The 45,256-nt window shown below is 67.4% G+C and carries 43 protein-coding genes, 4 tRNA genes and 1 riboswitch; of the genes, 21 read left to right on the top strand and 26 right to left on the bottom strand.

From position 1 onward, the window contains the following. The 10 genes from WAS25_RS14700 to WAS25_RS14655 form a co-directional block, all read right to left on the bottom strand. Positions 1 to 836, bottom strand: an 836-nt coding sequence (locus WAS25_RS14700; protein WP_422313423.1) for a homocysteine S-methyltransferase family protein, incomplete at its 3' end; no start/stop codon positions are given. A 67-nt stretch (positions 837 to 903) separates the two neighbouring features. Then, positions 904 to 1,007: riboswitch (SAM riboswitch) on the bottom strand. 52 nt (positions 1,008 to 1,059) lie between these two features. Continuing rightward, positions 1,060 to 2,490 carry a glycosyltransferase family 2 protein gene (locus tag WAS25_RS14695; protein ID WP_422313421.1) on the bottom strand — a complete coding sequence of 477 codons (1,431 nt, stop codon included), beginning with the start codon at positions 2,488 to 2,490 and terminating at the stop codon, positions 1,060 to 1,062. After that, positions 2,487 to 3,566, bottom strand: coding sequence for a HEAT repeat domain-containing protein (locus WAS25_RS14690; RefSeq protein ID WP_422313419.1), 1,080 nt, complete (start codon positions 3,564 to 3,566; stop codon positions 2,487 to 2,489). The genes WAS25_RS14695 and WAS25_RS14690 overlap by 4 nt, the downstream gene beginning before the upstream one ends. Positions 3,567 to 3,574: 8 nt before the next feature. After that, complete coding sequence (locus WAS25_RS14685) at positions 3,575 to 3,979, bottom strand: response regulator transcription factor (protein WP_422313417.1); 405 nt, start codon at positions 3,977 to 3,979, stop codon at positions 3,575 to 3,577. A 59-nt stretch (positions 3,980 to 4,038) separates the two neighbouring features. Continuing rightward, positions 4,039 to 5,259: a YaiO family outer membrane beta-barrel protein gene (locus tag WAS25_RS14680; RefSeq protein ID WP_422313415.1), complete on the bottom strand. Its 1,221-nt coding sequence runs from the start codon at positions 5,257 to 5,259 to the stop codon at positions 4,039 to 4,041. Next, a complete protein-coding gene (locus tag WAS25_RS14675) occupies positions 5,259 to 7,748 on the bottom strand; it encodes a sulfatase-like hydrolase/transferase (RefSeq protein ID WP_422313413.1) in 2,490 nt (829 codons plus the stop codon). The genes WAS25_RS14680 and WAS25_RS14675 overlap by 1 nt, the downstream gene beginning before the upstream one ends. After that, positions 7,745 to 8,626 carry a tetratricopeptide repeat protein gene (locus tag WAS25_RS14670; RefSeq protein WP_422313411.1) on the bottom strand — a complete coding sequence of 294 codons (882 nt, stop codon included), beginning with the start codon at positions 8,624 to 8,626 and terminating at the stop codon, positions 7,745 to 7,747. Before WAS25_RS14670 ends, WAS25_RS14675 begins: the two co-directional genes overlap by 4 nt. A gap of 1 nt (position 8,627) precedes the next feature. After that, positions 8,628 to 9,569 carry a hypothetical protein gene (locus WAS25_RS14665; protein WP_422313409.1) on the bottom strand — a complete coding sequence of 314 codons (942 nt, stop codon included), beginning with the start codon at positions 9,567 to 9,569 and terminating at the stop codon, positions 8,628 to 8,630. A 3-nt stretch (positions 9,570 to 9,572) separates the two neighbouring features. After that, positions 9,573 to 10,532, bottom strand: a complete 960-nt coding sequence (locus WAS25_RS14660) for an alpha-ketoacid dehydrogenase subunit beta (protein WP_422313407.1) — start codon at positions 10,530 to 10,532, stop codon at positions 9,573 to 9,575. Further along, the gene (locus WAS25_RS14655; protein ID WP_422313405.1) at positions 10,529 to 11,530 is read right to left on the bottom strand and encodes a PLP-dependent cysteine synthase family protein; all 1,002 of its coding nucleotides are present in this window, start codon (positions 11,528 to 11,530) and stop codon (positions 10,529 to 10,531) included. Before WAS25_RS14655 ends, WAS25_RS14660 begins: the two co-directional genes overlap by 4 nt. 375 nt (positions 11,531 to 11,905) lie before the next feature. On the opposite strand from WAS25_RS14655, the gene WAS25_RS14650 reads away from it, so the two are divergent. Both WAS25_RS14650 and WAS25_RS14645 read left to right on the top strand, forming a co-directional pair. After that, entirely contained in the window at positions 11,906 to 13,039 is a 1,134-nt protein-coding gene (locus tag WAS25_RS14650; RefSeq protein ID WP_422313403.1) for a site-2 protease family protein, read from the top strand. Positions 13,040 to 13,154: 115 nt separating this feature from the next. Further along, positions 13,155 to 14,078 (top strand): lipid kinase, encoded by a 924-nt coding sequence (locus tag WAS25_RS14645; protein WP_422313401.1) that lies wholly within the window; start codon positions 13,155 to 13,157, stop codon positions 14,076 to 14,078. Positions 14,079 to 14,219: 141 nt separating this feature from the next. Here the strand turns inward: WAS25_RS14645 and WAS25_RS14640 are convergent, their stop codons facing one another. Then, complete coding sequence (locus tag WAS25_RS14640; protein WP_422313399.1) at positions 14,220 to 14,942, bottom strand: hypothetical protein; 723 nt, start codon at positions 14,940 to 14,942, stop codon at positions 14,220 to 14,222. 167 nt (positions 14,943 to 15,109) lie between these two features. Here WAS25_RS14640 and WAS25_RS14635 point away from each other — a divergent pair, with 167 nt between their 5' ends. Continuing rightward, positions 15,110 to 16,792, top strand: a complete 1,683-nt coding sequence (locus WAS25_RS14635) for a DNA repair protein RecN (RefSeq protein ID WP_422313397.1) — start codon at positions 15,110 to 15,112, stop codon at positions 16,790 to 16,792. Positions 16,793 to 16,795: 3 nt separating this feature from the next. Here WAS25_RS14635 and WAS25_RS14630 read toward each other — a convergent pair whose 3' ends face one another. The 4 genes from WAS25_RS14630 to der form a co-directional block, all read right to left on the bottom strand. After that, positions 16,796 to 17,476 (bottom strand): response regulator transcription factor, encoded by a 681-nt coding sequence (locus WAS25_RS14630; RefSeq protein ID WP_422313395.1) that lies wholly within the window; start codon positions 17,474 to 17,476, stop codon positions 16,796 to 16,798. A 60-nt stretch (positions 17,477 to 17,536) separates the two neighbouring features. Then, positions 17,537 to 19,861 carry a M4 family metallopeptidase gene (locus tag WAS25_RS14625; protein ID WP_422313393.1) on the bottom strand — a complete coding sequence of 775 codons (2,325 nt, stop codon included), beginning with the start codon at positions 19,859 to 19,861 and terminating at the stop codon, positions 17,537 to 17,539. A 274-nt stretch (positions 19,862 to 20,135) separates the two neighbouring features. Then, the gene (locus tag WAS25_RS14620; protein WP_422313391.1) at positions 20,136 to 21,392 is read right to left on the bottom strand and encodes an amidohydrolase family protein; all 1,257 of its coding nucleotides are present in this window, start codon (positions 21,390 to 21,392) and stop codon (positions 20,136 to 20,138) included. Between the two features lie 71 nt (positions 21,393 to 21,463). Continuing rightward, the gene (gene der / locus WAS25_RS14615; RefSeq protein WP_422313389.1) at positions 21,464 to 23,044 is read right to left on the bottom strand and encodes a ribosome biogenesis GTPase Der; all 1,581 of its coding nucleotides are present in this window, start codon (positions 23,042 to 23,044) and stop codon (positions 21,464 to 21,466) included. Between the two features lie 100 nt (positions 23,045 to 23,144). Between der and WAS25_RS14610 the strand changes: the two genes are divergently transcribed. Beyond that, complete coding sequence (locus WAS25_RS14610) at positions 23,145 to 23,549, top strand: nuclear transport factor 2 family protein (RefSeq protein ID WP_422313387.1); 405 nt, start codon at positions 23,145 to 23,147, stop codon at positions 23,547 to 23,549. A gap of 220 nt (positions 23,550 to 23,769) precedes the next feature. Here the strand turns inward: WAS25_RS14610 and WAS25_RS14605 are convergent. Together WAS25_RS14605 and WAS25_RS14600 are read right to left on the bottom strand one after the other, a co-directional pair. Next, positions 23,770 to 23,846, bottom strand: a tRNA-Asp gene (locus WAS25_RS14605). Positions 23,847 to 23,874: 28 nt separating this feature from the next. Further along, positions 23,875 to 23,950: transfer RNA gene (locus WAS25_RS14600), tRNA-Val, on the bottom strand. Positions 23,951 to 24,144: 194 nt separating this feature from the next. Here WAS25_RS14600 and WAS25_RS14595 point away from each other — a divergent pair. The 8 genes from WAS25_RS14595 to WAS25_RS14560 all read left to right on the top strand — a co-directional run bounded on the left by WAS25_RS14595 (position 24,145) and on the right by WAS25_RS14560 (position 30,836). Continuing rightward, positions 24,145 to 24,657: an ATP synthase F0 subunit B gene (locus WAS25_RS14595; RefSeq protein ID WP_422313385.1), complete on the top strand. Its 513-nt coding sequence runs from the start codon at positions 24,145 to 24,147 to the stop codon at positions 24,655 to 24,657. A gap of 2 nt (positions 24,658 to 24,659) precedes the next feature. After that, a complete protein-coding gene (locus tag WAS25_RS14590; protein WP_422313383.1) occupies positions 24,660 to 25,397 on the top strand; it encodes a hypothetical protein in 738 nt (245 codons plus the stop codon). Beyond that, complete coding sequence (gene atpH / locus WAS25_RS14585; protein ID WP_422313381.1) at positions 25,394 to 25,936, top strand: ATP synthase F1 subunit delta; 543 nt, start codon at positions 25,394 to 25,396, stop codon at positions 25,934 to 25,936. Before WAS25_RS14590 ends, atpH begins: the two co-directional genes overlap by 4 nt. Positions 25,937 to 25,972: 36 nt before the next feature. Continuing rightward, entirely contained in the window at positions 25,973 to 27,541 is a 1,569-nt protein-coding gene (gene atpA / locus WAS25_RS14580) for a F0F1 ATP synthase subunit alpha (RefSeq protein WP_422313379.1), read from the top strand. 4 nt (positions 27,542 to 27,545) lie between these two features. Then, complete coding sequence (atpG, locus tag WAS25_RS14575) at positions 27,546 to 28,427, top strand: ATP synthase F1 subunit gamma (protein WP_422313377.1); 882 nt, start codon at positions 27,546 to 27,548, stop codon at positions 28,425 to 28,427. Between the two features lie 46 nt (positions 28,428 to 28,473). After that, positions 28,474 to 29,895, top strand: a complete 1,422-nt coding sequence (atpD, locus tag WAS25_RS14570) for a F0F1 ATP synthase subunit beta (RefSeq protein ID WP_291205099.1) — start codon at positions 28,474 to 28,476, stop codon at positions 29,893 to 29,895. Between the two features lie 61 nt (positions 29,896 to 29,956). Beyond that, on the top strand, positions 29,957 to 30,379 hold the full coding sequence (gene atpC, locus WAS25_RS14565; protein ID WP_422313374.1) for an ATP synthase F1 subunit epsilon: 423 nt from the start codon (positions 29,957 to 29,959) through the stop codon (positions 30,377 to 30,379). 100 nt (positions 30,380 to 30,479) lie between these two features. Next, positions 30,480 to 30,836, top strand: a complete 357-nt coding sequence (locus WAS25_RS14560; protein ID WP_422313372.1) for an Hpt domain-containing protein — start codon at positions 30,480 to 30,482, stop codon at positions 30,834 to 30,836. A gap of 4 nt (positions 30,837 to 30,840) precedes the next feature. On the opposite strand, the gene WAS25_RS14555 is transcribed toward WAS25_RS14560, so the two are convergent. Next, positions 30,841 to 31,602, bottom strand: coding sequence for an MBL fold metallo-hydrolase (locus WAS25_RS14555; RefSeq protein WP_422313370.1), 762 nt, complete (start codon positions 31,600 to 31,602; stop codon positions 30,841 to 30,843). A 77-nt stretch (positions 31,603 to 31,679) separates the two neighbouring features. Next, positions 31,680 to 32,252, bottom strand: a complete 573-nt coding sequence (locus WAS25_RS14550) for a hypothetical protein (protein WP_422313368.1) — start codon at positions 32,250 to 32,252, stop codon at positions 31,680 to 31,682. A 108-nt stretch (positions 32,253 to 32,360) separates the two neighbouring features. On the opposite strand from WAS25_RS14550, the gene WAS25_RS14545 reads away from it, so the two are divergent. After that, positions 32,361 to 33,404, top strand: coding sequence for a tetratricopeptide repeat protein (locus WAS25_RS14545; RefSeq protein WP_422313366.1), 1,044 nt, complete (start codon positions 32,361 to 32,363; stop codon positions 33,402 to 33,404). Between the two features lie 99 nt (positions 33,405 to 33,503). Continuing rightward, positions 33,504 to 34,382 carry a phosphoribosylaminoimidazolesuccinocarboxamide synthase gene (locus tag WAS25_RS14540; protein WP_422313365.1) on the top strand — a complete coding sequence of 293 codons (879 nt, stop codon included), beginning with the start codon at positions 33,504 to 33,506 and terminating at the stop codon, positions 34,380 to 34,382. Here WAS25_RS14540 and WAS25_RS14535 read toward each other — a convergent pair. Genes WAS25_RS14535 through WAS25_RS14525 form a run of 3 tightly spaced genes read right to left on the bottom strand, consistent with a single transcriptional unit; the run spans position 34,321 to position 38,197 of the window. Beyond that, positions 34,321 to 35,607: a M16 family metallopeptidase gene (locus WAS25_RS14535; protein WP_422313364.1), complete on the bottom strand. Its 1,287-nt coding sequence runs from the start codon at positions 35,605 to 35,607 to the stop codon at positions 34,321 to 34,323. The genes WAS25_RS14540 and WAS25_RS14535 overlap by 62 nt on opposite strands. After that, on the bottom strand, positions 35,604 to 37,265 hold the full coding sequence (locus WAS25_RS14530; protein ID WP_422313362.1) for a M16 family metallopeptidase: 1,662 nt from the start codon (positions 37,263 to 37,265) through the stop codon (positions 35,604 to 35,606). Before WAS25_RS14530 ends, WAS25_RS14535 begins: the two co-directional genes overlap by 4 nt. 26 nt (positions 37,266 to 37,291) lie before the next feature. Next, positions 37,292 to 38,197: a DUF4097 family beta strand repeat-containing protein gene (locus WAS25_RS14525; RefSeq protein WP_422313360.1), complete on the bottom strand. Its 906-nt coding sequence runs from the start codon at positions 38,195 to 38,197 to the stop codon at positions 37,292 to 37,294. Between the two features lie 107 nt (positions 38,198 to 38,304). Here WAS25_RS14525 and WAS25_RS14520 point away from each other — a divergent pair, with 107 nt between their 5' ends. Further along, positions 38,305 to 39,477, top strand: coding sequence for an acetyl-CoA C-acetyltransferase (locus WAS25_RS14520; RefSeq protein WP_422313358.1), 1,173 nt, complete (start codon positions 38,305 to 38,307; stop codon positions 39,475 to 39,477). Positions 39,478 to 39,480: 3 nt separating this feature from the next. Here the strand turns inward: WAS25_RS14520 and purU are convergent, their stop codons facing one another. Further along, on the bottom strand, positions 39,481 to 40,335 hold the full coding sequence (gene purU / locus WAS25_RS14515) for a formyltetrahydrofolate deformylase (RefSeq protein WP_422313356.1): 855 nt from the start codon (positions 40,333 to 40,335) through the stop codon (positions 39,481 to 39,483). Between the two features lie 120 nt (positions 40,336 to 40,455). Between purU and ftsE the strand changes: the two genes are divergently transcribed. Continuing rightward, positions 40,456 to 41,142 carry a cell division ATP-binding protein FtsE gene (ftsE, locus tag WAS25_RS14510; protein WP_422313354.1) on the top strand — a complete coding sequence of 229 codons (687 nt, stop codon included), beginning with the start codon at positions 40,456 to 40,458 and terminating at the stop codon, positions 41,140 to 41,142. 42 nt (positions 41,143 to 41,184) lie between these two features. Then, the gene (gene yihA / locus WAS25_RS14505) at positions 41,185 to 41,772 is read left to right on the top strand and encodes a ribosome biogenesis GTP-binding protein YihA/YsxC (RefSeq protein WP_422313352.1); all 588 of its coding nucleotides are present in this window, start codon (positions 41,185 to 41,187) and stop codon (positions 41,770 to 41,772) included. Here the strand turns inward: yihA and WAS25_RS14500 are convergent. Then, positions 41,769 to 42,839: a VanZ family protein gene (locus WAS25_RS14500; protein WP_422313350.1), complete on the bottom strand. Its 1,071-nt coding sequence runs from the start codon at positions 42,837 to 42,839 to the stop codon at positions 41,769 to 41,771. The genes yihA and WAS25_RS14500 overlap by 4 nt on opposite strands. A gap of 133 nt (positions 42,840 to 42,972) precedes the next feature. Here WAS25_RS14500 and WAS25_RS14495 point away from each other — a divergent pair, with 133 nt between their 5' ends. Together WAS25_RS14495 and WAS25_RS14490 are read left to right on the top strand one after the other, a co-directional pair. Next, a complete protein-coding gene (locus WAS25_RS14495) occupies positions 42,973 to 43,245 on the top strand; it encodes a hypothetical protein (protein WP_422313348.1) in 273 nt (90 codons plus the stop codon). Between the two features lie 101 nt (positions 43,246 to 43,346). Then, positions 43,347 to 44,042, top strand: a complete 696-nt coding sequence (locus WAS25_RS14490) for an SOS response-associated peptidase (protein WP_422313346.1) — start codon at positions 43,347 to 43,349, stop codon at positions 44,040 to 44,042. Between the two features lie 99 nt (positions 44,043 to 44,141). Here WAS25_RS14490 and WAS25_RS14485 read toward each other — a convergent pair. Both WAS25_RS14485 and WAS25_RS14480 read right to left on the bottom strand, forming a co-directional pair. After that, positions 44,142 to 44,216, bottom strand: a tRNA-Glu gene (locus WAS25_RS14485). A gap of 17 nt (positions 44,217 to 44,233) precedes the next feature. Further along, a tRNA-Gln gene (locus tag WAS25_RS14480) sits at positions 44,234 to 44,308 on the bottom strand. A 92-nt stretch (positions 44,309 to 44,400) separates the two neighbouring features. Here WAS25_RS14480 and WAS25_RS14475 point away from each other — a divergent pair. After that, complete coding sequence (locus WAS25_RS14475) at positions 44,401 to 44,949, top strand: hypothetical protein (protein WP_422313344.1); 549 nt, start codon at positions 44,401 to 44,403, stop codon at positions 44,947 to 44,949. Beyond that, a partial coding sequence (locus WAS25_RS14470; protein WP_422313342.1) for a hypothetical protein occupies positions 44,949 to 45,256 on the top strand: 308 nt, incomplete at its 3' end. The genes WAS25_RS14475 and WAS25_RS14470, both read left to right, overlap by 1 nt.

The following is a 45,256-nucleotide window of genomic DNA, read 5'->3' as shown; positions in this document are numbered from 1 at the left end:
CCGCTGCACCCCCCCACGGCCCGCGCCCCCGCCGCCAGCGCCCGGCCCGCGAAGCCGCCCAGGTATTCGGGGCTGGCGCCGTAGATCAGGCGGCCGTCCACCATGTTGGGCAGGCCGGGATTGGGCTGGAGGACGATGGGTTTGGCCGTCACCGCCTTGAGCTTTTCCAGCAGGCGCAGGTGCGGGGCGGGCCCGTTCCCGCCGATGAGGCCCACCATGTCGGCACCCCAGGTATCGAGCTGCTTGATGAACCAGTCCGGCTCGGCGCCGAAGAGGGCCTGGCCCTCGTCGTTGGTCGTCATGAGGGCCACGACGGGGAGCTTGCCCACCTCCTGGACCGCCAGCAGGGCCTGGTGGATCTCATTGAGGTCTTCGAAGCCCTCAAGCACGAACAGATCGGCGCCGGCTTCCAGTAGCGGCACCGCCTGCTCGCGGAAGAGGGCGCGGGCCTCGTCGAAGGAGGTGGGCCCCCAGGGCTCGATGCGCACGCCCAGGGGCCCGATGCAGCCCGCCACCCAAGCCCGGGCACCCTGCTGCTTGATGGCCTGCTTCGCCAGGGCCACGCCCTCGCGGTTGATGGCGTCCAGCTGGGACTCCAGCCCGCGTGCCGCGAGCTTCAGCCGACCCGCGCCCCAGGTGTTAGTGGTGAGCACCTGGGCGCCCGCAGAGAGGAACTCGCCATGGATGGCCAGCAGCAGGTCCGGTGACTTGACATTGCACTCCTCGAAGCTCCGCTGCAGGGTGATGCCACGGTCATGCAGAGCTGTGGCGGTGCTTCCGTCGAAGAGGAAGCACTCACCGGCATCGAGGGCCTGCTGGAAGGTAGAAGGAGTCATGGCTGCGCCCGGAAGGTAGCAGTCGCTTGATCGGCATCCAGGTGGGTTCGGGTCAGTCTGTGACGGTTCGGTATCTTCCCCCCGGGCACGCCGGGGGCAGGAGTTGGCACCTTGCTGTCGCAGGTTGCCAAGGTTTCACAGGGCCTTTCCCTCCACCTTTCTGGATAACGCTCTAGGACTGCCAAAGATCGAAGGTCAAGAATGAATGGAGCCGGGGGGACCGTCAAGCCGGGGGAGGTGTCGCCGGCGGCTGGGGGCCGATGCCCTTGCGCTTCATCTGGCCCCAGCCCTCCTTGCCCCGGAGCCAGTCGACGGTGCCCTTGAGGCGCCACCACACGGTCATCTGGCGGTAGCCGAAGTTCTCGACCACGGCCGTGAACAGGAGCAGGGACCAGGCCTTGAGCCCCTGGTACCGGTGGCCGCTGATCTCCTGGAGTACCACGGACACCACGGAGTTCAGCACGCCCAGCAGGAGGGCCACGTAGATGAAGAGGATCGCGAAGGCGCTGTTGATGGAGTGGGTCCACAGCGACCACACGAACACCACGTAGCCCAGGACCTCGACGACCGGCGCCAGGGCTTCGAAGAAGATGAAGTAGGGCATGGAGAAGAGGCCCACGCGTCCGTATTTCGGATTGAACCACATCCGCCGGTGCTTCCAGAGGGTCTCAAGAAGGCCCCGCTGCCAGCGGTTCCGCTGCCGCCCAAGGACCTTGGTGTCCTCGGGCACCTCGGTCCAGCAGACGGGGTCGGGCACGAGGGTGATGTGGTACGGCCGCTTCCACTCACGCAGGCAGCGGTGCATGCGCACGACCAGCTCGAAATCCTCGCCGATGGTTGCGGTTTCGAAGCCGCCGGCCTGGACGATCAGATCCTTGCGGAACACGCCGAAGGCTCCGCTCACGATGAACATGGTGTCCAGGGAGGCGAGACCCACCCGGCCGAAGAGGAAGGCCCGAAGATACTCCACGATCTGGAAGCGCGCGAGCCAGGAGTCCGGCAGGTGGATGCCGCGGATTCCCATGGCCGTGACCTTGCAACCATTGAGGGGGCGGATCACGCCACCGGAGGCCACGAGGTCAGCGCGATCCATGAAGGGCCGGGCGATGCGGAGGAGTGAGTCATTCTCCAGGAGGCTGTCCCCGTCCATGCAGCAGACCAGCGGATAGCGGGCGAGGTTGATGCCGCAGTTTAGGGCATCGGCCTTGCCGCCATTGGCTTTGTCCACCACCACGAGGTTGGGCACGTAGGCGCTCTCGTAGATGCCGCGGACCTCCTGGGTGGGCAGGAGCTGGCGGAGCACCCGGTGGCTAGGCTTCAGCCGGAAGGCCTCGATGAGCCTCTCCAGCGTGGCGTCCTTGCTGCCGTCATTCACCACCACCACCTGGAACTCCGGGTAGCGCAGGCTGATAAGGCTGTTCACGCTGGGCACCACGCCCGCCTCCTCGTTGTAGGCGGGGCAGATGAGGGTCATGGGCTTGTAGTGGCTGGTTTCGAAGGCTGAGTCCAGGCGGTCCGTTTCCACTTCGTCCAGGTAGCGCCGGATCGAGAAGAAGGCCCGGAGGATCAGGGACAGGTGGGTCAGGTGGAGGGCCAGGAAGTAGGCCAGGATGCCCCACTCGATGAAGACGGTGACGAAGCCCCGGAAGCTCACTGGTGCCCCCGCTCGTCCGCCCACTCCAGGCGCTCCCGGGCTATGTCCCGGGCGAACCGGTCGGCCGTGGGATCCTCCGCCAGCCAGGTCAGCGCCGAGGTTCCGGCATGACCCAGGTCGGCCATGCCCTGGGCGGCGTTGCGGCGGACCTCGTAGATCGGATCGCTGGTCAGGGCGATGAGGGCGGGGATGGCGTCGGGGCCGCCGATCAGGCCGAGGGCCTTGGCGGCCTGGGCGCGGACTGGCCAGGCCTCATGCCGGGCCAGGGGCTCCACCTTGGGATAGGTGAGGGGGTCGGCCAGGGCCGCGAGCGCCTTCAGGGCGGAGGCCTGTAGGTCCACGTTGGCTTCCGTGAGCAGCTCCAGTAGCCGGGGTTCACTCTCGCGGTGGCGATGCGAGCCCGCCAACAGGGCGAAGAGGACCCAGGGGTCTGGAGCGGCGAGGGGCGGCGCCAGGTGCGCTTCCAGCCAGGGGAGGAGGTCCGGGCCGAAACCCTCGAGCACCCGCAGCAGCCGCTCCCGCTGGTAGCGCTCCTCCCGCAACACCCAGTCCACCACAGGCTTGGCGAAGCGGAGATCGCCGCTCCCCGTCAGGGCCTGCGCGGCCAGGTGGGTTACGTAGGGCACGGGGTCGTTCAGGAGGGGAACGACCGCCTCCAGATACTCCTCCAGCTTGAAGATCCCCACTTCCTGCGCGGCCTGGGCGCGGACCGTGGCCTGCCGGTGTTTCAGGCGCCTGGGGATGGACTGGTGCACCCCCAGACCCAGGTAGAGCTCTCGCAGGCCCTCCGCCTCCCGTCCGGCCAGGGTGGCGTGGTACCGGGTGAGGAATTTCTGGAAGAGCTGTCGGTCCTCTTTCGCGATTCGGGGGAAGGGGCGGGGAGTGTCTTCACCATTGAAGAGGTAGGCAGCCAGATCCGTCTCCCAGGCTTGGTAGCGGGCGATGCGATGTCGGTTCTGCCGGTCCTGGCGGAACTGGATGCCCGTGCCCAGGAGGACCAGTCCGGCCACCAGGGTCCCCAGGACCACCGTCCCCCAGATCAATGCCTGGAGCACCAGCGCCGGAGGCAGGTGCATCGTTCGCCTCAGCCCGCGCTGGAGGAGCGCTGATGCATCCGCCAGAGCCGTTCCACCAGGACCTGCGCCGAGATGGGCTTGGTCATGTAGTCGTCGGCCCCGGCCGCCAGGCAGCGGATCATGTCCTGCTCGTTCTGGTTGCTGGAGATCAGCAGGATGGGCACGCGCCCCTTGGGCGGCGGCAGGTCGCGGATCTCCTGGACCAGGCGGAAGCCGTTCATGGCGGGCATCATCAGGTCCGTGGTGACGAGGTCGATGGCTTCACGTTGGAGGATCTCCAGCCCCTCAACGCCGTTGGGCGCCATGAAGACCTTCAGGCCTTCCATCTCCAGGCGCGCCTGGATGAGCCGGGCGGTTGCCTGGTCATCCTCCACGACTAGGACCCGGGTGGGGTCAGGCCACTTCCTACTCATAATCTAGAGGTTAGCAAACAAAGGGCGCGATCCGGCCGATTCCGCCGCCGCAGATGTGATCAGAACCGCCACTCCAGGCCGGCGCCGAGGGTCGTCTGCGCGCGCTCGACGCCCAGGCCGAGTTCCTGCTTCTCGTAGGCGAGGCTGCCCGACAGGATGAGCCGCCGGTGAATCCAGCCTTGTGCGGCGAGACTGGCCTTGCGGGAGCGCAGGTTGAGGATCTCGGCGTTGGGGTTGGGCTGGTCCGGCGAGACCCCGGAGCCGAGGCTGAAGGTCAAGTGGTTCTCGCCGTCGCCGAAGTAGCGCCGCACGGAGGCCGAACCCGACTGCGACGAGCCGATGGAGCTGGGCGTGGCGTTGGCTCTGAGTGTGAAGAGGTAGTCGCCCCAGTACTTCCCCAGCGAACCCGTGTAGATCGTGACGGTCGAGGCGCTGAACCGCAGGTGGCGGAAGCCGAGGGAGCCTTCGATGCCGCGGGCGAAGGACTGGTAGATCTCCCCGCCGTAGCGGCGGTGGGGGAAGAGGCCGGACTCGGAGAACCCGGCGTTCAGGTAGAAATAGGTGCCGTCCTTCCAGCGCGGATATGCATCCACCTCGACCTGGCTTCCCGTGTCGCCGAAGCGGGAGGCGCGGTTGACGCGGGCGATGAGGGAGCCGGCGTCGAAGCGGTGGGTTGCGCCCAGGGAGGTCAGCTGCCAGGGGTCGAAGGTGCGGTCGAAGCGATCGTAGGTCTGGGTCAGGGACACCTTCGAGCGCTGGCTGAGCTCGGCGAGGTTTTCGATGAGCTGGCGGGCCTCGTATAACCCGGGGTTCGCCGCCTGGGCCTGCTTGGCTGTCTCGAGGGCCTCGGGGTAGTTACCCAGGGCCTTCTGGGCCCGGGCCTTGCGGAACAGCAGCAGGGCTTGGGCAGGATGCAGGGCCAAGCCCTCGTCGCAGAGGGCGAGGGCGGCCCGCGGGTGATCCGACCAGAGCTCCAGGTCCACTAGGGCCACGCGCCCGTCCAGGTGGCCGGGCTCGGCCCGCAGCACCTGCTGGAGCTCAGTGCGGCCCTCGTCGTAGCGCCCCTCCCAGGCGTGGATGCGCCCCATCAGGATGCGGATGTCGTGGTAGCCGGGGCTGCGCTGGAGGGCCGTGCGGCAGAGCTCGAGGGCCTCGGCCCGCTTGCCGTCGAAGGCGAGGCGGCGGGCCCTGGCGAACAGCTCGTCCACGCCCTCCTGGCCCCACAGGGCCAGGCCCGCCGTGAGCAGCAGCACGGGTCCATGGATCCTGGCGATGGGCATCATGGAGATCCCTTTCCGGGGGTGAACGCGTAGAAGGTGTTGAGGTGGTCGATCTCCTGGAGGATCAACCGGTCGTAGCGCTGCTTCAACTCAGGTGTGACGGTGATCCGGGTTCCCCCAGGATCGGCGCCCAGGTCGAAGCAGTGGTCGGTGAAGTTCACGCCGTCGGAGACGTAGAGGGTCTTGCCGTCGCCGCTGAGGATGCCCCAGACGGCGCCGTAGCTGGAGGCGATGAGGTGGTGGTCCCGGCGGGCGCGGTCCTGCTCGGCCTGCGTCTGCGTCCAGAGCGGGCGTCCCAGGACGGGATCAGAGGCCAGGGGGCGGTGGCCCAGCAGGTAGTAGAGCGTCGGCGTGAGGTCCGTGAGGAAGGCGGGCTGCTTCGGATCCATGATCAGGCCCGCGCGGAGCTTCTCGGGCACGTGGAGGAGGAGGGGCACCTTCATGATCTCGGGGAACAGGGTGTAGGCGTGGCCGAAGCGCCCTTCCTCCCCGAGCGAATCGCCGTGGTCCGCCGTGAAGATGATCAGGCTTCGGTCGTAGCGGCCCCGGTCCTTCAGATACTGGATGAAGGCCCCGAACTCGGCATCCAGGCGTCGCAGGCGGCTGGCGTAGGGCGCGTAGAAGCCGGGGAAGTCCCCCCCGCCTGGCACGTCCTTGCCCTCGCGGCTGATGGAGGAGATGTGCAGATCCTGGGGCTGGCTGTAGACGAATACGGGACGATCCGCGGGGGCCTGGTCCAGCTTGCCCTGGAGGTCCTTCAAGGTCGCCCCCAGGCGCAGGTCCCCGGTGCCGATGCCCGCATCCAGTCGCACGAGATCCGGCGTGGGCTTCACCACCACGTCGAGGATGGAGTCCATGGACAGGTAGGGCCGGTAGCCGTCGGCCTCCACCAGCTTCTGGAGCGTGTTCAGCGGGTGGAAGGGGACAATGTACTGCTTGTGCAGGAGCAGCCCGCCCACCCAGATGGAGGGCTCCGAGAGGCCCGTGGCGCCGTAGCGGGTGAAGGCTTTGGAAATCACGGTGCTCTCCGCCGCAAAGCGGTCCAGGTTCGGCGTGAAGGTCACCTTCGGGTTGTAGGCTCCCAGGTAGTCCTGGCGCAGGCTGTCCACCACGAAGATGTAGATGTCGGGCCGATCCAGGGTCGTGGGCACCAGGGGATCGACGAGGCGAAGGTCCTTGGCATCGACCTTCACCGCATGGGGGATGTTGCTGTTGGCCAGGAGGATCCGGTAGATGGACTCCCCGCTGGCGGCGTGGGGCCGCAACAGGTTGGCCACCAGGCGGGCGGAGGCATCGAAGCCCGCGTGCGCTTCCACGGCCCGGGCCACCGGCCGCGGGAGCCAGTCCTTCGCCGGCTGCGGCAGGGGCGTGCCCCACAGCCGGAACAGGGCCAGCAGCCCCAGTGGAGCCGCGAAGAGCCGGGGCGACCAGGAATGGGGTCCGGGGGTGGTGGACTGGCTCAGGTAGATGGGCGTGAAGACCAGGACCGCCACGAGGATCGCGCCCAGCTGCTGGAAGAGCTGGTTCCAGTCGAAGCGCGAGACCTTCAGCCCTAACAGCAGGGCCACGCCGAGGGCCAGAAGCAGGCCCGCCGTCACGCTCCAGCGGCTCACCTGCACCGGGTGGAGGGGGCGGAGGAAGGCCTCCAGGGCGCTGCCCACGGGGCGCGCCCCGAGCCCCAGCTGGGCCAGCAGGGCCGCCACGCAGAACCCCAGCAGCAGGGCCACGGCCCAGGCGAAGGGGCCGGCGAAGGCGATGCCGGGGAAGACCACCAGCTGGAGGATGCCGGCGACGGTGGCCGTGAGGGCCAGCAGGGTGAGCAGGAACTCCGCCGCGTGGATCCGCGGGAAGAAGCCCGCCGCGGCCTGCAGCCCGAGAAGCGCCACCGCCGCCATGGAGAGCACCAGGCCGTGCGCGAGGAAGCTCCACATCAGAGTTGTGGCGGCCTCCCCGGGATGGACGGCGGTTCCGGAGGCCAGGGCGCGGCCCAGGCCGATGGCGAAGAAGGTCACGGTGACCAGCGCCGCCGTGAGGAGGGCCGACACGAAGAGGCGGCGGGCATCGTCCGAGCCCTCTTCGCGCTGGGGCCAGGCTGCCCGGGTCTCGATCAGATCCAGGGCCAGCAAGGTTCCGGCCGCCGCCAGGAAGGCCAGGGTGCCCAGGCGGGCGGGGAATCCCGGCGCCAGTTGGCTCAGGCCTGACACGGGGACCAGCGCCAAGGCGACGAGTGCCGTGATGCCTAGGTACCAGGCCCGCCAGGGTGCAAGCCTGAACCCGGGCGCCTGCCGGTCCACCAGGGCGTTGGCCGCCACGACCAGTAGCAGGGCCAAGGGCTGGAGCCGCAAGGCGGTCGGCAGCCAGGGGAGGAGCCCAGCCCGCACCACGGCCTGGTAGGTGAAGGGGATGTCCACCAGCAGGCAGGCGGTGGCCGAGGCGACCATGACCAGCAGGAAGGCCCCGCGGGCCCAGGGGCGAAGGCTGGGCGTCACGGCTTGCCTCCCTTCGGCAAGCCTGCCATCCGGGCCCGGGCGGCCGCATGCCCCGGCTCCAGCTGCAGGATGCGGCCGTAGGCGGCGCGGGCTGCGGGCAGGTCGTCCTGCTGCTCCGCCACGCCCCCCAGTACCTGCAGGACATCCAGGTAGTCGGGGCTCATGGTCCGGGCCGCCTCCAGCTGGCGGCGGGCTTCGGGCAGGTTGCCCTCGGAGCGCAGGGCCATGCCCAGGATCAGCCGCGCATCCACGGAGGTCGGGGATCGCTTCACGGCCTCCTCTGCCATGCGCCGGGCTTCCGCAGCGCTGCCCGTGAAGAGGGTCATCCGCGCAAATCCGACCCGGAGGTCGGTGCTGTCGGGGTGCTGCTTGAGCCCCTGCTTGTAGATGGACCGGGCCTTCTGGAACTGTTGTTGGCGCTCGTAGGCCCGGCCATGGAAGTAGGTCGCCTCAGGGTTGTCCGGCTGAAGCTCCGGCCAGCGGGCGAAGGCCTCGAGGGCCGCTTTGGGCAGGCCCATTTTCTGGTAGGCATCCCCGAGGGCGGGGAAGGCCTCCCAGGGCGTGGGGGAGACCTTCAGGTAGGCCTCCCAGGCGGCGGCGCACTCCGGCCACTGGCCCAGGTGCTCGTGGATGTCGGCGAGGCGGCTGAGGTAGATGTGGTTGCTGGGATAGGCCTCGTGCAGCTCGCGGGTCAGGGGCAGGGCCTCGGCATAGCGCCCGGCCCCCACCAGAGCCCGAGTCTTCTCCTGGAGCTCCCGGGAGGCCTGGAGTCCTCCATCATGGGCGCTGCCCTCCTGGGTTGGTGCCTCGCTCAGCACCCAGCCGCAGATGGCGAGCACGAGGAGGGCGGCGGCGAAGCGCCGGAGGTGGGGAGGCATGTCAGGGCTGCCCGGAAGCGGGGGTGGCAGGAGCGGAGGCCTCGACCAACTCCAGCCAGGTTCCCAGGTGGTGGATGGCGAAGCCCCTGAAGCCCTTCTCGCGGGCGAAGGCCTTCTCTGTGGCCGCCATCTCGCGGGTCAGCGCCGCCGCGCCTCGGTTCCGGAAGGTCACTTTCGGGGGCTGGGCTTCGCCGGTTTCGAGCCCCAGGAGCACGACCTTGCCATGCGCCGTGCCATAGGCGATCTCCTCGCGGGCATGGGCGATGATGCCGTCGGGACCCTCTGCCCGGTTCCGGTAGTCCATGACCGCCACGTAATCGTAGAGGTCCTGCAGGTGGGCGTTCAGGGGCTTGGTGACGCCCTCCCACGCCACGGTGAATCCGTCGTACCAGAAGGGGATCGCCGCGCCCACAAGGAAGTCCTTTCCCGCCAGACGGGCCATGGCCACCCAGTCACGGGATCGAGCAAGGAACATCCGCGACAGGGCGACACGCGTGTCATCGTTCCAGGAATCCAGGGCATGGGGCTCGATGTCCAGGTGGACGCCGTCCAGGCGTTCCCCGGTCTCGGCTGCGGCGTTGTAGTCGAGGAGGTGCTGCATCATGGCGCGGGCGGTCTGGTCCTGCTCAGGCAGCAGGCACTCCCAGGTGGTCATGGGGTACGAGCCCAGCAGCGCCTCGACGCGGAAGCCCGCCGCATGGAGCCGGCCGATGAGGCCTCGGTAGGCCGCCCGCTTGGTCAAGATGGCGTTGCGGTTGCGGTAGTCGTCAGCGAACAGGAACAGCGTACGAAAGCCCTGGGCCCGCAGCAGGCCCGTGACACGGGCTTCGTAGGCCCGGTCATCCAGGAGGCGCAGGGTCTCGGCCTCCCAGACCCAGATGGCCTTCGGGGCGGCCGGTAGGAGCGTGCAGGCCAGGAGCAGGACCAGGGCGCGCAGACTCATCCCTCACCAGGCCAGCAGGCGGTCCAGCTCCGAGCGCACGCGCTCGACGCTGGGCAGGGCGGCAGCTTCCAGGGGCGGGCTGGCCGGCGTGGGCGTGTCTGCGGCCCCGACCCTAAGCACCGGTGCATCGAGCCAAGGGAAGCAAGTCTCGCTAACGCGTGCCGCCAGTTCCGCCCCAGGTCCGTAGGTGCGGCTGGCCTCCGTGAGCACCAGCACCCGGTGGGTGCGCTTGGCCAGGGCGGCGATGGTCTCGTCGTCGAGGGGCCAGAGGGTGCGCAGGTCCAGCACGGCCACATCCAGGTCTGCCACGGCCGCCAGGGCCACCTGTTGGGCCGCCCCGTAGGTGATGATGCAGGCCGAGGCACCATCCTTGCGCAGGGCCGCCTCTCCGAGCCGGGCCGTGGGGGGTTCGTCCCATTGGTCCCTGAGCCTCCGGTAGAGGTGCTTGTGCTCGAAGACCATCACGGGATCCGGATCCTCGATGGCCGCCCGCAGCAGGGCATAGGCATCGCGCACCGTGCCCGGCGCGACGACCTTTAGGCCCGGGCTGCCCAGGAAGTGCCCCTCGGGGTTCTGGCTGTGAAAGGGCCCGCCCCCATTGCCACCGCCGGAGGGCCCCCGGAAGACCGCGGGCACCGAGGGGCCCCAGCGCCAGTGGGCCTTGGCCGCGAAGTTCACCATCAAGTCCGAAGCCAGCAGCGCGAAGTCCATGAATTGGAACTCCGCCACGGGCCGCTGGCCCATGAGGGCGAGGCCGATGGCCGAACCGGCGATGGCCTGCTCGGCGATGGGCGTATCGATCACCCGGTCCGCGCCGAAGCGCGCCAGCAGGCCCTCCGTGGCCCGGAAGGCGCCGCCATAGGCGCCGATGTCTTCGCCCAGGCAGCACACACGGGGATCAGCCTCCATGGCGTCGAACAGCGCCTGGCGGATGGCCTCGAGGTAGGTGCCGGAGAAGCTCATGCCTCAGGCTCGAGCAGGCCGCGCTCGGTGAGCCAGCCATCATTGAAGATGCTGCTGAGGTAACGGCCCGCGCCATCCGGGAACACGGTGACGATGCGGGCGGGGCGGTCCAGGGACGGCAGGTTCTTCGCCACCTCCCGCACCGCCCACAGGGCGGCACCGCTGGACCCGCCGCCGAGGATACCCTCTTCGCGGACTAGCCGGCGGGCGTGGTGGAAGGCCTGGCGGTCCGTGACCTGCAGCATGTCATCCAGCACACCGAACTCCATGGTGGGGATGAGGAACTCGTCGCCGAGGCCTTCGATCTTGTAGGGGCCCGCCACCGGGTTCTGCTCGCCATGGAAGTGGGGCGAGAAGACCGAGCCCACCGGATCCACGGCGATCACCCTGATGTGCGGATCCAGCTCCTTCAGGTAGCGGCCCACGCCACCGATGGTGCCGCCGGTGCCGGCCCCGGCCACCAGATAGTCGATCCGACCCTCCATCTGCGCCCAGATCTCGGGGCCCGTGCCGTGGTAGTGGGCGGCGTTGTTCTCGCAGTTGCCATGCTGGTCGGGAAAGTAGCAGCCAGGCGTCTCCCGGGCCAGCTTGGGCGCCAGGTTGTTGTAGCTCTCGGGATGCTCCGGGGGCAGGCTGGTGTCGGCCTTCTGCACCTCGACGCCCAGGGCCAGCAGTTGATTCAGCTTCTCCTGCGAGATGGTGTCCCGCACTACCACCTTCAGGCGGTAGCCCTTCTGGATGGCCATGAGGGCCATGCCCATGGCCGTGTTGCCCGAGGAGTTCTCGATGATCAGGTCGCCAGGCTTCAAGCGGCCATCGCGCTCGGCGGCCTCGATCATGTACTTCGCGATGCGGTCCTTGCTGCTGCCCATCGGGTTCATGAACTCGAGCTTGGCGAAGACCTCCACCGGCAGGTCTGCGACGACGCGCCGCAGCCGGACCAGCGGCGTGTTGCCGATGGCCTCTAGGACGCTGCCGCAGGGTTTCCGGTAAGGCATGGGGATCCTCCGGCATCCAGTATGACCGGGGGGCCCGAAGGCCCGAGGGATGTCCCCTGACCGGCGGGCGCCAAGCCTCCAGATGGCGGGCGGCCCTGGTCCGGCCTGGTCAGAATCCAGGCCGAAAGGTCTCTGATGTTCTGGTTCGCCCCCTGGAGACTCCAAAGGGCCCTGCCCCCATTGCCGTCCGGCAGCAAAGGGCTGCCTCCTCCAACCACCTCGGTCATGCCATCAGGTCGTGCCGCTTCTCGTGGGATGCCTCAGGCCGCAACGGATTTCAGAGGATGGCCCGGACGGCCCACCCTGGTTGGTGCCAGCGTCCCCATGGCAAGATGGGCGCGTTGGGACAGGCGTCCTGGCGCGCTGGAGGATTGGATGCACTGGGCATTTCGTGTGGCTCGGGTGGCGGGCATTGACATCAAGGTTCACGCCACCTTCTTCCTCATCGTGATCTTCGGCGCCCTCCAGTGGGGCATCCCCCACAGAGGCCGCGGTGCGCTGTTTGGCGCCCTGCTCATCCTGCTGCTGTTCTTCTGCGTGGTGCTGCATGAACTCGGGCACAGCCTGGTCGCCAAGGGGTTTGGCCTTTCGCCCAAGCAGATCGTGCTATTGCCCATTGGAGGGGTGGCGGTGATGAACCGGAACCCCGAAAAGCCGGTTCACGAGCTTGTAATCGCGCTGGCTGGACCCGCTGTGAACGTGCTCATTGCCGGCCTCCTCGTCCTGGTCTTCCACACCTCCGTGTTGGCCGGCCTCAACTCCCAGATGATGCTGGCTCGGGCCAGCGGACCCCCCACCCAAGAGACCATGCTGCTCTGGATCCTGGCCGCCAATGTGAGCCTGGCCCTCTTCAACTTGATCCCCGCCTTCCCTCTCGATGGTGGCCGGGTACTCAGGGCGCTGCTCGCCATGTTCATGGGCTTTTCCAAGGCCACCCGGGCTGCGGCGACCATCGGCCAGTTCCTGGCCATGGCCATGGGCCTCTTTGCCCTGTTCTCCGGCATGTTGATGCTGGCCCTCGTGGCATTCTTCATCTTCATTGGGGCCGGCCGCGAGCGCGCGGATGAAGAGGCGAGGACCGTCCTCGACACCTACAAAGTGGGGGATGCCTCCAACAGCCATGCGATGACCCTGGCGCCGTGGGACAAGGTGTCCCACGTCGTGGACCTCATCCTCACCAGCTATCAACCGGACTTCGCGGTGGTGCAGGGCCCCCAGCTCCTGGGGATCGTGACCCGCCAGGATGTGCTCAAGTCCCTCGTCACCACCGAAGGGGACCCCATCGTGAGCTCCATGATGGTGAGGGAGTGGTTCCAGGCCCAAGCGGATGAGCCCCTGGACGAAGTCCGCCGCCGGATGGAGGCCGCCAGCGTCCGAGTGGCGGCCATCTTCGAGCAGGAGCGCTTCGTGGGCCTGGTGAGCCTTGAGGATATGGCCGAGGCCTTGCTGGTGATCGCCTTCGTGCGCCGCCGCCGGGAGGCGGATGCCCGGTCCAGGCTGGGGGGCTGAGGCCACGGGGGACCCTGGCTCGGTGCACGCTCCAAGCCAGCCGTCCGGCCGGGTGCCCATGCCGCGCCAGGGTGCCGTCCTTCCTTTCACGCGCGATCCAACCGGTCCCAACCCCATGGCCAAACGAGCCCTCCTGCTGATCAACCGCCAAGCGCGAAGGGGCAGGGATTTATTCGCCGAATCGGTCGACCTCCTGAGTCATGCGGGGTTTGAGATCCTCGCCCTGCCGATGCAAGCCATGCAAGATGCTTCCACCTTCATTCTGCAGCAGCGCGAACTCCTCGATCTGGTCGTGGTCGGCGGCGGCGATGGGACCTTGAACACCATCGTGGATGCTCTGGTCGAGGCCCGCCTTCCGCTGGGCATCCTCCCCCTGGGCACGGCCAATGACCTCGCTAGGACCCTCGGCATTCCCAACTCCCTCCCAGAAGCTTGCCGCACCATCGCGGAGGGGCATATCCAATCCATCGATCTCGGGCTCGTCAACGGGAAGTTCTATTTCAATGTCGCAAGCGTGGGGCTCAGCGTCACCATCACCCAGCAGTTGAGTCGGGCGCTGAAGCGGCGCCTGGGGGCGCTGGCCTACGCCTGGACGGCCCTGAAGGTGTTGAGCCGGACCCGACCCTTCCCTGCGACCATCTGGGTTGACGGCGTGTCGATCTCTGTGAACACCATTCAGATCGCTGTCGGCAATGGCCGGTACTACGGCGGCGGCATGTCGGTGGCTCACGATGCGGCCATCGACGACGAGCGCCTGGACCTCTACAGCCTGGAAATCCAGCATGGGTGGCAGATCATCCCACTGCTCTGGAGGCTGCCGAAGGGACGGCAGGGGCTGCTGCCCTGGGTGCGCACGCTCCAGGGACGGGAGATCCGACTGGACACCCCCCGGCCCCACCTCATCAACACCGATGGCGAGATCACGGGATCCACGCCCGCGATCTTCAGGGTCGTTCCGCGGGCCCTGGACGTATTCGCCCCCCGGCCTGCAGCCCTTCCCGATGGGGTTTCCACACCCCGGGAACAACCACCCCCTTGAATCGAGCCTTGAAGCCGGTGGTGCCCGGCGGTGGGTTGGAGCGAACCCGAGAGGTTGGCTTCCGTCTCGGGATGGCCGCGCAAGCCCTCGTGCTCCGACTTGCGCCACCTGGCGGCCCCCGGCGATGACGTGGACCAGAGCCTAGAACCGCACGCCCATCCCTACGCGCCAGCCGTCGAGCCGGGCCCAGGTGTAGAGCTTGTCATTGTCCGCCCCCCCTTCCAGGAGCCGGTAGCCAATGTCCACGTGGGTCCTCGGGCTCGCCTGCCAACGGAGCATGAGGGCCGCATCCACTGCCCGGCCCTGGGGCGCGGCAAGGGCATCGGTCTCGAAGAGCACCGAGAGGGCTCCAGGCAGGCGCCGCTCCACCGACAGGTGCGCCAGGGGAACGAAGCCCACATTGCTGGTGGTGGCCGTGAGTCCGCCCTGGGTGAGCTGCACCTTGGCATCCCGGATCTTCGCCGTGGCGCCCACTTTGAGTGTCCAGGCTTCTGTGGCTACCCAGGTGTAGCGCCAGGTGGCGCGCCAGCTGTTGAACCGGTAGCGGCCCTCCGTGGGTGCCTGGGGCCCGAACACCTTCCCCTCGAATGTCACCGGGGTCTGGAAGACGCCCGTTCCCGTAGCTTCGAAGGGGGCCAGCAGAATGCGGATCCCCTGCCTGGGGCTCAGGTCCCAGGAGACCGTCATCCGCCCGGCCCAGATCGGGTCCTGGCCCAACAGGTCGCCCAGTTCAAAGGTGGTACCGCCCTGGGCGGGCTTCCTCACCTCATTCAGCCGCGACTGCCAGCGGGTGGCCTCCACTTCCACGACACCCTGGGCACCCAGGGGCACTACCATCAGCATTCCCATTCCCAGGAATCGCATCCTACCCTCCTGCGCCCTTGGATGCCGCCATCCGGGACCTGTTCCGGCGGTATGGTTTCACAGCCAAGCGTGTCCAAGATCTCAAGGGCGGGCCTTCCGGGAGCCCATCCCAGGCCGGGCGGGAGGCTGGAGACCGCGCCCCGACGCCCCGGGGCTAGACTGATCCCATGCTCTCCTCGCTCCGCATCCAGAACCTCGCCCTCGTCGAAGACCTGTCCCTGGAGTGGGGACCGGGCTTCACGGTGCTCACAGGGGAGACAGGCGCGGGCAAGTCCCTGTTGGTGGACGCGCTCTCGCTGCTGGTGGGCGCCCGCGGGGACGCGGAGCTGATCCGCCACGGGGCCGACCGAGCCACGGTGGAGGCCGTGGTGGAGGGTCGCTTCGAGGCCTGGCGAACCTTCCTTGCCGAGCGCGGCCTGCCCGAGGAACAGCCCGTGGTGCTGCGCCGCGAGATCGGAGCGGGCCGCAGCCGCGCCTGGATCAATGGGGCCAGCTGCGCCCTGGCCGATCTGCGCGAGGCGGGGCGGCTCTGGATGCGGCTCACCAGCCAGCACGACCACCAGTCGCTGCTGGGAGAAGATAGACACCTCACCCTCATTGACGAGGTGCTGGGGCTGGAGCCCTGCCTGCAGGCCGAAGCCACGACCGTCCGGGAGACCGAAGGCGCCCTGAAGGCCCGGCGCCGCAGTCAGGCTGACCGGGACCAGCGCCTGGAGCAGCTGGCCGAGGCCATCGCCGACCTCGACAAGCTGGCCCCGAAGCCTGGGGAGTGGGCCCAGCTCAAGGCGGACCGGGAGCCCCTGCGCCATGCGGTGCACCTGGAGGGTGCTTTTCGGGAGGCGGCCGAGGCCCTGAACGAGGGGCTCCCCAAGGTCGAACTGGCCCACAAGGCGATGATGCGGGCCGTGGCCCACTGGCCGGACGCTGTGGCCGAGCAGGACCGGCTCCGCTCAGCAGTGCTTGAACTGGAGGATCTGCTCGCCCTGGCCCAGGACCAGGCCCTCCGCTGGTCCGCGGCCGGAGCCGACCGTATCGAGGCCATGGAGGCCCGCCTGGCCCTATATGAACGCCTGGCTCGCCGGCACCGCTGTGAGCCCGAGGAACTGCCCGCCCGGATGCTGGCGCTGAAGGATGAACAGCGCTCCCTTCTTGCCGGAGACGCACCCATCAAGGAGCTGGAAACAGCCCTGGCCCGGGCGGTGGAGACCTACCGTCGTGGCGCCGAGGCCCTGCACGGCCAGCGCACGGCGACCCTGCCCAGGCTGGAGGCCGAGGTGCAGAAGCGCCTGGGCCACCTGGGGATGAAGGGGGCCCGGCTTCAGCTGCGCCTGTCCCTGGCGGAAGAGCCTGGCAGTCCGGTCGAGCAGAGTGGCCGACCGGTGCGGGTGGCCGCCACGGGCTTCTCGGCCCTGGCCATCTGGATCGAGCCCAACCCCGGCGAGGGCTTCCGGCCCCTGGCCAAGATCGCCTCCGGTGGCGAGCTCAGCCGCCTCATGCTGGCCCTGGTGGGGGCTGGGCTGGTCCTGGGGGAGGGCGTTCGTGACGGCCTCACCCTGGTGCTGGATGAAGTGGACGCAGGGCTCGGAGGCGAGACGGCCCTGGCCGTGGGTCAGGCAGTGGCTCAATTGGGGCAGGCCCACCAGGTCCTGGCCGTCACCCACCTCGCCCAGGTGGCGGCCCGGGCGGACCGGCACGGCTGCCTGCGCAAGGAGACCGAAGGGGGCCGCACGCGCAGCGCCCTCAGGTGGGTGGAGGGGGAGGAGCGCACCCGGGAGCTCGCCAGGCTCCTGTCGGGCCAGCCCGATCGTGCCGAGGCCCTGGAACACGCCAAGGTGCTGCTGGAGCGCTGAGGTCTACCTGGCCTCGATGACCAGACCCCGCCCCCGCTGGGTGTGTAGCAGGGGATGGTCGAGGGGGCCGTCCACCTTCGCCCGGAGACGCCGTATCTGGGCATCCAGGGCATTGGGGCTGCGCAGGTCGGGCCGTTGGTTCTCGCCCCCCCAGAGGGCCAAGGCCATCTCATCCCGGCTGACCACCTGGCCGGGGCGTTCCAGTAGGAGGGCCAGCAGCGTGTATTCCTTCGGGGTGAGGCCGAGGCGGCGCTCGCCACGGTGCACCCGGCGCAGGTCCGGTTCCCAGACCAGATCGGCGACGCCCACCCGGCGGAGCCGGGAAGGCATCCGGCTTCGCCGGATGAGGGCCCGCAGTCGGGCTGCCAGCTCCGGCATGGTGAAGGGCTTGCAGAGGTAGTCGTCGGCCCCGGCCTCAAGCCCGCGCACGCGGTGTTCCGGGGTGCAGAGCGTCGTGACGAAGATCAGGGGCGTGGTGATGCCGGACTCCCTCAGCCGCCGGACCAGGTCCATGCCCGGTAGGCCTGGGAGGGCGATCTCGGCGACCAGGGCTTCACAGGCGGAAGCCCTGGCCAGGGCCTCCGGCCCTGTCTTCACCCACTCGCAGATGAACCCCTCCGAGTTCAGGCCCTCGACCATCCGCCGGGCATCGACCTCGTCTGGTTCTGCGATCAGGACCGCCATGGGGGCAGTCTAACGAAAAACAGGGCCGCTGGCGCGGCCCTGTTCCGGGGTGGTCGTACCTCAGCGGGTGAGGGCGAGGTTGTAGGGGGTGGTGGTGCTGGAGCCGCTGTAGGCCTTCACCCGGACATAGAACACCGTGGCAGTTGCGGAGGTGTTCGAGTAGGTGATGGTCTCGGTGGCGGTGGCGCCCAGGCTGCTCTTCAGCTGAGTGCCGCTGCTGTTGTAGAGGTAGAGATCGTAGTCCACGCCCGTGGGGCCGGTCATGTTGATGGTGGCGGTGCGGCCGGGGGCGATGTTGATCTTGAAGTAGTCGTTGTCGGTCGTGGTGCCCATGTAACCGACGATCTTGTTGGCGGTATCGCCGACCACGTTGGCGGTGGTGCGGGTGTTGTTGCTCTCGACCTCATTGAAGGTGGTGCCGGTGCTGGTGTTGCTGGTAGTGAAGCTGACGGCCGTGGAAGAGCCGATGTTGCCGGCGGCGTCATAGGCCTTGGCGACGAGGCTGTGGGTGCCGTTGGTCAGGTTCGCGGAGTTGTAGGTGACGCTGTAGGGCGACGTGGTGTCGGTGCCCACCAGGGCGCCATCGATGTAGAACTCGACCTTGGTGACACCGACGTTGTCGGAGGCGGTGGCGGAGAGGGTGATGGTGCCCGTGGTGCCGGACTCGGAGGCCGTGGCGGTGGGGGCGGTGGTGTCGGTGCTGGAGGACCAGGCGGCGCCCACATTGATGCCGTGGAAGGCGTTCCACACAGCCTGCTCCTCGACGCCACCGGCGCCATAGAGATCCTTGGCCGAGTTGATGGCGGCCGTGCGCGCAGCGGCGTAGTTGGAACTGGCGGTGAGGTAGGTGGTGAGGGCACGGAACCAGATGGCCGAGGCCTTGTCGTTGCCGATGCCCGTCATGCCGGCAGGCAGCAGGGTGGTGCTGGTGTTGCCGGTGGTGGTGGCGCCTACGCTCAGGAAGTAGAAGCAGCGGTTCATGGGGCCGCTGGAGTAGTGGACATCCTTGCTGCCGATGGTGGAGGACCAGGCATCGGGCGAGGCGCCATCCAGGCTGGGCTTGTACATGTAGCGCAAGGGGGTGGAGGAGAGTTGCTCGCCGATGGTCCAGTTGCCGCCGCTGTTGCCGATGGTGGCGCCGGAGCCGCCGCGGGCGTAGAACTCGATCATGGTGCCGAAGATGTCGGAGTTGGATTCGTTCAGGCCGCCCGACTCACCGGAGTAGGTCAGGTTGGCGGTGCGGGCGCAGACGCCGTGGCTCATCTCGTGACCCGCCACGTCCAGGGCGGTGAGGGTTGTGAAGCTGGAGCCGTCGCCGTAGGTCATGCAGAAGCAGCTGTCGGACCAGAAGGCGTTGTCGTAGCTGTTCCCGATGTGCACGCGGCTGTAGGTGGTGCTGCCGGCGCCATCAATGCCATTGCGGCCGTAGACCAGCTTGTAGAAGTCCCAGGACTTGGCCATACCATACATGGCATCCACGGCGGCCGTCTGGCCGTTGGCGGCGGTGGTGGAGCTGCCTTCCACGTAATTGGCGCCGTCACCCCAGGTGTTGTCGGCATCGGTGTAGATGCTCCCGGCGGCAGTTGAGGTGGTGTTGGCGTGGTTCGTGTTGGTGACGTAGTTGCCGGCAGCGCCGCGGGTCATGTCCCGCATCTCGTAGCCACCCGTGACGCTGTTCGTGTTCAGGGTGACCACGCCGTTGTACTGGCTGTTGCCGGTGCCAGTCGCGGCAGTGGTGTGTAGGGTGTTCCACTTCTTCAGGATGGCGCCGGTGTGGGCGTCCACGATGTAGTCGGTGTGCCGGATGCCGTCCAGGTCGTTCTCGAGTTCAGTGTGGACGTGGTAGGCGAGTGCGAAGCGGACCACTTGGCGGGTGACATCCGTGGCGGTCGGTTCCTGGTCCAGAGACTGACGGCCCGCAGGACGGGTGACGACATCAACCTCATGGGGGAAGACCACCAGCTCGGTGGTCGGGGCGTAGGAGAAGGCTCCCTTGGGGGCCAGGTCCAACTGGGCCACGGCCAGGGCCTCACCCGCCACCAGGGAGGGGGTCACGTTGAGGAAGATGTTCTTGTGCAGGGCGTTGGTCAGCGGCAGCTCGGCGCCATCCCGGTCCATGTGCGTGATGGCGTCGCCGCCCCACACCCGCACGCCCTTGTAGTGCTGGGTGAAGTGACCATGGGTCTGGCCCAGGTCATCCGAGTGGGAGGTCCGCAGGTTGAAGGCGTGATCGGCGTCCAGACCCAGCTGGGTGCGGTTCGCGTGGAGGCGGTCAGCAGCGCTGTTCACGCGCAGCGTTTCCTGGGGCGAACGCGCGAACAGGGAACCGGCAGCCAGGGCTGCGGTGATGAAGGACAGGGCCAAACGGCCTTTGGTAGTCGCCATGGGCAACTCCTCACGGGGGGAAGAGGGTTTCACAGCCATCCAGGTTCTTCCGGCCTGGGCGGCTCCCGGCAGATGTGGATGGATCCGCAGCTGCAAGGGGTGAAGTGTGGAAAGAACGGGGGTGTGGGAGTCAGCTTCGAGGCAGACCCTCCCGGCCCTCAAGTTAAGGGTTGTTAATTTTCATGAGAATCAATTCTATTTATTTTGAAATAGATTAATTATAAATATATTAACATTTAATAATCAATTTCGAGATCCGCTTTGCAGGAAATGATCAAGGTTGTTTGAGGACCGTCTTCCCGCCCCTCATGACGAAACGGACCCTTTCCAGGGTGCTGATGTCGGTCAAAGGGTCCCCGTCCACGGCGATCACATCGGCCAGCCGGCCCGGTTCGAGGGTGCCGACCTCGCTCCCCATGCGCAGCAGCTCGGCCGCGACGAGAGTGGCGCTCTGGAGGGCCTGGAGGGGCGTCATGCCGTAGCTCACCAAGTACCGGAAGTCCGCGGCCACCTGACCATGCTCGAAGACGCCGATGTCCGTGCCATACGCGATGGGGATACCGGCCTCCAGAGCGACCTTGAAGCCGGCCTTCCGGAGCGGGAGGATGGCCCTGGCCTTCAGCAGGGAGCCTTCGGGAATCTTGTAAGGGTTGCCGGGCAACAGGATCGACTCCAGCGCGTAGAGGGTCGGTACCAGGAAGGTTCCGCGGGCCTTCATCTCTCTGGCTGTGGCGGGGCTCAGCAGGCTGCCGTGTTCGATGGAGCGGACGCCGGCCAGGGTCGCTTCCAGGATGCCGGCGTCGCCGTGGGCATGGGCGCAGACATCGAGGCCCCGGCGTCGGGCTTCCTCGACGATGGCCTTGAACTCGGGCGGGCTGAAGCTGGGTGCGCCGGGGTCGTCATGGTTGGAGAGCACGCCACCGGTCGCGTGGAGCTTGATGTGGCCCACGCCCCGCTTGTGCCACTCGCGCACCGCGTGCCGCCCTTGGTCAGGGCTGTCCACGATGTGCTCGTCCCCGACATGCACATGGGGCGGGAACCCGTTGAGGTCGCCGTGGCCTCCGGTGATGGACAGCGCCGGGCCCGCCACCAGCAGGCGAGGCCCGGGAATATCGCCCCGAGCGATGGCATCCCGCAGCGCCACGTCGCCGAAGCCTGCGGAAGCCCCCGCGTCCCGCACGGTGGTGAAGCCGGCCTCCAGGACTTTGCGGGCATTCACCACGCCATCGAGCACAAGGGTGCCCGGACTGCGCTTGAGGTAGCCCAATTCCCCCAGGCCTGCGGGAAACAGCAGGTGCGTGTGGCAATCAATGAGGCCGGGCAGGAGGGTCCGATTCCCCAGATCAAGCGTTTCCGCTCCTGCAGGTGGGGGACCGGCCTGGATCCGACCACCCTGGATCCAGAGCTGGCCAGGCGATTCCGCCTTCCCGGTGCGCACATTCAGCAGCCGGGCCGCTCTGAGGATCAGGGGGCGCTCCTGGGCCGACAGGCTCAGGGCGAGGAGGCTGGCAACAACGCAACGAAAGGGCATGGGAACTCCAGGGGGGTGGCCCAGGTTAGCCCAGGCCAGCCACCCTTCCCGCGCAACTTTGAGGTTGGCTTCTACGGCCGCTTGGTGGATTTCTGCCGGACCCGCTTGGGAGGACCGCTGGGACCCTTCCGGGGTGCCTGCTTGGCGGCGGGCTTGGGTCCTTCCTTCTTCTTGGGGCGGGGGCGGGCCTTCACTTTGTCCACCCGCTGAGCCTGGAGGGCCTCGTTGCTGCGGGAGGGCTTCAGTCCCTCGCCGGGATCGAGGATGCGGCGCACCGCGGCGACTTCCGGCTCATCGCCTTCGCCCTTCTGTCGTTTTTGGACGCTGAGGCGCAGGGGCACGCCCGCCAGCCCGAACTGCTCGCGCAGGCGGTTCTCAAGGTAGCGCACATAGCTGAAGTGCAGGCCACGGTCAGTGTTGGCCTTCACCACGAAGCTGGGGGGCCGCACGCCCACCTGCGTCATGAAGTAGAGCTTGGGCAGCTTGCCGTCGATGGCGTGGGGGCTCATGGCGTCCACAGAGCCCCGCAGGAACCGGTTCAGCTCCCCCGTGGGGATGCGCCGGGCGTGGGCCTCCGCCAGTTCGTCGATCATTCCGAAGATTTTTGAGACCCGCTGCCCGGTGAGGGCCGAGAGGAAGATCATTGGCGCGTGGTGCAGGAAGCCCAGGCTGCGGCGGAGGTCCTCTTCCGCGCCGTAGATCGTGTGGGTGTCCTTCTCGACGAGGTCCCACTTGTTCACCACGAGGATGACGGCCGCCCCGGCCTCCTGGGCATAGCCGGCGATGACGGCGTCCTGGTGGGTGGCGCCTTCGACGGCATCCAGAAGCAGGAGGCTGACATCGGCCCGGGCCATGGCCTGCTTGGCCTTCAGGATGCTTAGTTTCTCAGCGCCCTCGTGGGTCTTGCCCTTCTTCCGGATGCCCGCCGTGTCGATGAGACGGTAGACCCGGTCCTTCACATGGATGATGGTATCCACGGTGTCGCGGGTGGTGCCGGCCACCTCGCTGACGAGGCTGCGCTCGTATCCCAACAGGCGGTTGGCCAGGGAGGACTTGCCCACGTTAGGGCGGCCGATGAGCGCGAAGCGGCGCTCGTCCCCGAGAGCATGGGTCTCGGCTTCTTCAGGTGTGCGGTGGAAGGGCAGGCGGGCGCGGATGGCCGCGATCAGTTCGGGAACCCCCGCGCCGTGGGCCGCGGAGATGGCGAAGGCCTCGTCGAAGCCCAGGCCGTAGAAGCCGCCGTCCGGTGCGCCCCCCTTCATGCCGTCCAACTTGTTGATGACCAGCAGTAGTGGCTTGCCCATGCGGCGGAGACGGGCGGCGATCTCCTCGTCCCCGGCGGTGAGGCCATCGTGGCCGTCGACCAAGAGGATGGCCACGTGGGCTTCTTCGAGGGCGGCCTGGGCCATGCGCGTGATGCCCTGGGTGATTACGTCGTCGCCCTCGAAATCGAGGCCGCCCGTGTCCACGAGCTCGAAGACCTCCTCAGCCTCGCCCTCCTCGCCCAGGCAGGTGACGCGGCCGTAGCTGCGGTCCCGGGTCATGCCTGGCAGGTCATGGACCAAGGCCGCCCGGCTGCGGGTGAGCCGGTTGAAGAGGGTGGACTTGCCCACGTTGGGGCGTCCGCACAAGGCGACGAGGGGCAGTTTCATGGTTGTTCCAAGCCTTTCAGTCTATCGAACACCGGCCGAAAGGGCACGGGCGGATTTTTTAAGGGGCCGTTAGAGTGGTGCTTCCGCTTCAGGAGCACCCATGATCCGACCCCTGTCCTGCCTGCTGATGCCTGCGTTGCTGGTGGCAGCACCCACGCCCAAGAACCTCAGCCCTGCCGGCACGGTGGAACGGCAGATTGAGCTGTTCAACGCCCACGACCTGGAAGGCTTTCTGGCGCTCTTTGCAGAGGATGTTGAAATCTCCGAAATCCCCGGCACCTCGGCACCCACCGGGAAGGCCCGGCTCCGGGAGCTCTATGCCGAGCGGTTCAAGGCAAATCCGGACCTGCACGCCTCGGCGAAGGCGCAAATGGTCTCGGGTTCCTTCGTGATCCAGAAGGAGGTCATCAAGGGGCGGGCCGGGAAGGGCGAACCCCTTGAGGCCCTTGTGATCTACCAGGTGAAGGCGGGGAAGATCGTGAAGATGTGGGGGCTTCGGGAGTAGGGGACGCGAGGGCCGGAGTGCCGTCAGCCACGCCGTTCCCCGCCTCTCGGATCGACCCATGCCAGCGGGGGCTCGAACCGCATCCGCGGCGCCCTGCGGGCTTGCGTCCGCCGGTCTCGTTCGGCGGCACATTTAGTGGCGCCTCAGTGAGCCCACTCGCGAGTTCGAGCCCCTGCTTTTATTCCGCCAACAAAAAGGCCCCCGGATGGGGGCCTTTTGTTGGCGGGGCTGACGGGGCTCGAACCCGCGACTTCCAGCGTGACAGGCTGGCACTCTAACCGACTGAGCTACAACCCCTTGCGTTTGTTTCACTTCACCAGAAATCTGGTGGGCGATGACGGGCTCGAACCGCCGACATGCTGCGTGTAAGGCAGCTGCTCTACCGACTGAGCTAATCGCCCGAATCGCCGAACGGAAATCCTCCCACAGGGCCTTGGAAGGGTCAAGGGCAAAGCTCCGGATTGAGGGAATGGGACCAGTCTGGTAGGGTTTTAGGACTCCCGTGCCAGAGGTTCCCGCGGACCATCAGCTGGTGTCGGTGTGACCCTGGCTGAACTGTCGGCCGTGGCCTTGGGATGTTTCTGGAGGGTGGCCTGTGGCGCTGCTGGAACTGGCGAATCTGACGCTCCGATCCCCGCAAGAGGGTGGCCCGGTCGCGCGCATCCTGGCCCAGATGCCGGATCCCATGCGCCCGGACCTGCCGGCCCTGCTCTTCGTGATCGTCCTGCTCGTGGTGCTCTACCTCTACCTCCGGGTGGTGTTCTTCCAGCCCATCACGAAGGTGATGGAGGACCGCGACCGGGACCTGAATGCCGGCGGTGACGCCAAGGCCCAGGCTGCGGCGCTGCTTGAGGCCCGCCAGAAGGACTACCAGTCCCGCCTGAAGGACCTCCGGGCTCAGGCCTTCGAGCGGCGCAAGGCGCTGTCGGACGCGGCCGGCAAGGAGAAACAGCGGCTCCTGGACGAAGCCCGGAGCAAGGCCCAGGCCGAGCGCCTGGCAGCGGTGGAGTCCCTCAAGGCCCAGCAGGCCACGGCCAAGCAGAACCTGTTGGCCCAGGTGGACGCCCTGGCCGAGTCCATGGCCCAGACCCTTCTGAAGCAGGCCTGAGCATGCATAAGCTGACCCGATTCTCCCTGGCGGTTCTGCTGTCCCTCAGCCCCCTGGCTCTGGTGGCCCAGGCCCACGATGCCCACCCGGCCTCGGCCTCCGAGAAGCACCAAGCTCCCGCAGCTGGCCACGAGGCTCAGACCGCTGGCCACGAAGCCCAGCCGGGCGGCGCCCATGTCGCCCCCGGGGAGGCCCACGGCACCGAAGCCCATGGCGGCACCCACCACAAGCCGCCCATGGTCCTGTTCGGCAAGGAATACGGCAACGGGGGCGCCTTCCTCGTCCAGCTGCTGAACTTCGCCATCTACGGTGCGGGCCTCTTCTTCATCCTCAAGGGCGCCCTGTCCGCCATGTTCAAGTCCCGGAAGGAGGAGCTGGAGACCATGCTCGCCCAGGCGGAGCGGGACAAGGCCGAGGGCGAAGCCCAGATGAAGGACATGGAAGCCAAGATGGCCGGGCTCGAAGGCGAGCTTGCAGGCATCCTGGCCAAGGCGGAGACCGATGCCGAGGCCGAGAAGCAGCGCGTACTGGAGGCCGCCAAGGCCGAAGCCGTCGTGATCCTGGCCCAGGCCCAGGCGGAGATCGGCTACCAGAAGCGCCAGGCCGAGCAGGAGCTGCGGGCCCTGGTCGCTGAACTGGCCGTGGAAGGCGCTGCCAAGCGCCTGGAAGCCAAGCTGCAGGGACCTGAGGCCGCCAAGGCCGTGGACCGTGCCATTCAGCAGATCGGAGGCGCCCAGTGAGCAGCCGCCTGACCGCCCGGCGCTACGCCAAGGCCCTCCTTCAGATCGCAGACCAGCAGGGCAACGTGCCCCAGCTTCAGCAGGAGCTGGAAACCGTGGCCGCCACCGTGGCCGCCAATGCCGACCTCTCCCGCCTGGTGGCCTCGCCCCTGGTGCTGCCCACCAAGAAGGCCCAGGTCTTCGAAGCCATCCTCGCCAGCGCCAAGGTGAGCGAGACCATGCGGCACTTCTTCAGGGTGGTGGCCGAGGCAGGCCGCCTGAACCTGCTGCCCGACATTCGCCGCACCTTTGCGGACCAGGTGGACGAGCGGGCCGGCATCGTGGAGGCCAAGGTGACCAGCGCCCAGCCCCTCACGGACGCCCAGGCCAAGGCCCTCATCGTTTCGCTGGGCAACCGTACGGGCAAGACCATCCGCCTCAGCTGGCACCAGGACGCCACGCTCCTCGGCGGCGTGAAGGTCCAGGTGGGCTCCACGGTCCTGGATGCCTCGCTCCAGGGCCAGCTCCGCCAGCTCAAGACGCAGCTTCTCACCGCCTAATTCATTCGCTTTCAACTCGCAGGTTTGGAGGACTTCATGGACATTCGCGCGGAAGAGATCTCCCGCATCATCCGCAGCCAGATCGAGGGCTTCGATGCCCAGGTCGACGTGGCCGAGGTCGGCACCGTGATCAGCGTGGGTGACGGCATCGCCCGCGCCTACGGCCTCGAGAAGGCCATGTCTGGTGAGCTGCTGGAACTGCCCCACGGCGTCATGGGCCTCGCCTTCAACCTGGAAGAGGACAATGTCGGCATCATCCTGCTGGGCGATGCCGCCGCCATCAAGGAAGGCGACACCGTCAAGCGCACCGGGAAGATCATGTCGGTGCCCGTGGGCCCCGCCTTCGTGGGCCGCGTGGTGGATGCCCTGGGCAACCCTATCGACGGTAAGGGCCCCATCCAGGCCGCCAAGACCAACCCAATCGAGCAGATCGCCCCTGGCATCGTGGACCGCAAGAGTGTGCACGAGCCCATGCAGACGGGCCTGAAGGCCATCGATAGCCTGATCCCCATCGGTCGCGGCCAGCGTGAGCTCATTATTGGCGATCGCCAGACCGGTAAGACCGCGGTGGCTGTGGACACGATCATCAACCAGCGCGAGACCGGCGTCATCTGCATCTACGTGGCCATCGGCCAGAAGCGCTCCACCATCGCCCAGGTGGTGAAGACGCTCGAAGAATACGACGCCATGAAGCACACCATCGTGGTGGCGGCCTCCGCCTCCGAAGCCGCCCCGCTGCTGTTCCTGGCCCCCATGACCGGGGCCGCCATGGGCGAGTACTTCATGTGGCATGGCAAAGACGGCCAGCCCAGCAGCAAGGACAACCCCGGCGGCCACGTCCTCTGCATCTATGACGATCTCTCCAAGCAGGCTGTGGCCTACCGCGAGATCTCCCTGCTGGTGCGTCGTCCTCCCGGCCGTGAAGCCTACCCCGGCGACGTGTTCTACCTGCACAGCCGCCTGCTGGAACGCGCCTGCAAGCTCAGCGACGAGCGTGGCGCCGGTTCCATGACCGCCCTGCCCATCATTGAAACCCAGGCCGGTGACGTGTCCGCCTACATTCCCACCAATGTCATCTCCATCACCGACGGCCAGATCTTCCTGGAAGGCGACCTCTTCAACGCGGGCGTCCGCCCGGCCGTGAACGTGGGCATCTCCGTGAGCCGTGTGGGTGGTTCCGCCCAGGTGAAGGCCATGAAGTCCGTGGCCGGCACCATCAAGCTCGACCTCGCCCAGTATCGCGAGCTGGCGGCCTTCGCTCAGTTCGGTTCTGATCTGGACAAGGCCACCCTGGCCCAGCTCAACCGCGGTCAGCGCCTGGTAGAGATCCTGAAGCAGGGCCAGTACAGCCCCATGAACGTGGAGAAGCAGGTGGTCATCATCTGGGCTGCCACCAACGGGTACGTGGACGATCTGCCGGTTGCCCAGGTGCGCCGCTTCGAGGCCGAGTTCATGGCCTACCTCGACGTGAACGCCCCTGAGGTGCTGCGCGGCATTCGCGACACCAAGGTGCTGAGCGATGACGCCAAGGCCCAGCTCAAGGCGCAGATCGTGGCCTTCAAGGAGACCTTCGTGGCCTCCCTGAACCAGCCCGCGGGAGCATAGTCCGATGGCCGGTCTCCAGGACATTCGCCGCCGCATCCGGTCGGTGAAGAACACCCAGCAGGTTACCAAGGCCATGAAGATGATCTCCGCAGTCAAGCTGCGGAAGTCTCAGGAGCGCTTGGTGGCCCTGCGTCCATATGCCAACAAGATGATGCAAGTCGTCCGCCGGGTTGTGGGCCGCATCAAGGGTGATGCCGAGATCCAGCCGGGTCCCACCGCCCAGTCCTTCCTGTCTCCCCGCGAGGAGAAGAACATCCGGGTGGTCCTGGTCGCATCTGACAAAGGGCTCTGTGGCGGCTTCAACGCCAACGTGCTCAAGGCGGCCACGGCTTTCTCCTCGGAGTGTCCGGCCAAGATCGTGCATCTGGATGTGGTGGGCAAGCGGGCCGCCGAGTGGGCGCGGAAGCACAAACTGACCGCTGCCGGGGAGTTCCTCAATGTCCCCCTCACAGGCCTCCAGCGCGTGGTGACGGAAATCTCCGCCAGTGCCGCTGCCCAGTACCAGGCCGGCGAGATCGATGCCCTCTACATCATCTACAACTACTTCAACAGCCCCATGTCCCAGACGCCCACGGTGTCCCGGGTGTTTCCCATGGAACTGGACACCCGCTACGAGGGTCGGGATGCTCTCGAGGTGCCCCACCTCCTCGAGCCGGATCCCAATTCGGTGCTGGAGACCCTACTGCCCCGCTTCGTGGAGACGGAACTGCTCCGCAACCTGCTTGAGAGCAGCGCCTCTGAGCATGGCGCCCGCATGGCGGCTATGGACAAGGCGAGCAACAACGCCGGCGAGATGATCGCCAAGCTGACGCTCACCATGAACAAGATCCGCCAGGCCAGCATCACCAACCAGATCATCGAGATCGTTTCCGGCGCCAACGCCTAGTTTCCAACGCTCGTCATTCGCGCCTAATTCCTTCGCCGAGGTCCCCATGTCCAACACCCTTCAAGGCCGCGTGATCGCCGTCGTCGGTCCCGCCGTGGACGTCGAATTCGACAGCCACCTCCCCTCGATCATGAACGCGCTGCATACCGACATCGGCGGCGCGCTGGTGACGCTGGAAGTGCAGCAGCACCTCGGCGAGAACCGCGTGCGCTGCGTGTCCATGCAGCCGACCGAGGGCATGGTGCGCGGCCAGATCGTGACCGACACCGGCAAGGCCATCAATGTGCCTGTGGGCCCCGAGACCCTAGGCCGCATCATCAACGTGGTGGGTGATCCCGTGGACGAGCGCGGCCCCATCGGCCACAAGATGACCCTGCCAATCCACCGCGAAGCTCCCAAGTACGAGGACCTGAACACCTCCTCCGAGATGTTCGAGACGGGGATCAAGGTCATCGACCTGCTGGAACCCTACGCGAAGGGCGGCAAGACGGGCCTCTTCGGCGGCGCCGGCGTGGGCAAGACCGTGCTGATCATGGAACTCATCAACAACATCGCCAAGGGCCATGGCGGCTACTCGGTGTTCGCCGGCGTTGGTGAGCGCACCCGCGAGGGCAACGACCTCTGGCACGAGATGATGGACAGCGGCGTCATCGACAAGAACGACCTCTCCAAGAGCAAGGTGGCGCTCATCTACGGCCAGATGACCGAGCCCCCCGGAGCCCGTGCCCGCGTGGCCCTGACCGGCCTCACCGTCGCCGAGTACTTCCGCGACGTGGAAGGCAAGGACGTGCTGCTCTTCGTGGACAACATCTTCCGCTTCACCCAGGCCGGCGCCGAAGTGTCCGCGCTGCTGGGCCGCATGCCTTCGGCTGTGGGCTACCAGCCCACCCTCGCCACGGAAATGGGCGAACTGCAGGAGCGCATCACCTCCACCAAGAAGGGCTCCATCACTTCAGTGCAGGCCGTGTACGTGCCCGCGGACGACTACACCGATCCTGCGCCCGCCACGACCTTCGCGCACCTGGACGCCACCACGAACCTCTCCCGTGAGATCGCGGCGCTCGGCATCTACCCCGCCGTGGATCCCCTGGCCTCCACCAGCCGCCTGCTGGACCCCCGCATCCTGGGCGAGCACCACTACAACACCGCCATGCGCGTGAAGGCGATCCTGCAGAAGTACAAGGAACTGCAGGACATCATCGCCATCCTGGGCATGGACGAGCTGTCCGACGACGACAAGCTCATCGTTGCCCGCGCCCGCAAGATCCAGCGCTTCCTCAGCCAGCCCTTCTTCGTGGCCGAGCAGTTCACGGGCATGTCCGGCAAGTACGTGAAGCTCGAGGACAGCATCAAGGGCTTCAGCGAGATCTGCGACGGCAAGTGGGACCACCTTCCCGAGCAGGCCTTCTACCTCGTGGGCACCATCGAGGAAGCCGTCGAGAAGGCTGAAAAGCTGGCTGCCGTCTAGTTTGTCCTTCTCCAACTCGGAATCCGCGCCTGTGGATTCCGAGCTTTGAAAAGAGCCTGCCATGTCCCAATCCATCAAGCTGGAAGTCGTCACCCCCGAGCGGCCGGTCTTCTCGGCCGAAGTGGCCGAGGTGCAGTTCCCCACGGCCGTCCGTGGCTACTACGGCATCCTGCCCGGCCATACGCCCGTCATGACCGAGGTGGGCGATGGCCTGCTCTACTACATCCAGGAAGGCCAGAAGCACTGGCTCACGGTGTTCGGCGGGTTCGCGGAGATCGGACCGGACCACGTGACCATCCTGGCCCGGGAGAGCGAGACCATGGACACGCTGGATCTGGAGCGGGCCGAGGCCTCCCGGCAGCGGGCCCTCAAGCTCCTCAAGGACGCCCAGACCGAGCACGACATGGCCGCGGCCCAGGCGAAGCTGAATGCCAGCCTGATCCGGCTACAGGCCGCGGGACATCCTGCAGGCCATGGGTTCTGAACCTGTTGTAATCGGGACCCCTGGTCGGTGAGCAGGTAGGGAATCACCCCGGAGACCGAACCTACCGATGGCCTTTTAAGGCATCCCCCAGGAGCGCGCCTTGAACGACCTGCCGGTCCTCGATCCCCAGCCGCTGCGTGACCTTCTCGACCTCGGGGCTTCCCTAGTGCTGGTCCAGGAGCTGATCACCCTCTACCAGGAGGATGTGCCCGCACGGCTGGTCCTGCTGCAGAGGGCGCTGTGCGCCCGGGATGCCGAGCAGACCATGATGGAGGCCCACCAGCTAAAGGGGGCACTAAGCAACCTGGGCCTGGTGCGCTTTGCTGACCTTACAGCGCGCATGGAGATGGGGGCCCGGGATGGGCAGCTGGAGAGCCTGCCTGTTCTCGCGGAGGGCTTGCCGGGTGCCTACGGGGAAGCGCTTGTGGCCCTGACTTCCGAATTCCCCCCGGGCTGATTCCCTACCAGGAGATGCGCTCGTCCTGGCCGAGCAGGCTCACTCTGGGATCTCCGAGGGCCTGGAGCTGCGGCAGCATGGTGGCCTTGTCTCCGGGGGTCAGGTGGTAGATCCTCACCGGCACGTTGCGCTGCAGCTTCTTCAGCTCGGCGCCCAGCTTCGCGGGCGTGAGGTGCTTGGAGGCTTCCGCCAGGCTGGCCTGCTCATTGGGGAAGCTGGCTTCGGTGATGACGAGCCGCAGGTTCGGCGTGGCGTTGGCGAACGTCCAGATCCGCTCGGTCTCCGCGGTGTCGCTGGTGAAGATGAAAGCGTCCTTGCCGTCGTCAACCTTGTAGCCCACGCAGGGCACCAGGTGATTCACGCGGATTGGCGTGATGCGCAACCCGCAGACGTCGTAGCTGTATTCCGGTTCGAGTTCCAGGTAGCGGATGGTGGGATCGTTCGGGCTCGGGATCACGCTGAAGTCGGGCCAAAGCTCATCGTTGAAGAGGTGCCGCCTCAGCACGTCCAAGGTCTCGGGCAGGGCGTGGATCTCCACCGCCTCATGGGTGCGACCGAAGATGTTCTTGGTGAAGAAGGGCAGGGTGCAGATGTGATCCAGGTGCGAGTGGCTGAGGAACACATGCTGGATCTTGACCTGCTCCTCCACGGTCAGGGCCGCGGTGATGGAACCGGCATCGATGGCCACGCAGCCGTTCACAAGCAGACCCGTCAGGCGCTCGCCATCAGCCTCCCCGCCGCTGCAGCCCAGGATCCGGAGTTCCATCATCCCTCGGTGAAAGTGCCCTTATGATACGAAAAAGGGGCGCCCTGGGGCGCCCCTTTCAATGGGACCGGCCCGCCTCAGAACCGGATGCCGCCGTAGATGCCGATCTGCACCTGGGGAGCAAGAGCATCCGTCAGATCCTTGGCCGTGGTCGTGGAGTCCTTCTTGGAGAGGGGTGCCGCCACTTCGAGGAGGAAGAACGGGCTCACGATTGGTGTGGGAATGCTGAAGCCAACGTTGACCCGGGCCCAGGGGCGGCCGAGGGTGCTGTCGGTGCTGGCGCCCGTGGAGGGACGGAAGGTCAGCTTCTCCGAGCGGTACTCCACGCCGGCGCCCACATTGACCAGGAGCTTCCAGTTCACCATGGCGCCCGCAGCCCAGTACTGATTCTCGAGTTCTCCGAAGTTGGTGCCGCCGTAGGTCAGGTCACCCTTGGTCTTGTTGTGCCAAGTAGCGTTCAACTGCAGGGCGGCAATCTTCAAGTCCAGGATGTCGAAGCCACCCCGGATACCGAGGCCCGTCGGGCTGACGGCATCGTACTTCTGGGTGCTGTAGCCGCTGGCCGTCTGAGCCTTTCCGGCCTGCTTATCGATCAGCAGACCCACTTCCCCTGCCGCAACCGGCAGGACGGCCAGCAAAGACACGAGCAACAGCCTCCTTCGCATGGCATCCCCCGATCATCTGAATACTGCATGATCAGTCCTGGTTCGGGGCCGGTCAACCTCCTTTGGATCTAGATCTTTGTTAATCTCACCTTTATGCGGGCCCACCTGCGATTCCTGATCCTGGATGACTTCGATCCCGACACCGGGGAGCTGGCCTTGCGTGTGGCCTTCCAGCCGGGGCCCGAACCTGGGCTGGAGCTATTGAGGCTCCGCTTGCACCTGGGAAGGGCCGGGAACCACCTGGACCCCCTGACCCGGGAGCTGCGCACCCATGTCCAGATGCCCCTGCCGCCGCTCTGGGAGCATGGCCTGAAGACGATCATCCACGCCATCGAGGAGGAACTGGCGGGGCCCGACGGGCGCAATGCCCTGCGCTACCTGTGGGTTCGCACCCAGCTGCTCCACCCTGCAGAATCGGCCCGGTCCACCCCCAACCATCCGGTGCCCCGCCAGGTGGAGATCCTGCGCGACTGGGCCCACCGGCTGGACCAGGAAGGGCAGACCCTCAGGGCTGCGGAGATCCTGGACCGCCTGCTCCTCCTCGCACCGCGGGATGTGACCTCGCTCGCCTACCTGACGGGGTTCTTCCGGTCCCAGGGCATGGCCGAGGAGATGGCGGCGGTGGCCGAGCGGTGGCTAAAGGCGGAGCCAGGGCGGGTGGAGGCCAGGCTGCGGCAGGGCGAGGCCCTGGTCCGGCTGGGGCGGGTCCAGGAGGCCAGGGCCGCCTTCGAGGCGGTGCTCAAGGTCCATCCCGTCCACCTGCTGGCCCACCTCGGCATGGCCCAGGCGCTGGCCCTCATGGGGGGGAATCCCTTTCCCCACCTGGATGCCGCCCAGGAACTGGACCCCGGTGCCACGGCCTCGGTTCTGAGGGAGACCTTCGACTACCGGCTCATGAGTGCCCCAGCGGGAGATCGCAGCTATGACCTGGAAGGCCTTCCCGCCCTCCTGGGTGTCTCGGGTGCCGAGGTCCAGGACTACCTCCAGTTCCTGGGCCTGCCCCTGGCCGGCTCGGATGGCTCGGTGCGCGAATCCGAGCTGGCCCGCTGGGTGGGGGTGATGAACCGCTATGCCCTGCTGCCCGGCGGATTGAACTGGTCGGCGCCTACGCCGAGGCGGCTCCCGGAGCTTGGATAGCGTTCAAGCCCAGGGCCGCGTCCGCTGTCCAACCTCCAGGGTGCGACCCCCCTGGGCTGATCTGCGATGATGGACCTTTTCCGATTTTCGGAGTGTCCCATGTCCATCCTGCTCAGCACCGATCTCCCGTTTCCGGTCTTCCGCCGGGGCAAGGTGCGGGACGTCTATGACCTGGGGAAGCAGCTGCTCATCGTGGCCTCCGATCGCATCAGCGCCTTCGACTGCGTGATGCCTGAGGGCATCCCCGACAAGGGGCGGATCCTCACCGCGGTGGCGTCCTACTGGATGGCGGCGACCGAGGACCTCGTGCCCAACCACTTCCGCGGCAACCAGACCTGGCCTGAGGCGGTGGTCCCCTACCGCGACGCCCTGGCTGGCCGGGCCGTGGTGGTGGAGAAGACCCGCCCCCTGCCGATCGAGTGCGTGGTGCGCGGCTACCTCGCGGGCAGCGGTTGGAAGGAATACCAGGCCAATGGGATGGTCTGTGGCGTGCCGCTCCCCGCAGGGTTGAAGCTCGCGGACCGGCTGCCCGAGCCCATCTTCACGCCGTCCACCAAGGCCGAGGAAGGCCATGACGAAAACATCTCCTTCGACCGCATGGCCGACATCGTGGGGCAGGGGCTGGCAGGCAAGCTGCGGGACCTGAGCCTGGCCCTCTACCGGCGCGGGGCGGAGTTGGCCGCCCAGCGGGGCATCCTGCTCGCGGACACGAAGTTCGAGTTCGGGCTCAGCGAGGCGGGGGAACTGATCCTGATCGACGAGGCCCTCACCCCGGACAGCAGCCGCTACTGGCTGGCGGATCGCTGGGCCCCGGGGAAGAACCCGCCGAGCCTCGACAAGCAGTTCCTTCGGGACTACCTCGAGACCCTGGTGGATTGGGACAAGCAGCCCCCGGCTCCCCACCTTCCCGGCGAGGTCATTGAAGGGGTCCGGGCCCGTTACCTGGATCTGGCTTCACGGTTTGGAATCCAGGTTTAGGCAGGGACGCCAGCCGCTCGCTGTTCCCTGCGGCCCCGAAGCGAGCCCGCCCGGGCTCCAGCCAGGCCCGGAGGGCAGCATTCAGCTGATCCAGGGTCAGGGCATTCATGCGGTCCACCGTGGCACCCCGATTCGCGGCCTGGGCCAGGACCTCGTCCAGCTGGGCTTCCGCATCCAGGGAAGCCAGGCTGCGGCCCGCCGCCCAGGCGGTCCGGGCCCGCTCCAGGTCTGCAGCTGTGAACCCCCGTTGGCGAAGGGACTCGAGGCGGTCCTGGAGGGTGGACCAGGCCGCGACCCCGGTCATCTCCGGCCCGGCATCGAGGGTGGCCAGCAGGCCTTCCGCCCGCCAGGCGAGTGAGGCAGGAAAGCAGACGGATGCTCCCGTGACCAGCAGGGAGATCAGACTCGCTGGCTCCGGCGCGAGGCCGGTCGGCCGGGGCAGGACGGCCTGGAGGCGGAGCCCCGCTCCGGGCGCAACGATGCGCGGAGGCTCGGGTTGAGGTCCCTGGGGTCGGGAGGGGGGCGTGTTCGTGGGAACAGCCGACGGGGGCGGTTCCTGGGCGGTCCAGGTCCCCAGGCTCAGCAGCACCAGCCGCTTGGCCTGCTCCAGCCCCACATCGCCATGGATCATGAGCAGTGCCCGGTCCGGCCGGAACACCTTCGCCCGGAACATGAGCAGGTCGTCCAGGGTGATGGCCCCCAGGCTGGCGATGCTCGGCAGCGTGCCGGGATCCTGGAGGAGGGCGGCTTCCAGTCGTCCAAAGGGCGGTGCATCCAGCCGCTCCACCTGACGCCAGCAGGCCAGCCGCTGGGTCTCCAGAACCATGGGGTCGAAGACTGTCCGGAGGAGCCGGTCCGCCAGCAGTCCCAGGGCCCGGTCCTGGTCCCTGCTGCGGGCTGCCAGCCGCCACTCCACGGCAGTGGGTGCGCTGGTGGCATGGAGCAGGATCCCCGAATCCGCGAGCAGGCGGTCGAATGCCTCCGCCTTCAGATCGGCGGCGTCCGAGTGGAGGAACATCCGCATCGCCAGCAGGGCCAGTCCCTGGTGATCGGCAGGAGTGTCACCCGGTGCGAGGTCCAGGTGGAGCCGCACCCGGACTACGGGATGCTCATGGTCCTCCAGGTGGATCACCCGCAGACCGTTGGGCAGGGTGAATCGCTGAGGGCCCGGCTGCGCCAGAAGGGCGCACGAGGAGGCGAATCCGGCTAGGAGGAACCGCCTCATGGTTTCTCCGGCGTGAGCTGGGCTTCGAGCAGCTTCAGGGTGCGCTGGCGCTCTTCGGGATTCAGCATGCGAAGCTGCCGGAGCCCTTCGGACACGAGCCGCTCCCGCTGGGCCGGGTCCTGGATGCGAAGGGCTGCCAGGGAGTGGAGGACCCGGCTCATCTCCGTTTCGAGCGGGTTGAGGGGGCCGCCAGGGGTGGGCTCCAGCAGCACGGTGGTCCGGTGGCTCGGCTTCAGCCACCCGCGGGCGGCAGCCTGGACGGACTCGGGCGTCAGGGTGCGGAGGCGCTGGGCCTCCGATTCCATAAGCCGCCAGTCTCCACCCTCCGCCCAGGCCCGGCCGAGGGCGCGGGCCAGGGCGGCCGGCTCGTCGAGCATCCGGACGTGGTCCGCCTCCAACTGGGCGACGGCCCGCAGCCATTCGTCAGGGGGGATCGGATCCTGGTGGAGGCGGAGGATCTCGCTGTGCAGGGCGCCCTCCACCTCCGCCAGGCTGTGGCCATCGGCGGGTCTCAAGCCGACCATCAGCAGGCCCGGAAGCCTGCCGCCCGGCAAATCCATGCGGACGTCCACCTGCTGGACCAGGGCCTTCTGCCGCATCAGGCGGCTTTCGAGGCGGGCGGTGCGGCCACCTCCCAGCAGCTGCGCGGCCAGGCGCAGGGGCAGGTGATCCGGATGCCGACGGGCCGGAATGCGCCAGGCGGACAATAGGTTGGGCGAGCCGCCCAGGGCGGCCTGTACACGCCGGTCCCCGAGGTCGGCGGGGATCTCCGGCAGCAGCGCGTCCTCACCCTCGGGAGGCGCAGGCAGGTTGCCCAGGTGGCGCTCCAGCGCGGGGAGGGCGCCGTCCAGGCTCAACCCGCCGATGATGATCACCAGCAGGCGGTCCGGCCGCAGGGCGCGCCTGGCGTGGGTGCGCAGGTCCGACCAGCGCAGGGCCTCCAGGGAGGGCAGGTGGTCCGTCAGATCGCGACCGTAGGGATGGCCGGGCAGGGCCGCGCCGCGCAGCAGGGCCAGGCCCTGGGCGCCCTGGGCGCGGAGCTCGGTGGTGAGGGTGGCGCGGACCTGCGAGAACCGGCTGAGCTGGATAGAGCGGAGGCGCTGGGCCTCGGTGTGGCACCAGAACTCGAAGGCCTCCTGGGGCAGTTCTGTGTGGGCGAGCAGGGCGTCGGCGGTGGCCTCGGCCGTCTGGCGGCCGCCCCGGGCAGCATAGAGGTCGGCCAGCGGAGAAGGCGAGAACAGCGCCCGCAGGCGGGTCTGGACCGCGCCGAGGTGGCTCTCCAGGGCAGGCAGGGCCGACGAGTTCGCAGGATCCTGCCGCAGGCGGAGCCGCTCGAGGCGAAGGGCTTCCAGGAGCCCCTCCTCCTGCTTGAGCAGGGCCTCCAGGCCGGACGCGGCTTTCGGAGCATCCAGGTCCTCGGGCCAGGTGGTCCCGTAGAGGGTGCGGGCCAGCAGGTTCATGGCCCCCGCGGTTGTCGCGGATTCCTCGGCCCAGCCCTCCCGGAAGACCAGGGTGGCGTGGAGGGCGGACATGCCCCTCCGCTCCACCAGCAGCAGGCGGACCCCATTGGCCAGGCGCCGCTCCTGCACGTCGGTCAGGCGGGGCGTCTGGGCCTGGAGGGCAAGAAGCGAGAGGAGGACGGCAACCAGCAGGCGCATGGTTCCCAGAGTACTACCTCACCGTCCTACTTGACCCGGATGCTGCCGTTGGTGGTCTCGAGGCGGATCGTCTGGGCGCGGCCGGGCACCTTCACGTGGGCGCTGTGCTTGGTCTGCTCGATCACCTGGGCGCCGGTGACCTTGACCTCCAGCGAGCCGTTGCTGTTCTCGGCGTGCAAGTCCCCCGTGGCCTTGCCCAGCTCCACCTCGATGCTGCCGTTGGTGGATTCCAGGTGGATGCCCTCGCCCCAGCCATCGAGGTTGTGGGCGCGGATGCTGCCGTTGGTGGTCTCGAGGCGGATGCCACCGTCCACATCCTCGAGGATAATCCGGCCGTTGGTGGTGCTGCCCTTCAGTCGGGCCGAGAGGCCCCGGGCCTCGATGGGGCCGTTGGTGGTGTCCACATGGACCTCGCCCCGGATGTGGGTGACGACGATGCTGCCATTGGTGGCTTCGCAGCGGGCGTAGCCTTCCAAATTCTCGGCCGATACGGTGCCGTTGGTGGTCCGGAAGTGCCCCTGCAGCTTGCGGGGGACCATGAGGGTCATCTCGCAGCGGGGACTCTTGTAGACACCGAAGCTCCAGGAGGGCTGCTGGAAGATGGCCTCGATGTCGAGGTCGGCGCCCTTCCGCTGGAGGATCAGGTCCACCCTCCGCTTGGCGCTGTCCCGGATCTTGGCGGTGAGGGCGACCTCGTCCTTGTCCCAGCCGATGACCCGGATGCCACCGTTCCGGTTCTTCACCCAGAGCTTCGAGCCCATGGCCAGCTTCTCGGTTCGCTGCTCCGTGCGGGAGTCGGTGGGGAAGTCCACGCCGATCACTGGGGCCGGTGGCTCCGGAGGGGCGGGCGGCGGCGGCGGCGGGGGAGGCGCCTGGGCCAGCAGGGCGGTCCCGATGAGCAGAAGGGGAATCCAGCGGCGAAGGACGGTCATGGTGGCTCCCGTGGGAGAAAGATCCAGGGCGGGCCTGGGTAGGCTGTTCACGAGCCTGGGGTGGGAAGGTTTAGTCACGATACCCTGGAACTTCCTAGGAGTGCCCCATGTCCACGTACATCCTCTCCGCCACCCGCACGGCCGTCGGAACCTTCGGGGGGGCCCTCAAGCCGCTATCTGCGGTCCAGTTGGGTGCCCTCGCCATCACCGAGGCCCTGGCCCGGGCAGAGGTTGCCGCCGAACAGGTGGGCGACGTGGTGCTGGGCAACGTGCTGCAGGCCGGGAGCGGCCAGAACGTCGCCCGTCTCGCGGCCCTGAAGGCGGGGCTGTCCTTTGCCACCCCCGCCCACACGCCTAACCAGGTCTGCGGCTCGGGCCTCAAGGCCATCTCGCTGGGCGCCCAGTCCATCGCCATAGGCGATGCCGACCTGGTGGTGGCCGGCGGCACCGAGAGCATGTCCAACGCCCCCTACTTGCTACCATCCGCCCGCTGGGGCGCCCGGATGGGCGATGCCAAGCTCATCGACAGCATGATCCAGGACGGCCTCTGGTGCGGCCACGGGGATACCCACATGGGCATCACCGCGGAGAACGTCGCCGCCAAGCACGGGCTCACCCGCGAGGCCCAGGATGCCTTCGCCCTTGCCAGCCAGTTGAAGGCCGCGGCCGCCCAGGCGGCCGGCGCTTTCGACCGCGAGGTCTTCGCCGTGACCCTGGCCGGGAAGAAGGGCGACACGGTCTTCAACCGGGACGAGTACATCAAAACCGACGCCACGGCCGAGGGTCTGGCCAAGCTGCGCCCGGCCTTCAAGAAGGACGGCACGGTGACCGCGGGCAACGCCAGCGGCATCAACGATGGCGCCGCGGCTCTGGTGTTGGCCTCCGAGGCCGCAGCCAAGGTACGCAAACCCATCGCCCGCATCCTCGGCTTCGCGCAGGCCGGTGTGGACCCCGCCACCATGGGCCTCGGCCCCGTGCCCGCCATCCAGAAGCTGCTGGCCAAGACCGGCGTGAGGCTTCAGGACATCGACCTCTTCGAGCTGAACGAGGCCTTCGCCGCCCAGAGCCTCGGCGTGCTGGCGGAGCTGCCGGACCTCGATCCCGCCAAGGTGAACCTTCGTGGCGGCGCCATCGCCATCGGCCACCCCATCGGCGCCAGCGGCACCCGCATCCTGGTGACCCTCCTGCATCTGCTCCAGGATGAGAACAAAAAGCTCGGCCTCGCGGCTCTGTGTGTGGGCGGCGGGCAGGGCGTGGCGATGCTGGTGGAACGGCTCTAACCGCTACTCAAACACCACCGTCTTGTTCCCGTAGGTGAGCACCCGGTGCTGGAGGTGCAGCCGCACGGCCCGGGAGAGGGCGAGGCGCTCCATGTCCTTGCCCTTGCGCACCAGATCCTCGACGGTGTCGCGGTGGCTCACGCGGACCACGTCCTGGTCGATGATCGGCCCCGAGTCGAGATCCGGCGTGACGTAGTGGGCCGTGGCGCCGATGAGCTTCACGCCCCGGGCATGGGCCTGGTGGTAGGGCTGGGCCCCGGCGAAGGCGGGCAGGAAGCTGTGGTGGATGTTGATGACCGACGGGAAGGCGCCCAGAAAGTCAGGGCTGAGCACCTGCATGTACTTGGCGAGGATCACCAGGTCCACCCGCTCGGCACGGAGCAGGGCCAGCTCCTGCGCCTCGGCCTCGGCCTTGGTCTCTCGGGTGATCGGCACCACATGGAAGGGGATGCCCAGGGGCTCCACATGGCGACCCAGCGTGGGATGGTTGCTGAGCACAAAGGCGATCTCGGCCCCCAACTCGCCCGCCTGGTGCCGCCAGAGCAGGTCCAGGAGGCAGTGTTCCTGTCGGCTGCACCAGAGGGCGATGCGGGGCACGACGTCCGAGAAGTGAAGCTCCCAGTGCCCGCCCATGGGGTCGGCGATGGCCGCGAGGCTCGCCCGGAGCCCCGCGCGGTCCAGGTCCAACCCCGCGACCTCCACTTCGATGCGGCCCAGGAAGCGGCCAGCTTGAAGGTCCGAGTGGTGGTCCGAATCGACGATGTTGCCGCCGTGCTGGTACAGGAACCCGGCCAGGCGGGCCACGATGCCCTTCTGGTCCGGGCAGGAGATGAGGAAGATGGCCGTCGGATTGGACATGACCCATTTCACCCTGGGCGACCCGGAACCACAATTCATGCGCCCGGGACGTCGATGACCTGGGTGGGATCCATCCAATCTGCGGCCATCAGCGCCATCTGCGGTTTAATGGTCCTTGCCATGATCACGCTCACCCATGTCGGCAAGCAGTACGACCGCATCCATACCGCCCTGGCGGATGTGAGCTTCAGCATCGACTCCGGGGAGTTCGTGTTCCTCACGGGGCCCAGCGGCGCGGGGAAGTCCACCCTGCTGAAGCTGCTCTTCCGCGAGCAGGTCCCCAGCAGCGGCGAGATCCAGATGGCGGGGCACCGGCTCGCTTCCATGGTCGAGAATGAGATCCCCCTCCTGCGCCGCAAGCTGGGCGTGGTCTTCCAGGACTTCAAGCTCATCCGGAGCCGCACCATCTTTGAGAATGTCTCCTTCGTGCTGAAGGTGCTGGGCGTCAGCGCCGCCGAGCAGAAGCAGCGCACCTTCCGCGCCCTGAAGATGGTGGGACTCCAGCACAAGCTCAGCAGCTATCCCCTGCAGCTCTCCGGCGGCGAGCAGCAGCGCGTGGCCATCGCCCGGGCTCTGGTCAATGATCCCCTTGTGCTGCTGGCCGACGAGCCCACGGGCAACCTGGATCCCGACCTCGCCCACGAGATCATGGCCCTCTTCGAGCGCATCAACGGTCAGGGCACCACGGTCATTGTGGCCACCCACGACCGCAGCCTCATCCAGCGCATGCGCAAGCGCGTCATCGGCCTGGACCACGGCCGCATAGCCTTCGACCAGCCCGCGCCCACGAGCCTCGTGACCGTGTGAGGAGCCGTTGGCGGTAGGCTGAAGGCAGCAGATTGGAATCCCATGGCCCAGCCCCTCACCGATGCCCGTTTCGTCACCTCCGCCGCCGATGCCCGGAAGCTGGGCATCTGCCACGCGGAAGTGGCCTTCGTGGGGCGCAGCAACGTGGGGAAGTCCTCGCTGCTGAACGCCCTGGCCAACCAGAATCAGCTGGCGCGCGTCTCTAAGACGCCCGGCCGCACCCGGCTCATCAACGTGTTCCTCACGGGACCCGACCGCTGGATCGTGGACCTGCCGGGCTACGGCTTCGCCAAGGGCCCAGCCGCCGAGCGGGCCACTTGGCAGGCCATGGTGGAGGGCTACCTCACGGGCCGTCCGACCCTGCGCATGGTCTTCGTGCTGGTGGACGCGGAGGTGGGCCCCACGAAGCTGGATCACGCCATGATCGAGTGGCTTCGGCTCGAGAACCTGCCCCACCGCATCGTGGCCACCAAGAGCGACCAGGTGAAGCCGAGCAAGGCCCTCAAGCAGCGCAAGGATGTGGCTGCGGACTTGGGCCTGCAGGCCGCAGACATCGCCTGGGTGAGCGCCGCGAAGGGCCTCGGTATTCCCGAGCTGCGCCGAGAAGTGGCCGACCTGCTGGACCTCTAGAGCGGATCCACCTTTCCGCTGCGCCACACCATGAACCGCCCCTCGTGGGCCCAGGGCAGGGCGATGCCATTGGCTTCGACTTCGTGGGTGTGGAAGTGGCCTGTGAGGAAGGTCGTGCCTGGATGTGCCTTGGCGGCGAGGCGGAAGGCCTCCCTCGGGAAGGCCAGCTTGTACGTGCTGTTGGTGGTGCGGAGCTTCCGCTCCATCCAGGCGGAGACCCGGTGGGCGGTGCTTCCCGGCATCCAGCGGAACAGCAGCCAGAGGGGGCCGGAGCGGGAGACCAGGTTCCAGAGCCGGTATTGGCGGTCGGCGGTGTTGATGAGGTCGCCGTGTTCCCAGGCAAGGGCCTCGCCCTCGAGCCTGCCGCCGATGCCCTCGCCCATGAGGTCAAAGCCGTTAGCATGCCGCTCCAGGAAGTACTCGCGGTTGCCTAGCCAGAGGCCCACCCAGCGGCCCGCGGTCCGACGGTCCCGAACCCAGTGGAGAAAGGCTCCCTGGGCCGCGGTCTCCATGCCGGGCATCCCGACCCACACATCGAACACATCGCCGAGGAACAGCCAGTCGGCCTCCGGGAAGCGCGCGGTGGCAGCTTCGAGACCCGTGAGCTCCGCCGCCCAGTGGGGATCGGCCACCAGGATCAGGTCCCGAGTCGGATCAGAACGCCGGGTCGTGCCGCGCCACCATGACAGAGCCGCCAGGCGGCGGGTGAACAGCATGTGGACGCTCCCGGCCAGCAGCCCGAGACCGCCCCCCAGGGCATCAGCCACCCAGTCACCGAACTCACAGGCCCGGCCGGGCACGAAGGACTGGTGCCACTCGTCGGCGGCCCCGAACAACGCCACCATCCCGAAGACCAGCAGGTGCCTCCGATACATGGGCAGGTCAGGCCGGTTGTGGCGGAGAGCCAGGTCCACGGCCCAGGCAAGAAACCCGAACACGCTGGCATGGACCACCTTGTCCAGGGGCGGAGGCAGGTGGATGCCGCCTGGATAGTGGGACTGGCCGCTCAGCCAGACGATGGTCGCGGCCACCGCCAGGGGAAGGATCCAGAGCCAACGCATGCGCATGTCCCATCCAAACACAGGCCGGGCCTGGACGCGAACCCGGCAGCGGCAGGAGGGCAGAAACGACCCATTGGTGGCCTTTTCAAGCCGCTTCTTAACATCAATTAACTTGTGAACCGATCCGTCGGATGACCAGATGGAAGCAGAGGTTTCTGTGCAGCTGACATCCCATGACCGTTGCGTGCTCCACCTGGCATCCCGGGATGCCGAGGGGCGCCTCGCCTTCGACCTCGACGAGGAGGGCGTGATCACGCTGTTGGCCAAGGGGGAGACGCAGGCTGTGCCGGCCGAGGAGTCCCTCCAGAAGCTGGAGGAGGGCGGACTGCTGAGCCGGGGCCTCTGCCGAACCTACGTGCTGACGCCGAAGGGCTGGGAAGCGGTGCGAGAACTGGTGGAACTGGCTTCCTGATCCCGCCCTCTCACAGCGGGAACGGGTGATCCAGGGTGGCCTGGCGCTAGGCATGCAGGTGGAGCCTCCAGTCTCTGCCTCACAGCCCACTTCCAGCGGAAGTGAGAGCAGCCACGGGCTACCCTGATCTCATGTGCGGTCGTTACACCTTCACCTTCAATGCCAAGGATCTGGCGGAAGCCTTCGGCATGGTCCCCTTCGGCTTCGACATCGTCCGTGGCCACAACATCGCTCCCGGTCAGTACATCGTCATCGTGCGGCCGGAGAAGGGCGAGCGCGTGCCGGATGTGGCGTTCTGGGGCCTCATCCCCGGCTGGGTCAAGGATCCCAACGCCTTCTCGAAGCCGATCAACGCCAGGGCCGAGACCCTGACCGAAAAGCCATCCTTCCGCACGGCCTTCAAGCGGAAGCGGTGCATCATCCCGGCCTCCGGGTTCTATGAGTGGAAAGTCGAGGGCAGGGAGAAACAGCCCTTCTACATCCACCCGGCCGAGGGAGACCTCTTCGCCTTCGCAGGTCTCATGGAGGACTGGCAGGGGCCCAACGGTGAGGTGATGGTCAGCGCCTGCATCATCACCACGGAACCCAACCAGGTGATGGCCGGCATCCACAACCGCATGCCGGTGATCCTGCCGAAGGAAGCCTGGGGCCTCTGGCTGGACCCGGCCGCCCAGGTCCGTGAGGTCCAGCCTCTGCTGGTTCCCTTCCCCGCCGAGCAGATGCTCGCCCACCCGGTGGGAAAGGCCGTCGGGAACATCCGGAACGATGGACCGGAGCTGATCCTGCCTCTGGCCTGAACGAGCTCGCCCCGCCTCTGCTTCGTGACGGTTGGCTGTTCGAGGGTGGATATTTCCCCTTAAAAACACGAAGAGCCTAGATTTCTCTAGGCTCTTTGCTGGTAGTCCCAAGGGGAATCGAACCCCTGTTCCCGCCGTGAGAGGGCGGTGTACTAACCGCTATACGATGGGACCACTGAACAAGTTGTGAATGGTTGGGGAGGAAGGATTTGAACCCTCACCTGACGGTACCAGAAACCGTTGTCCTACCATTAGACCACTCCCCAACGAGTGGAATAACCAATGTACCAGGAGCGGGACAAAAGGCAAGGCCCGGTTCCGCCGATGGGGATGTAGCCTTCCCGGCAGAGGTGTCTTCATGGCAGATCCCATCAAGCTCGCATACTTCATGGCCGTCAAGGAGGGCGCGAGCTACCTCGGCGGTCTCCTGGTCACGGACACCTCCGGAATCCCACTGGACTTTCGTTACACCGAGCCCATCACGCCGACGCGGCTGCAGAGCATCCTCTACGGCAAGTCGCTGGAGCCCCACCTCAAAGAGGAGGTCATCCAGAAGACGCTGCTGAAGGAGCTGAAGACGCCGCCCGACCTCTTCATCCTCAGCGCCACGGAGCTGGCCGGAGGCTGGACCGGTGACTTGAAATACCCCGTCCTGGCGGTGCAGAAGAGCCAGGAATCCCCGCTCTCGAAGGTGGGCGATACCTTCCGGGCCGGACCTCGGGAGCTGCTCATCCAGCTGGCCGAGGGGGCCGCCCCGCTGCGCGTGATGTTCGCCGCTGCGGTGGAGCCCGCGGCCCAGGAGCAGGCGGTGGGTAAGCTGCTGGAGGCGGGCTACCACATGGACCTGGCCGAGCCCCTGGAGCGCGTCACGGCTGCGTTGCAGAGTCTGGTCGTGAAGGAATCCTGATGTTCGGCCGCGTGAAGGAGGCGATGGCGGACGCGGCGGAGACGCTGCGGCAGGCCTTCGCGGGGCTCAAGGTGGTGGAAGTCACGGCGGAGCCCTTCCAGCCGAAGACCCGTGGCACCGAGGTGCTGGGTGCCGAGGCCCGGACCGGTCTGGAACCTCCTGTCACGGCCTGCCGGGAGATGCAGCGCCTGACTGAAGCCACCGAGGCGAGGGCCCTGGAGCCCTTCCAGGCCGCGCTCTGCGCCGAGGCCGGCTGGGCGCGTTGGGGCGCCGAGGCTGAGGTGGTCCGCATGACGCCACTGGCGGG

The organism is Geothrix sp., assembly GCF_049292215.1.
Taxonomy (GTDB): Bacteria; Acidobacteriota; Holophagae; order Holophagales; family Holophagaceae; genus Geothrix.
Note: the sequence above shows the minus strand (reverse complement) of the source record. Positions and strands in the feature narration are given on the sequence as shown.

What these genes read in the sequence shown, in the direction of transcription:
- WAS25_RS14665 (WP_422313409.1), bottom strand. Translation starts at nt 9,569, where the DNA reads ATGAGTCTGCGCGCCCTGGTCCTGCTCCTGGCCTGCACGCTCCTACCG.
- WAS25_RS14620 (WP_422313391.1), bottom strand. Translation starts at nt 21,392, where the DNA reads ATGCCCTTTCGTTGCGTTGTTGCCAGCCTCCTCGCCCTGAGCCTGTCG.
- WAS25_RS14520 (WP_422313358.1), top strand. Translation starts at nt 38,305, where the DNA reads ATGTCCACGTACATCCTCTCCGCCACCCGCACGGCCGTCGGAACCTTC.
- WAS25_RS14630 (WP_422313395.1), bottom strand. Translation starts at nt 17,476, where the DNA reads ATGGCGGTCCTGATCGCAGAACCAGACGAGGTCGATGCCCGGCGGATG.
- WAS25_RS14660 (WP_422313407.1), bottom strand. Translation starts at nt 10,532, where the DNA reads ATGAGCTTCTCCGGCACCTACCTCGAGGCCATCCGCCAGGCGCTGTTC.
- atpC (WP_422313374.1), top strand. Translation starts at nt 29,957, where the DNA reads ATGTCCCAATCCATCAAGCTGGAAGTCGTCACCCCCGAGCGGCCGGTC.
- atpG (WP_422313377.1), top strand. Translation starts at nt 27,546, where the DNA reads ATGGCCGGTCTCCAGGACATTCGCCGCCGCATCCGGTCGGTGAAGAAC.
- WAS25_RS14540 (WP_422313365.1), top strand. Translation starts at nt 33,504, where the DNA reads ATGTCCATCCTGCTCAGCACCGATCTCCCGTTTCCGGTCTTCCGCCGG.
- yihA (WP_422313352.1), top strand. Translation starts at nt 41,185, where the DNA reads ATGGCCCAGCCCCTCACCGATGCCCGTTTCGTCACCTCCGCCGCCGAT.
- WAS25_RS14690 (WP_422313419.1), bottom strand. Translation starts at nt 3,566, where the DNA reads ATGCACCTGCCTCCGGCGCTGGTGCTCCAGGCATTGATCTGGGGGACG.
- WAS25_RS14685 (WP_422313417.1), bottom strand. Translation starts at nt 3,979, where the DNA reads ATGAGTAGGAAGTGGCCTGACCCCACCCGGGTCCTAGTCGTGGAGGAT.
- WAS25_RS14610 (WP_422313387.1), top strand. Translation starts at nt 23,145, where the DNA reads ATGATCCGACCCCTGTCCTGCCTGCTGATGCCTGCGTTGCTGGTGGCA.
- atpA (WP_422313379.1), top strand. Translation starts at nt 25,973, where the DNA reads ATGGACATTCGCGCGGAAGAGATCTCCCGCATCATCCGCAGCCAGATC.
- WAS25_RS14645 (WP_422313401.1), top strand. Translation starts at nt 13,155, where the DNA reads ATGGCCAAACGAGCCCTCCTGCTGATCAACCGCCAAGCGCGAAGGGGC.
- WAS25_RS14650 (WP_422313403.1), top strand. Translation starts at nt 11,906, where the DNA reads ATGCACTGGGCATTTCGTGTGGCTCGGGTGGCGGGCATTGACATCAAG.
- WAS25_RS14670 (WP_422313411.1), bottom strand. Translation starts at nt 8,626, where the DNA reads ATGCCTCCCCACCTCCGGCGCTTCGCCGCCGCCCTCCTCGTGCTCGCC.
- WAS25_RS14635 (WP_422313397.1), top strand. Translation starts at nt 15,110, where the DNA reads ATGCTCTCCTCGCTCCGCATCCAGAACCTCGCCCTCGTCGAAGACCTG.
- WAS25_RS14680 (WP_422313415.1), bottom strand. Translation starts at nt 5,259, where the DNA reads ATGCCCATCGCCAGGATCCATGGACCCGTGCTGCTGCTCACGGCGGGC.
- WAS25_RS14640 (WP_422313399.1), bottom strand. Translation starts at nt 14,942, where the DNA reads ATGCGATTCCTGGGAATGGGAATGCTGATGGTAGTGCCCCTGGGTGCC.
- der (WP_422313389.1), bottom strand. Translation starts at nt 23,044, where the DNA reads ATGAAACTGCCCCTCGTCGCCTTGTGCGGACGCCCCAACGTGGGCAAG.
- WAS25_RS14525 (WP_422313360.1), bottom strand. Translation starts at nt 38,197, where the DNA reads ATGACCGTCCTTCGCCGCTGGATTCCCCTTCTGCTCATCGGGACCGCC.
- atpD (WP_291205099.1), top strand. Translation starts at nt 28,474, where the DNA reads ATGTCCAACACCCTTCAAGGCCGCGTGATCGCCGTCGTCGGTCCCGCC.
- purU (WP_422313356.1), bottom strand. Translation starts at nt 40,335, where the DNA reads ATGTCCAATCCGACGGCCATCTTCCTCATCTCCTGCCCGGACCAGAAG.
- WAS25_RS14475 (WP_422313344.1), top strand. Translation starts at nt 44,401, where the DNA reads ATGGCAGATCCCATCAAGCTCGCATACTTCATGGCCGTCAAGGAGGGC.
- WAS25_RS14555 (WP_422313370.1), bottom strand. Translation starts at nt 31,602, where the DNA reads ATGGAACTCCGGATCCTGGGCTGCAGCGGCGGGGAGGCTGATGGCGAG.
- WAS25_RS14545 (WP_422313366.1), top strand. Translation starts at nt 32,361, where the DNA reads ATGCGGGCCCACCTGCGATTCCTGATCCTGGATGACTTCGATCCCGAC.
- WAS25_RS14590 (WP_422313383.1), top strand. Translation starts at nt 24,660, where the DNA reads ATGCATAAGCTGACCCGATTCTCCCTGGCGGTTCTGCTGTCCCTCAGC.
- WAS25_RS14530 (WP_422313362.1), bottom strand. Translation starts at nt 37,265, where the DNA reads ATGCGCCTGCTGGTTGCCGTCCTCCTCTCGCTTCTTGCCCTCCAGGCC.
- ftsE (WP_422313354.1), top strand. Translation starts at nt 40,456, where the DNA reads ATGATCACGCTCACCCATGTCGGCAAGCAGTACGACCGCATCCATACC.
- WAS25_RS14500 (WP_422313350.1), bottom strand. Translation starts at nt 42,839, where the DNA reads ATGCGCATGCGTTGGCTCTGGATCCTTCCCCTGGCGGTGGCCGCGACC.
- WAS25_RS14655 (WP_422313405.1), bottom strand. Translation starts at nt 11,530, where the DNA reads ATGCCTTACCGGAAACCCTGCGGCAGCGTCCTAGAGGCCATCGGCAAC.
- WAS25_RS14495 (WP_422313348.1), top strand. Translation starts at nt 42,973, where the DNA reads ATGGAAGCAGAGGTTTCTGTGCAGCTGACATCCCATGACCGTTGCGTG.
- WAS25_RS14625 (WP_422313393.1), bottom strand. Translation starts at nt 19,861, where the DNA reads ATGGCGACTACCAAAGGCCGTTTGGCCCTGTCCTTCATCACCGCAGCC.
- WAS25_RS14535 (WP_422313364.1), bottom strand. Translation starts at nt 35,607, where the DNA reads ATGAGGCGGTTCCTCCTAGCCGGATTCGCCTCCTCGTGCGCCCTTCTG.